The sequence below is a fragment of the Dyella sp. 01N36 genome (assembly GCF_056399745.1).
On the sequence record NZ_JBFTRY010000013.1, the window covers coordinates 1 to 57,671 of the forward strand.

Consider the following 57,671-nt stretch of genomic DNA (forward strand, 5'->3'; position numbering starts at 1 on the left):
CCTACACCTACAAGGGTGCGCGCGCCTTGGGTCGCAGATTGAGAGTGATGGGCGGCGATTTTCTTGTGGGAGCGCACCCTGTGCGCGACAAACCTACAGAGCGGTACACCCCGGCGTGGCTGTCGCGCACAGGGTGCGCTCCCACAGACAAGCAGGCACGGCGGTGATTGATGGACGGATGCTGGGGGAGGCGCTGCTTCAAGGCCTCTTGTTCGGTGCCGCAGACACATCCTGCACAAAAAAGGCCGGGGCCCTCTCGCAGAGCCCCGGCAACGACATACGGGAACCCCGAAGGTCTAGAGCCGCATCAAGAGCCGGACAACGCTCGTCGTTGCCCGACCGGGTGGTTCTTTTGTAGGAGCGCACTTGTGCGCGACCAGCCTACGAAGCGGTACATCCCAGCCCTGCTGTCGCGCACAAGTGCGCTCCTACAAGGGTGCGCACGCCTTGGGTCGCGGATTGAGAGTGATGGGCGGCCTTTTCTTTGTGGGAGCGCACCCTGTGCGCGACAAACCTACAGAGCGGTACACCCGGCGTGGCTGTCGCGCACAAGTGCGCTCCTACAAGGGTGCGCACGCCTTGGGTCGCAGATTGAGAGTGATGGGCGGCCATTTTGTGGGAGCGCACCCTGTGCGCGACAAACCTACAGAGCGGTACACCCCGGCGTGGCTGTCGCGCACAGGGTGCGCTCCCACAGACAAGCAGGCGCGGCGGTGGTTGATGGACTGAGGCTGGGGGAGGCTCTGCTTCAAGGCCTCTTGTTCGGTGCCGCACACACATCCCGCACAAAAAAAGGCCGGGGCCCCTTGCGGAGCCCCGGCAACGTGTTGCGGGGAGGTGTTACAGGTTTGCGTGTTGCTTAGAACGTCTGGTTGTACTGCAGGTAGATGTAGCGACCCAGGTCCAGCGTCGGATCGACCGAGCCCGACGAGTTGTAGCCCAGCACATAGGCGTTGACGGTGTTCGGCGGGTGCTTGTCGAAGATGTCACGCATGCCGAACGCGATCGTGCCCTTCCACGGCAGGGTGTAACGGACCTGCGCGTCATTGAACACGGTGGCGCCCATGCGGTTGGCACCGGTGCCGTAGCCCCAGTTCACGCTGGTGTAGTTGGGCATGTTGCAGTGGATGGTGTCGCTGAAGCACTGGTCCAGGAACGCGCCGTAGTAGCGAATACCCCAGGTAGCGCCCCAGTTGCCCAGGTTCCAGTCCAGGCCCAGGTTCGCGCGCCAGTGGTTGTAACCGTACTGGCCGGCGTAGTTGACCACCGGAGCATTGGTGGCGCTGACCTGGTTCCAATCGTCGAGGTAATTCACGTTCATGTTGAACACGAACTTGCCGAACGAGAACGCGGGCAGGCGATAGTTCACGCCCATGTTGTAGCCGGTGGTCTCGATCCAGCCCAGGTTGGCGTTGCCGCGGTTGAGGTTGATCACCTGGCCGTTGGCATCACGCTGGAACGCCGAGCAGAACTCCTGCACCGAGTACTGATAGCACTGGTCCAACACGTAGTTGGCGTCGATCGGCGTGATGACGTTGGTGATCTTGATGTCGTAGTAGTCCAGCGTCATGTCCAGGCCGTCCACATAGTGCGGGCTGTACACGAGGCCGAGCGTGCGGGTGGTGCTGTGTTCCGGCTGCAGGTACTGGTTGCCGGCGCCGGCCACGAACGGCGTGGTGCCCTGCTGATTCGGGCCCTTCACCGCATTGCCTGCCGTATCCAACTGGTGGAAGTTGGTCGGCGACAGACCGGCGGCCGCACAGTTCTTGGCCACGGACGGGTTGCTGAGGCTGCCGAAGTTGACGTCGCAGGGATCGGTGTACTGATCGAAGGTCTGCGAACCGCCGCCGAACAAGTCGCCCAGCGTCGGCGCACGGAAGCCCTTGGCGAACGTGCCGCGCACCATCAGGTCATCGAACGGCGACCAGGTGAAGCTGTACTTGTTGTTGGTGGTGCTGCCGAAGTTGCTGTAGTGCGAATAGCGGCTGGCGACGTCCACGGCCAGCGACTTGGCGCCCGGGAGATCCTTCAACAGCGGCGCATTGAGCTCGAGGTAGGCTTCGTTGGTGGTGTACGAACCATTGGTCGGACCGGCGGCAAGGTCGGTGGTGTAACCGGCGCTGGCCATTTCATCGGGCTGGTCGTAACCGCTGACGCCGCGATGTTCGATACCGGCTGCAATGCTGAAGGTGCCGGCCGGCAGCTCGAACAAACCGCCCGTGATGTTGGCGGTGAAGTCCTTGTTGATGCTCTGATCCGTGGCGTGCTCGCGCGCCATGATGTAGTTCAGCACTTGCTTGTTCGACGCGCTCGGGCCGCCGAGGATGTTGAACGGCGTGCACTGGTTGAGCGCGATCGGGTTGGCGGCGGTACCGCACTGCACGACGCCGCTGGCGTTGAGGAACGACGGGCCCAGCGCCTGCTGCAGGTTGAGCAGGTTGATGTTGCCGGTGTTGGTGGTGTCGACGTCGTACTTGTTGTAGCCAAAGCCAGCGTCCCAGTTCCAGGCATGGCTGAGGAAGTCGAAGCTGCCTTCAAAGCCGGCATCGAAATGCAGCGACTTGGCGCTTTCGCTGCTCACGCGCGGCAGCTCGGTGATGCGGCGCGCGTACGACAGGTCGTTGCCCGGCAGCGGGTTGTAATAGCTCTCGCCGCTCAGGTACACCGGGAAGTTCGGCTGGCTGGTGCTGGTGAGCGGATAACCGGCGACCTGAGTCGACGAATTGCGCTCGGCGTACATGCCGGTGGCCTTGAACGTCACGTTGTCCGAAAGGTTGTAGCTGCCTTCGGTGAAGATGKACTTCAGCTCGGTCGGCAGCTGCTCCATCATCTGGTTGGTGGCGTTGAAGTAATCGTTGTCCTGCACGCCATCATGGTAGTTGTTTATGTTGCGCGAGTCGGCGCCCACGCCGATGTGGTTCGGATCACCCGTGTGGTTCAGCACATAGGTGTCGCCGTCGTTGGGGTTGGTGAAGCGACCCCACGGGCCCGTACCGCTGTAACCGGCCGTGCGGTCGAAATCACCATAGGTGTACTTGGTGAAGTCGCGATCCTTCGCCCAGATGGCGCTGGTCTTGTTGTACGTCGCRGCAAACACGATCGACGACTTGTCCGTGGTGGTGCCCACGGTGAACGAGTAGGCCTGCTGCGTGCCGTCGTTGTTGCCGCCTTCGTTCTGGCCGACCGAACCGCTCACGGCAGCGCCGTTGAAGCGATCCTTGAGAATGATGTTGACCACGCCGGCGATAGCGTCGGAGCCGTAGATCGAAGAGGCACCATCCTTGAGGATTTCGATGCGTTCGATCAGTGCCACCGGAATGGTGGACACGTCGGTGTAGCCATTGAGGCTGGTCATCCAGCGCTTGCCGTTCACCAGCACCAGCGTGCGGTTCTCGCCGAGGTTGTACAGGTTGACGTACTGGCCGCCTTCCTCGGTGTTGCTGGTCAGCACGGCGGCCTTGGAGAAGGTCGGCTGGCCGGTGATGGTGAGGTTCTGCAGGATGTCGCCGACGCTGGTCAGGCCGGTCTTCTGGATGTCGGCCTGCGTCATGGTGATGACGGGCTGTGCGGTTTCCACGTCCACGCTGCGAATGCGCGAACCGGTGACGGTGATGGTTTCGAGCTTCTTGGCCGAATCCGGCGTGGCGTTGCTGCTGCCGGTGTCCTGAGCGAATACGCTGCCTGCGGCGGCCAGGGCACCCACGGCCAGGCCCAGCCGGATAGCGGTTGCCAGTTTGCTGTTTCCAAAATGCTTCACGTTTTGACTCCCCTAACGACGTGATCAAAGAAGGTGGCAAGCCAGGCGTCGTCCTGGCTTTGCTTAGGCGTGCAGGTCCCCGCGGCACTGTCCTGAAGACAGTTCCGTCAGCCTCTGAACCGAGCTCAAAACCGCAGGTCCCCCCTGCCGCCCTTCATCGAACTTAGACAACTGGATCACAAAAAGTCAACGATTTTTGTCAGCCATGTGTAAGTTTCAGAAAAAACAAATGCTTAGACAGCCGTCACAGCCACGCTTAGCTGAACAAGAACGATCAAATGCGCCTTTCCGGGCATTTGCTGTCTACTAACTTACAATAACGAACGCCAGCGTATGGCGTGGCGACAGGCAGGAGGGGGTGATGACTAACGCCAACCTTTCGCTCAATGAATTTTCTCTAACTCATTTGCTTATTTTTTAGACAGTCTCAGAGTCAATGGGTACGCAGCTTCACCGAGCTCTTTTGAGCCAAGTGCCGATCCGTGAGAGGGCGGAAAGCGCACCCGTGCACGCCCGCCCCTAGACCCTGCCRAAGAGCCCGATCGCCAGGCGTCCAGTCACCCGCCGTGCCGCAAGGGGCCGCTAGATCATCGCCACGACGAAGTCGAGCCAACGCTTGGCGCTGGCGGTGCGATGCGCGGGTGGTGCTAAGTTGCGCCATCTTCCATTCGCTCACCGGAGCACTTCATGTCTCGCGCCCCTTCCGCCGCGTCTGCGGCTGCTATGCGTCGCAGGTTTTCGCGGCTCGCTCTGGCCGTGGCCTGCGCGCTGGGCGCGAGTGTGGCGGTGGCGGAGCAGACGCGTACCGACGATGTGCCCGCCCCGCAGGACAGCGAGTATCCAGGCACGGTGACGCTGCATGTGGACGCGAGCGACACGACGCAGGGCATCTTCCGCGTGCACGAAAGCTTGCCGGTGAAAGCAGGCGCACTGACGCTGCTCTACCCGCAGTGGATCCCGGGCGACCACTCGCCGACCGGCCCGATCAACATGCTCGCCGGCCTCAAGCTCAGCGCCAACGGCAAGCCGATCATGTGGAAGCGCGACAAGTACAACGTCTACGCCTTCCATCTGGACGTGCCCGAGGGTGTGTCGTCGCTCGATGTGGATTTCCAGTACCTGTCCGGCCGCACCGACAGCGAAGGTTTCGAGATCACCGACCGCATGATGGACATGGAGTGGAGCAAGGTCTCGCTCTATCCGGCCGGCTACTACACGCGCGGCATCACGTATGCGCCCAGCGTGACGCTGCCGCACGACTGGCAGCTGGGCACGGCGCTGGAAACCGCATCGAAGTCCGGCGACACCGTCACTTTCAAGCCGGTGACCTTCAACAACCTGGTTGATTCGCCGATCTACGCGGGACGCTACTTCAAGCGCGTTGACCTGACCCAGGCCGGCGACGCGCCGGTGTATCTGGATGTGTTTGCCGATGCGCCGAAATACCTGGAGATGTCAAAGGAACAAGTACAGGTGCACCGCGCGCTGGTCACCCAGGCGCTGAAGCTGTTCGGTTCGCATCACTACGATCACTACGATTTCCTGTTCTCGCTGTCGGACACGCTGGGCGGCAATGGCACCGAGCATCACCAGTCCAGCGAAGACGGCCTCGGCGCCGACTACTTCACCGCCTGGAAGGATGCCGCGCCCGATCGCGACCTGCTCGCGCACGAATACGTGCATTCGTGGAACGGCAAGTTCCGCCGCCCCGACGATTTGTGGACGCCGAACTTCAACGTGCCCATGGGCGATTCGCTGCTGTGGGTGTACGAGGGCCAGACCCAATACTGGGGCTACGTGCTGACCGCGCGTTCGGGCATATGGTCGGCGCAGCAATTCCGCGACGCACTGGCCATGACGGCCGCCAACTACGAACGCAACCGCGTCGGCTTCCAGTGGCGTACGCTGGAAGACACCACCAACGACCCCACTGCCGCGCGTCGCTCCGGCCTGCCGTTCCGCAGCTGGCAGATGAGCGAGGAGTACTACAGCGGCGGCCAGATGATGTGGCTGGAAGTGGACGCCAAGCTGCGCGCACTCACCCAGGACCACAAATCGCTGGACGACTTCGCCCGCGCGTTCTTCGGCGTCGACAACGGTAGCTACGTCACCAAGACCTATACCTTCGACGACGTGGTCGCCGCACTCAATGGCGTGGCGCCGTACGACTGGGCGACCTTCCTGCGCGCCCACGTGGACACACTCAATCCGCCGCTCCAGGACGGCCTGGCGGCCACCGGCTGGAAGCTCGTCTATACGGACAAGGAGAGCGACTACGAGGCGCAATACAACAGCCGCTCGCAACCCTTGCGCCACCTCTACAACTTCGCCTGGTCGATCGGCCTGACCATCAACGACAAAGGCGAAGTCAACGATGTGCGCTGGAACGGCCCCGCCTTCAAGGCCGGCATCAGCACCGGCGCCACCGTCGTTGCGGTGAACGGGCAGGACTATTCGAAAGACTTGCTGAAAGACGCCATCACCGCGGCCAAGGGCAGCAAGACGCCGATCCAGCTGCTGCTGAAATATCAGGGCGGTTACCGCACCGTCGCGCTTGATTACCACGACGGCCTGCAGTACCCGCATCTCGTACGCATCGAAGGCAAGCCCGATTACCTCAGCGAAATCATTGCGCCGCGCAAGTAAGCATCGACGGGGCGTCTGGATGGCCAGACGCTCCATGCTCGCATCGACACCCAGGTCGGAGGTACTTCTTGGCCCGCATCAATCTGCCCTGCGAGCGCGGACGCTCGATCGAACTGGACACGGCGCGCACGGTGCTGGCCTGCATCGACTTCCAGGCTGATTTCGTCTTGCCTGAGGGCCGCGCGGGGGCCTTGGGATTGCCTGTCGAGGCACTGTTGGCGGCGATACCGGCTGCACAGCGCGCACTGTCGGCGGCACGCGAAGCCGGCATGCTCGTGTTCTTTACCCGTGAGTGTTACGCGCCTGACCTGTCCGACCTCAATCTGTTTCGCCGCCAGAACGACCTGGTCATCGGTTCGCCTGGGCCCTTGGGCCGCTTCCTGGTGAAGGGTGAGAAAGGGACGGAGATCATTGCAGACCTGCGCCCGGCCGATCGAGAGCCCGTGATCGACAAGGCGGGCTTCAGCGCCTTTCACCAGACAACGCTCGATACCGTACTGCGCGTACGCGGCATCGATACGCTGCTGCTCATGGGCTATACAACCCAATGCTGCGTCGCCTCGACGCTGCGCCAGGCCGTCGACCTGGGCTATGCCTGTGTTCTTCTGCAGGACGCCTGTGCGGCCTATGACCCTGCCGATCACGAAGCCACCGTGCGCGTCATGTACAGCGAGGGCGACAACTTTGGTTGGGTAACTGATACACAGCGCCTGGCCACGGCGTTGCACTCGTCCAGGCATTGAGCCGGGCGTATCTGCTCGCCCGCCTCTCTGTATCCGTGCCACCGCATGGTTGTCGCATACGATACCTGGAGGTTCTCTCCAAAGGACTGACATCGAACAACGCTGGCGGCTATCGCTAGCTCTTGAAGACGATCATCTTCTCGGCCGTCATCTCGTGCATGGTGTAGGGAATGCCGCCGATGCCATGCCCCGATACATGGCGGCCCGCGAATGGCATCCAGTCGACGCGAAAGGCCGTGTGGTCGTTGATCATCACGGCTGATGCATCCAGTCGTTCGGCAGCTTCGAAGGCGGATGCCAGCTCCCGCGTGAAAATGCTCGATTGGAAAGCCACGGGAAGCGAGTTCGCGGCTGTAATGGCCTCGTCCAGCGTGCGAAACGGATAGACGCAGGTAAGCGGGCCGAAGACTTCCAGCGTGGACACCTTGGCGTCTTTGGGCGGATCAACCAGGATGGATGGCTTCAACGTCGTTTCGCTGATACGGCCACCTCCAATCAAACGACTGCCGGCCGCCACCGCTTCGTCGATCCAGCTCTGCACGCGATCGGATTCTGCCGGCAAGATGAGCGGCCCCACTTCTGTTTGCGGCAACACCGGATCACCGACGTTCAAAGACGCCACCCGGCGAGCGAACCGATCGAGAAATTCCTGCTGAATGTCCTCATGGACGTAGATGCGCTGGACGGATACGCAAACCTGGCCAGCATGGTAGTAACCGCCCTTGGCAATGGGCTCGATGATCTTGTCGAGGTCCGCGCTCCTGTCGACGATCACAGGGGCCGCGCCACCGTGCTCAAGCGCACAGCGGGCGCCGGGAGCGAGCTTCGAGCGAAGATACCAGCCGACGCGCGCGGACCCGATGAAGCTGAGAAATGCCACTCGGGAATCGGTTGCAAGCGCTTCGGCGAGCTCGCGTTCCTCGGGCAGGAAGGTTTGCACCCAACCCTCCGGCATGCCGGCCTCGTGCACCAGCTTGACCAGATCCAGACAGCTGAGGGGCGTGGTCGTCGCAGGCTTGACGATAACGGGGCAGCCCGTCGCGATCGCCGGCGCCACCTGGTGAACAATCAGATTCAGCGGATGGTTGAAGGCTGAAATGGCAGCGACTACCCCGATGGGTTCTTCAATCGTCCACGCCCGGCGATGGTCACTGGACTTGGTGATGCCCATGGGAATCTCGCGACCCGCACTGGTTCGGAGGATCTCTGCGGCATTTCGAACGCCATCGATGGCCCGATCAGTCTCCACCAGCGCGTCCGCGTAAGGCTTGCCGCCCTCACGCGCGATCTGTTTGCCAAAGTACTCGCGCCTGCCCTCCATGAGCGCTGCGAGCTTTCGCAGAATCTCGATACGTTCATACGGTTTGAGCCAGCTGGACCGGTCCTTGAACAACCGGTACGCCGTGGCAAGCTTCGCCTCCAGAGCCTCGGCGTCATCGCTCGGCAGCTCAGTCATCAGTTGGCGATCAAACGCCTGCACGACCTTGATCATTTCATCCTCCTCTTGGCAGTTTGGTATGGCGGGCGATTGGCAATGACTTCGCCGGCACGGAGCTGCGCAACGTTACTCGTGCCTCGGCGAAGGCGAGGTGAGAAGTGATGGGAGAGCTGCTGGATTGCGCGCGGTCATGCCATCCCCGTGAGTAGCTGCAGCGCGGCCTGCATGCGCGCATGGGGCGCTGGTCCTTACCCAGTACTCTTGGCGGAGGGCTTTGACATCCGCTTAACAGCGCTGCAGCGGTCAAACGGGCTTGACACTCCGACGGCTTGAACCCGCGATCTCGGAATGGGAGAGTCACTGCGTCCGCTTCTGGCCCGGCCACATGGCGAAAGACAGACATCTGCCCTATGCCGCGCCTCGCCAGGCCCGGATCGGGAGGCATCGTTAGCTTCATCGTGCTTGATCACCAACAGGGGAAGTTATGGCTAGCAGCACACAGGACTTGGAACGGTTTGTGCGGAGTTCGCTCATGCGCGGATGCTCGCGGCAGAGCATCGACAAGGCACTCATGGAGGCTGGCTGGACGCCAGAACAGGTGCGCGGAGCGCTCTCGAATTTCGCCGACGTTTCATTTGCAGTGCCGGTGCCCCGGCCCCGTCCCTACTTATCGGCAAGGGACGCGTTTATCTATCTCGTCTTGTTTACCACGCTCTATCTGAGCGTCTATCACTTCGGGAGTTTGCTGTTTGAATTAATCAACCGCAGCTTTCCGGACGCAGCCTCTCCATACAATAACGGTGTAGCACGAAGCATCCGCTGGTCCGTGGCCTCGATCATCATCGCCTTCCCGGTTTTCCTCTGGCTCACGGCACGGATTCGCAGCGAGGTGAGCCGGCAGCCGGTGAAGCGCCAATCGGCGGTTCGCCGGTGGTTGACCTATCTGACGCTCTTCGCCGCGGCCGTGGTACTCATCTGCGACCTGATCACATTGGTCGACGGCGTGCTCGGCGGAGAAATTACGGTTCGATTCACGCTGAAGGTCGTCGTTGCCGCCGTGATTGCGTGCACGGTCTTTGGCTACTACCTGTGGGATTTGCGCGCTGATGAGCGCGTCGCATGATGCCGCGCCTGGGAGTGCGGTTGCTCGCGATAGTGGCTTCCCTGGGCATGGCCGCAGCCATTGTCGCGGGCCTGGGTGTGCTCGGTTCACCCATGCACCAACGGGCGTTGCAACTTGATTCGCGCAGGGTGTCTGACCTGAGTCTTATTTCCATGCAAGTCAGCGCGTACTGGGCCCAGCACAAGTCCCTGCCACCCGATCTCGCTTCGCTCAAGCTTGCCCCGCCGATGACCAGCGACCCGGTCAGCGGTGCGACGTTCGAGTACGCAACAACTGGCAAGGAGACCTACCGGTTATGCGCCAAATTCGACGCTGCATCCGAGTCTGAGGGGCGGTCGCTCGGAACCTATGTGCTTCGCTGGAACCACCTCGCTGGCAGGTACTGTTTCGACTTGGGCACAAAGTACGGAGGCGAGGTGGGCGAGCCAATGCAATGAGACGCCATCGCCCGGGACAGTGCAGATTCGTGGCTGACAAGGGCCGCCTGACAGGGTCAGGTTGCAGCGCCCGGATTTCCGTCATGGCCTCTGGTATACGGAAAGCAGGCGCACCCAGCGCGTCCTGAAACGATCGACAACCAGGCCGGCGTGTGTCCAGATTTGCAGCAGTTGTCGGCGCAACGCAGGCGGCGGAGTCAACGTATAGCCGAGTTTCCCCGCATCGTTGGCCAGGATCGCGCTCAATCGCTCGCGCTCGCGCCTGGTCAGCGAATTGAACTCGACATCCCCCGGCCGGCGATCCAGTTTTCCGGCGACCTTGTTGCTGTCAAAAGAGCTGTTGCTCGGGGTGGGAATGCCGTTCGCGGTTGGCTGGGTCATGATGGGCAGCGGCTGGATCCCCAGGAACGAGGCCATCCGTTCAACGCCGCTTGCGGTGTCCTCGAGCAGGTCCTCATAGCGAACCAGCAGGTACGAGTCCGATGCAGGTTGAGCGGAGCGAGTGGCCGCCTCGCGGTACGACAAGCGCATTTGCCGCAGGACCAGCGTCTCTTCGCTCGAAGGGAGGCCCGAATCTCGCAGGGCCTTACAGCTCGACGCATAGACCGCGAAAGGATGGCGGACGACGTGGAGCATTCTCGCCTCGGGAAATTCCGCCATCAGACGCGCCAGGAAACGCTCGTTGGTAGGCGTTTTTTCAACCCACCGCTGCAAGGGTGAGTCAGCGTCAAGCCCGGTCGTGCAATGCGCGTACGCAAGCGCGATCGCGACCAGCGGCCATGAGGTTGTGCGAGGCCCGAGCCGCGTTTTGACCAAGGGCCACCAAGCCCGCAAGGCGCGACCGAATTCAACATAAGGTGAGCCTTCTGCCGACGAGCGGCCCAGCAGCCAGTACGGCTGCTGGTTGATGGGATTGGCGAGTCTGCGCAACCACTCGCAGCCGAGGAATGGCAGCCAGCTATCGGGCTCCAGCCGCTTCAGATGCCACGCGAAATTCGTGAGCATGGTGCCTTCGGCGGGAAGCACCGAGAGGGCTGGGTGGTGGTCGAGCAAATCGCGTACCAGCGTGGTGCCGCTTCGGCGCGAGCCAAGAACGAACACAGGCCGACGCGCGATGGCGAGCCCCCGCTCGATCTCGCCCGTAGTGAGTATCCGGGGGCCGGCCGACTCGCTGACGGACCACACGGCTTGGGACCAGGCCATGGCCGCCTGGCGCACGGCACCTAGATTGGTGACGCGCGGCCTTTGCAGCCGCTGATCGAGCTGCGCCTCGAGATCGACAATATTCAAGAACTCGCGATTCATTTCACCCGCTCTGTGCGATGCGTACAGTCGAAACTTCGAAAGCGCTCTTTTGCGCCGAAGCCTTGCCGCAAGAGGACGCACGAATCAGCACAGCGCGTACCATGGTCGTATCCCGTTCGGGCGAATCGAGAACGCCGACCCCATAGTGCTGCGACGGCACGTGCGCCCGGTGCCGATACCCTGGCGGCGGCGTTCCACGTCCAATGATGATGGTGAGTGCGCCCGGGCGTCCCTTTGGTTGCCTTAGGTGCCAAAGCCGCCGCAACACCGGCTGCAGCCAGGCAGAAGGCCTCCAGCCTCGGTGAGCGCGGCCCGCAGCGCTTCCATGCTTGAGTGCTTCCAGATGCTTTCAAGGCCGGCGTCTCGCACATTGGCGATCGGAAACCGATAGCACCGCCCGTGTACAGGCACCGACTCGCCATCAGCATCGATCATCAGGATGCGAAAGGCGTCGTGGCAACGGCGGCCAATGAATTACCGAGGCCGTGGCGGGGATTTGTCACATAGCCGACACACCGCTGATCAATCGATGACAGCGCGCGTGGGTGGCGGCGACGAATGACACGATTGAGGCGTGCGTCGATCCAGCCGCAATGCCGGCCGCATAAACAGCACAGTTCGCCCTGCGGGCCGGGCAGTACCTCCGGCGGCGCGCACTCCGAGGTACCTGTCGGCCCATTGCCCTCGCTACACCAGACGCTGGATCGAGATAGCATTTCAGCAAAGAGAGGCGAAATGGCCAGCGCAATTTTTGACCAACTTTTGAGTCCGTCCACCATGCTGGATGGCGAAAAAGCCCTTCTTGCCATGGGAGGAGAGGCAGTCCCGTTACTGCGTGATCTTCTGGACGGAACTGCCAGGAATGAGTTTGGCGTTCCTTACCGAAACCTTGGCTTGCCTCTTCGCTGTGCACTGGACGTGGCCCTTCGACTAGGCCCTCGGGCTCGGGCATTGGAGCCTCTTCTGGCGCTGGAACTTCGTGCTGGTAGCGCGACGGCGGCCAGGGCTCTGGCAGCCATGGGAGATGCCGGTACCGAGACGATTGAGGCTCTGGCCATCTGTCTGGATCCCCCCGCGCCTTCTGACTTCGATCTACCCATCGAGGCCGGCGTCGCTCTAATACGACTGGGCGCAACTGAGCACGCTCTCGTACTGCGCATGGTAGAAACGTCCCGGCGAGCGAGCTCTAGTTGGTCGCTCGCTCGTCAATGGGGCGCGAGATGGGAATCCGTATCTTCTGGTTAGGGTCTGCTGTCGATCCATGGCAGGCATTCCAAAGTGTCACTCCAGGTGAAATACCGGAGAAGAAAAGGGATCAGAGTGCTTTCATCGGGTGGCTGGAAGAAATGAGGGCACATGCGTGCCCCTGGCGGCCTTTACTGTTAGGACAAAACGGAGGGGAAGTTGAAAAGTCTGCTCGCGTGTATATGTGCCGTCGTTCTAGCCGCTTGTACGGCTCAGACAAGAACAAACGATCCTGCAAATTCCCCGCCATCGATCCAGCAGGCGGCGGTGCGCACCTACTCGCAGGACGAGCTGGTGTCCTTGGCATCAACGTCCACGGATAGCCCAGTCAAGAGCTGTGTGGACGTGGCGCTTCGCTACAACGAAGGCCTTATGGCCCTGCGCCTGGCCAAAACCCCGCCGGACAAGGTGCACGAATACATGATGCATGGGGCCGAGGGCGCACATCTGAAGGAACAGAAGGAGCGCGAATTTTCCCTGTGGGCATCGCACGCCGAACTGGGCTCGATTGACCAGAGTCACTTCGACTACTGCTTGTCCATCCAGCACGCCGCGACGCAATCGCAGGCGCTTGAGCGCACCTGTTTCAGCATGATGGGCCCGGCGGCATTGGCCCACCTTCACAGGAAGGCAGGCATTGCCACGACGGCAACCCTTCCGCGAGAGGTCGAGGCCTATGGCAGGCAACTCGACAAAGCGTACCTCGCCGGCATCGTGGACCAGGTTTATGCCTTCACCAGCGAGGACGACCAGTACAGGTTTCAGCAGGGCCTGTTTGCTGGCTGCCTTAAGCAGGTAGGTCGTGGTTCGTCGGGAAGCGGGGCCGCAGGCTCGTAGTTCCAGAGGCTTTGAGAAAGGGGCGCAGGTGGTTGAGCCAGGCCAACCACCTCCATCCGCGTTGCTCCGCTCTCTGCTTGTTACGTGAATGCTCGCATCAGGTGCTGCACACGCCGCTGGCAGGACGCAAAAATTGCAAACAAGGAGCTGCCATGAAGCTGTTTGGATACGAAGAAGGGAGTCACGATCACCGGGCACCGTTGAGGCTTTCAGAGGCGAGCATATTGGCTAGCCCGGCCGAACTGAGAGCTATTGCCAGAGTGCTCGCCGATCTGGCGGTCGAGATGGAGGCTGATGACTTTGACCATGTGCACTTGACCGATAGGCTTCCAAGCCTAGGCGATGGCCCCGAGCTGATCGTGGCTAAGGTCAGGTGAATATGTCCGCTTGCGACCCCAAGCGGACGCCCAAAGAACATTGGCCCGGTGTCTTGTGCCCACCAGGCCAATGAGTTGACTCAGAACGAATAGGCCACCGTTGCTCCAACGCCCCAGTCCGGACTCCCATCGGTGAAGCCCTTGGTCACATATGCTTGAGCTTTCCAGCCACTGGCGAACTTGTACGCGTAGTAGCCCGTGAGTTCGTTGCGCGAGAAACTCGTATCCGAGGCCTTTTCGCGATAGTCGTAGTACGCGCCAAAACTGCTATGGGTGTCGAGCTTGTAGCTCATGCCCGCGTTGGCACCGAACACATCGTTGAGCTGGATGTACTGCGAACTGCCCAACCACGTGTAGCTCACACCGCCGAACACCGTCCAGGCACCGAAGCCCTTGTACATGTCGGCACTGAAGGTGTAGTCGTTCTTGCCGGTGCCCAGGCCCTTGTTTGCGTCGGCCGTGCCGAACTTGATCTTGCCAGTGAGATCGATGCCGAACTGCGACTCACGATTGCTATACGCCTCATAGGTCGCCGCTGCGGTGATGTCGCCCAGCCCGGATGCGGAACCAGTTGTCTCAGGGATTGGCGTGGTGCCTCCCTGCGAATTGCCCTTGCCGTGGCCGCGACCCTTCGGGTTGGTGTTCTTCACCGGACCCACGCCGGGAATGACGTTGTCGGCACCCGACACGTGGATGTACGGCACTGCGACCTTGAAGGACCAGCGATCGATGTCGTAGCCGAAGGTCACCGGCACCTGCGTGATGTCGGTGGTCTCCGACGTACCGTATTTGCCCGTGGTGTAGTCGATGCCTGCACCCACCTTGATGGTGGAGCTGTCGTCAGCGTGCGCCGCCTGCGCCATCAGGCCCAGTACGCCAAGGGCGCAAAGGGTGCCGGTGTTCTTGAGATTCATGCGTTTTTCCTAGGGCGTAGCAAAAGAAGTGCGGGAGGCCTGTCAAGGCCTCCGCACGTATCGGAGTCAAGTTGGTGTGATCAGCGACCGCCGCGTTCGGGCTTGTCGGGGCGCTCGGGCTTCTCGGGCTTCTCGGGCTTGTCCGGATGATCCGGCTTGTCGGGGCGATCGGCCTTGTCGGGGCGGTCGACCTTGGCGACCTTGTCGGCGTGGCTAGCCTTGTCGATCTTTTCGCCGTGCGCGATATCCGCGCTATCGGGCACCGGCCCGTGCGCCTTGGTGGCGCTCATGATGTCGCCCAGCTTGAAGCCGAGCGTCTTGGAGATATTTCCCCAGCCCTGGCCTTCGGCGCGCAGCGCCAGCACGCCAGTGAGCTGCACGGGGCCCTTGGGGCCGGCAACCGTGCCACCGTTCAATGCCGCTTCGATCTGCGCTGCCGTGGGCTGCGTGATGCCGGAGGCGGAGAGTTCGGCCTGAGCCAGCGAGAGCGCGATGTTCACGTTGCCATAGCCCAGATGGCCAGTGCTCGGCGTAAAGCTTGTTTGCACGGCCGGGGTGGTCGCCGTCGCAGGCGTCACCAGCACGATCGTGGAGCCGCTACGCAAACCGTTGACCAGTGCCTGCGCATTGCCGTTGGAGCCGGCGAAGGTTGTATAGGTACCGGCGAGTTTGACGCTTTCCTGTCCGCTGGTCGGCGCGGGTTGAGTGGCCGGTGCAGTATCGGCCATGGCCCATGTACTGCCCATGGATACGCCAATTGCAATGCTCAACGCGGTAAGTACATGCACACGATTTTTCATGGACTGCCCCTTGAAGGTGATGATTCGTTTCCCTTCGAGGCGCCCTTCGGGCACCAGATGAACTCCGCATCTGCCATGCGGTGGTGCAGCAAGAATCAGCTCACCGGACGGCCTCGGCGGCAGATACTGGCGGAGTGATCAACGCAAGAAAAGGGCCCGGATCCGCAAGTTCAGCAAAGAAGAGGAAACGCTTCAGCTGGGAGTCAAACAGCCCTTTACTTCGTGCGCCAAGTCGCATAAAACAAGGGTTTTCTTGCATCAGGCTGTATTTGTTCGACTCGCCAGATGAACAAGAAAATTCGCTGCCCGCTTAATGGTGAAGTTCATCGCATGCGCCATCGCTCGCATTTTTATGCGATGTTGTCGTTGTGTCGTACCAGCGAAAGCTCGGGACATTCACCGAATACTTCCACGCCACCGATGGAGCTCACATGAAGCGCCTACTCTCGTTCGCGATTACCGCCGTTTTGCTTGTCGGTAACAGCATGGTCTTCGCCTCGCCACAGGATCACGGCCACGGCAAGGGCAACGATGATCACTGGGACGACGGCGATCATGGTCATGGCCACAACCCCAAGGACGAAGGGCGCCACGACAACGGCAAGCACAATGGCTGGTACAAGAAAGGGGCTCGACTGCCGGACCACTACTACAGCCGCGAGTACTACGTGACCGACTATGAGCGGTATCACCTGCGTCGCCCGGATCCGGGTTATCGTTGGGTACGCGCCGATGGCGGCCAGTTCTATTTGACGCTGATCTCAAGTGGTGTCGTGATTGATATCGCCGCGGGGTTCTGAGCTATCAATGCGACACTCGCGGGTGTCGAACAAAGTTGTGGCGAGCAGCCAGGCCATACGGAAGAAGAAAAGGTCCCTGGTGGGACCTTTTCTCGTCAACGCCTATGGCATCGGAAACGCCAGTCAAGGTTTGATTACTTCGTAGGGACCGCTTTCGATCCGAAGCGGACATCGCGCTGCTGAACAGTCTGGAGAGTAGGTCATATGAGAAAAAGGTTCTGGTTGTCGCTCTCTTTTTGCCTGCCAGGGCTAATTTTGGCGGCAACCGGTACCAATGAGGCAGTCAGGACTTCGACCCACAAATTCGCCCCTGTCACGTTCTCCCTTGGTTGTGGCCAAGCCACTCGGAACGAAGATAAGCGTGATTTGACGCGCTCCAGTCTTGCCGTGGGCTACTTTCAGCAGACCGAGTGCGTCGACGCAGCTAGGCAGTTATCAGCTGCCAAACTAGTAGCGGTGGCTATTACTGAGAACGAGAAACTTGGTCTCTTTGAGGTCGTCCTCAAACTTGATCCGGCTAGTGCACTGAGCCTTTCCAAGCTCACCGCACACGGTAATCCGCAACAATTGGTTCTCTCGGTTAAAGGTCAAGCCGTCGTAGCGGGCTTCAACGAGGCCCCTTTTCATGGCGACAAATTCTCAATTACGGCTGACACAATTGACGATGCACGCCGGACTGCGGATTTATTCGACGAGTAGGGGGGCTCTAGGTCCGCTTTCGACCCATAGCGGACACTTACAAACGGTCTGAGATCCCAACCCTTTGTGCAGGTGACTAGTGTGAATGCCAGTGATGAATATCGCGAGAAGTCGCGGAGCGCCGCTAAGTCCGCCCTGGCGCGTGGTCACAAAGATATAAAGAACCTGCGTGAGATTCTGATCTGGACAACTTCGCGCACTACAGTCGATCTCGTTGAGAGTTACTTCGCCAAACACTTAGGTGACAGAGAGCTTGTTGAATCGCTGGTTTCGATCGCGCTGGAAGGCGAAGACGCAGGTGACGCTCCTTGGGCCGCAGCAAACACGCTTATGGTGTTCCCCGACGCAATCCTTCTACCGCACAGAGCTGCGATGATTGAGTTGAGTCACCACAACTGGGACTACCTCAGTGGCCCGGCAAAGGAAATTCTGGCTAGGCTGGACGAGCAGTAGTCTTGGCGTCCGCTTCCGACCCAAAGCAGACGCCAAAAGCTGGTGAAAACAGAGTCTGGTTTTGCAGGTCGCTAGCCGATTGCATGATGGTTTTGTGAAGGCAGTGCCGGCGGAAGGCGGGTGCTATAGTTTTTCAGCGCCGGTAGCTGCCGGCTTGGTTTCACTGGCGCACTCCCATGTGTGGAAGCCCCCGGGCTGTGATTCTTCCTAGTGCGATGCTTCCACTGTCCTTAGCGGCTCAGGAAGAGGTATCGCTATGAAGACTTCGACACTTGCATTGGTGGCATCCACGGCGCTTGCGATGGCTATGCCGGCTTTTTCGGATGACGGTCCATCGGGCCAGGACGGTACTTTGTCCTACAGCGGGAATTTTCTTGTCTGGAAAGATGCAGGCCATCGCATCGTCTTGACGACGGATGCATTCCAGCGGGTTTTCGTGAGCCAGGTTCGGCCTGACGGTTGGATGGGATTGCACAGCACCGACCAGATAGAGCGGATCGATGGGCAGCCGGTGCGCTGGGTGGGACAACTCGTCGGGCAGATGAAGAGTCACGCGCCGAGTCCTGTCGTGCTTACCGTTAACCACCACGACATCGACATGCGCATTTACCAGCGACGAGACCTTCAGTTTGCGCGGGTCGATTACGCGAAGTTCATCCCGAAAAGCTGATCGTCTTGTGACACAGGGTTGAAAGTCGGCGTCGCGCTTCGGGTTGGACCTGCCTGTTTCCTGGCGCTGCTTTTCCTGATGGATTCTTTCGCATTGATCACTCCCTGGCGCGCATGACCATCTTGGGCATGCGCGCCTGGCGAACAAACGCGCGAAATTCGTGGTCCGTGCGTACCTATGAATTTAGATGATCTTGCTTCGGCTTCGGGCCATGGTGTGCAGGCAAAAACGGACGCTTTTCGCATCAGTCAGGCTGAGGATGGAAGCTGGTGAAGATTTGGCAGGGTCAGCCATGAACGCAGAAGAGATAGCCGAGGTCCAGGCTCGGTATAGCCATCTGGTCAACTATGTTGATCAAGACCCATGCGTTCCGATAGATCCGATGTCTTACATCGACTCGAATGGTCTACCGCTTCGCACTACGCCTATGCTGGCGGGCGTGAGGACACGGTGGATTTTTTGCTCTCGAATGGGGCAGACACTTTTATCCGAGATAGCTTTGGCCGACTTCCTGACGAGTGTCGTCGGGGCGAATAAGTCTTGGACGGGCAATCGTCTGCTTGCGACCGAAGCGGACGACGTCCGGAGCCTGCCTTGAGGGGCTGTCCGCTTGACGTTGTAAATTACCTGACCTAAGTTAGGTATATGGATGATGCCATCAAGCGTGTTCGTCGTTTCAACCGGGCCGTGACGGCAGCAGTCGGCGCGCTGGACGAGTCCTTTCTTGGACGCGGTCGGCCGCTGGGGTCTGCTCGCGTCATCAATGCCATTGGGCACGGGCGAACCGACGTCGCGGTGCTCAGGGAGTACCTGGGTGTCGAAACCAGTTTGATGAGCCGCTTGTTGCGCGGCCTTGAAGATGAAGGCCTGGTCGAAACGGTGGTGAGTACGCAGGACGCGCGCCGCCGCGTCGTGCATCTGACCAAGACTGGGCGATCGGAATTTCGGGCGTACGAAAAGCTTTCCAACACCCAGGCCGACGCGATGCTCGCCGGCCACGCGCGGCCAGACGAACTGTTGGCAGCCATGGATCTCGTGGCCTGCGTACTTGGGCGCGACCGCGTCATCATTGAAGAGGCGGACCCTAAAGGGGAGGCAGCCACCTACTGCCTCGGCGCCTACTATGCGGAAATCAGCAGTCGCTTCGAGCATGGTTTCGACGTATCGCGTTCGCGGGATCCGGTCGCCGCGCAGATGACGCGGCCTCGCGGCGCGTTCCTGGTCGCCTGCTCTGACGATCTTCCTGTTGGCTGCGTGGGGTTGAAGGGAGGCGGGCCCGGCGTGGCGGAGATCAAGCGGCTCTGGGTGGCGCCTTCTGCGCGTGGCATCGGACTTTCGAAGCGCCTGATGGCCCAGGCTGAGCGAATTGCGCGGGAGCTGTCCATCAAAACGCTCCGCCTGGATACCAATCGCGCATTGCCTGAGGCAAAACAGCTCTATCTCAAGACGGGATGGAAAGAGATCGATCGCTTCAACGACGATCCCTATGCCGATAGCTTCTTTGAGAAGCAACTGTGATGTCAGCGCACGGCCGGCTGTCGCGGGAGGCTGTTCAAGCGAAACGAACGGCGTCGAGTCGCTTGGCGCAGTAACGCGGTATCGATCGAGCTTCTGCTGTCGGTCCGAAGCAGCCCTCCAGGTTTGCGCCATGCCCGAACAGTGTCTGGTCGTGTGCTCTCTACAGCCGCGCGCCTGGACAAGGCGAGCCGCCGGCCTGTATCGCGTGGAATTCGATGGAGAGGCCAAGGTCTTCCTGCGTGGGGGCCAGGAAGGAATCGCCGGACAGGCCGCGATAAGTCGCCAGCTTGTGCTCGTAGCCGCGCTCGACCCAGCGCTGCGCACGTTCGAGATCACTCACCCCCAAGCTCACGCCCAGGATGCGTGGGCCGCCGCTCGCCATGGTCTGCTGGGCCAGCCCAGCGCCGTCGGGTTGCAGTGCCAGCAGCGCGGTCGGGCCGACGGGCACGCAGAATCCCTTGGCGCCGAGTGCGGCCAGCTTTACCGGCACTGCGTTGCCGTAACCCATTTTCTCAAGCTGCCGGCGATCGGCATCGGCGTCGCCCGATACCAGCCATATCGACGAAAGCTCGCGCGCGCCGTTGGGGTGTTCGCGCGTCACGCGGTAGTCGTCGGCATTGGCGGGGTCGAACTGATCGGGTGCGTAGCCAGCCGCGTAGTCGATGAAAAAGGTGTTGCTCGACAGCGGTGCGCGGTCGAAGGCGAACAGACGCCAGCCTGGCTTGGCGCTATCGGGCCCGGAAAAAAATGGCGTGACGGCGTAATGCAGCGACTGCAGTGACTGGTGGATCGTATCGAGCGACGAAGAGCGAAAGCCGAACGTGCGTGAACCGGGGCCGCCTTTCAATGCTTGCTGATCCTCTTTCATGCCCGGATCGAACGTGGGATTGGGCCGTGTGATGCCGAGCAATTCGATAAAGCTGCTATCCGAAAAGCGGATATAGCGATTGGCCACGCCATCAGGGTCGCGCCCTGGCCGGACTTGAAAGCCCAGCTTGACCGCCATGACCGACGTGACCTGGTCGATCCCGCGGCCCCACAGCAGGATATGGTCGAGTCGCGTGGTGGGAGCCACCGGTGCGGCTGCGGCCGTGGCGGGCTGGGCGGCGGCGAAACACACAAGACATGCTGAAAGAAAGGGGATCAGGCGCATGCGTATCCTCACATGAACGTGGATGGTGCTCTCGTGCAGGCCGCAGAAGTGATGACGCCTGCGGCTGCGATGAATCGAACAGCGGCCATGGGCGGGTCGGTGCGCTCGCCACCTGGCCAGGGGACTCTCGGCGCTCTTTTATGCGTGTTCCGAACGGCGCCTACAAGGACAATTTCCGGACAAAAACGGCCATCTCGGATCGGGCGCAACGCCTTGCATCGCAAGCGTCGTGGTAGCCCGCGGCGATCACCCGCCGGCGCTGCGGCGTAGCGACAGTGGTGACATGCCGAACGCGCGCACGAAAGCGCGACGCATGCGGCTCGCGTCTCCGAAGCCCGTGGATGCCGCGATGTGGTCCAGGGTGAGGTGGCTGGTCTCGACCGCGATGCGGGCGGCTTCCAGGCGCAGGCCTTCCACGACTTTTGCCGGCGTCGCGCCGATTTCTGCCGAGAAGGCGCGGGCAAAATGGCGGGGACTCATCGCGGCGCGCTCGGCCAGGCGCTCGACCGTCATCGGTTCGGCAATGCGTGTGCGCATCCAGTTGATCAGGTCGCCGAAGCGTCCGGTCTTGCCACCTTGGTCCACCAGCACGGAGTACTGCGACTGCCCGCCGTGTCGTCGCTGGTGCACCACGAGCTGCTGCGCCGTGCGCCGCGCAATGCCAGGGCCGAAGTCGTCTTCGACCAGCGCCAGCGCCAGGTCGATGCCAGCGGAAATGCCTGCCGAGGTCCACACGTTGCCGTCCCGGACGAACATCCGGTCGGCATCGAGCCGTACCTGCGGATAGAGCAATCGGAAACGCTCGGCGACGGCCCAGTGCGTGGTCGCGCGCCGGCCATCGAGCAAGCCGGCCTGCGCGAGAAAGAACGCGCCGGAGCAGACACCCGCCGCTCGCCGCCACGCATCGTCGCCGAGCCAGTTGACGATGTCGCCCTGGTTCTCTTCGATCTGCGCGAGATTGCCGCCCGATACGATCACGGTGTCGAACGGCTTGCGTTCAATCGGCGAGGCCGCCAGGCTCACCCCCGACGAACTGCGCACGACGCCGCCTCCGGGGGCCAGGACGGTAATCGCATAACTGTCCGGCCGAAACCGATCGGCCATCTCGAATACCGCGACCGGGCCGGCCGCATCCAGCAGCTGAAATCCCGGAAAAACAATGATGGCGATGTCGCGTCGCATGGTGGCAGTCGCATGACTCGGTCCAGTGTCGAGAAAGTGGCGTAACTGCAAGGCGTGCGTCAAGGCCATGATCACGAGCAGCGAAGCGAGCGGGCCAATTTCGCTGAAGACGAAGTAACGGGATCGCTTTCACTTGCTGGGCCAGGTCCGACGGAGGATGCTGGCGGGGTGCGGGGCCAGCGCAGTGTGATGCGTGGACGGTCCGCGCTTCTTATCCAGGCACAAGAGGCGGAGACGGCATGAACATGGTGCGCAACCTGGGCCTGGTCGTTTTTTTCGTGTGGTTGATCATCGATGCCTTCGCGGTCTTTCGCCTGAAGACGGGCACGGCGGAGAATCGGGATCACCGGTCATTGAAGTTGCTGATGATGGGTGGTCCGGTGGTCTTCGCCATCTGCATCGCCTTGTCCTACGGGGCGGTGGGAAGCTTGAACTCAGTGGCCCTGCAATGGGCAGGACTGGTCGTTCTGCTGATCGGCATCGCCGTGCGTTCACTCGCCATCGCCCAGTTGGGCCGGTTCCACACACCGAACGTGGCGATTCGCGGCGATCATCAACTCAAGGAAGAAGGCCTGTACGCCTATGTGCGCCACCCAAGCTATCTGGGCGCCATGATTGGATTCTTCGGCTTTGCCCTGACCTTGAGCAACTGGCTTGGCGTGATCGTGATGGTGAGCCTCACTACGTGCCTCTATCTCTATCGCATCAAGGAAGAGGAAGCGGCGCTGGCCGAGGCGTTTGGCGACGCATTTCATCAGTACGCGGTACGCACCAAACGCCTTGTTCCCTGGGTCTACTGACCGACGCCGTGGAGGCCATGAAGCCGTGGCCTCAGGGCGGGTGAAGCGATTGTGTCGCCGCCGTCCCTTATGGCGCCATCGGGGGGATTTCATCGAATGAGCCGACGGGCACTTCGGAAGAGGCAAGGCCTTCCAGTGCGCTGTCCAGCTCGTGATATTCCCCGGCGAAACGCTTCTTGAAGGTCTCAAACGCAGCGGCGGTCTGCCAGCGGTCCATGGTGAGGTATCGGCCCGCATGTTCGCGGCTGCGGAGCAGTCTTACTTCAAGAAAGCCAGGGGCTCGCGCAAACAGCTGAGCCCACGGACCGTCGGGGCCATAGGCTGTTTCAAAAGCCGTCCGTTGATCCTCGGGTACCAGGAACTCCCAAACGGTGGCGTAGCTCATGCTCTATCCCTCCGGTTTGGGCGCGGCTTGAACTGCTCCGTCGGCTTGCGCTTTACGGAAATCAGACCACGCCAACGGCCAATGTGAAGCTCTGGAGAAAGTGGAAATCGGGGCGGCGCAACGCATAGTCGGGATGGTTGGGGTCGCACAGGCGCATCACTTCTTCATGATCGCTGCTCGACAAATACGCTTGCAGCCGCGAGCCCCAGGTGCCGCGAAAAATGGCATTCAGCAGGTAGTTCTCGTCCTCCAGCCGCAAGGGGGCGAGGCGTTCGATCATGAAGGTGCGCACATGCACGTCCCGCAATCCGGCCTGGCGCAGCAGGCCGGCGATGGCGCGGATGGAGGTGAGGTCGCGCTCGTCCAGCTGGTATCGGTCACGGTAGTACTGCCGAACGGCCTCGTTGACCAGGCGCTCCAGGCGGGAATCCCAGGCGAAGTACATGTCGGGCAAGAGCGAGCTCTGACCAAGCGCAACGCGCCCGCCAGGGCGAACCAGAGCCATCAGGGCTTGCAGGCCCGCAACCGGCGAGCGGAGATGGTTGATCACGTTCACTGACCAGACCAGGTCAACACTGGCCGCCACCATCGGTAGCGCCAGAATGTTTCCTTGCAGCAGCAGTGAGCCGCTCTTGGCGGCCGTGCTGTGCGCCGCCCTGACGTGTGGTGTCGCCAGGTCCATGCCGATCGCGGCGCCGTCAGGGCCGACGTCGTCCGCCAGCCATGCCAGTGCCTCGCCCGTGCCACAGCCTGCATCGAGTATGCGCATGCCGGGCTTCAGCGCCAGACTCGCGATGGCCTGGCGTATTTCCGGTGCGGCGAAGGCGTTGAACAGCCGGAGTTTGTCCGCGTAGTCGCGCGACGCCGTATCGCCAAGCAGTCCCAACGTGGTTGTCGGACGAGTCATGGGATCACGCATGCCTGAGTGGGAGCTGCGGTGGCCGAAGGCCTGTATGGCCTCGACCGTGAGCCATGCCAAGCCTAGTGGGCGTTCAGGGATCACGCCAGCGGCAAAGCTCGTGAAGAAAAACTGCCGCTCGGGGGACGGGCAGGGGAGGTCATGGGTCATATGTCCATCGACACGGGTCGCTGACCGCCCCGGTCGATATGCTGCCAGCCGCCATGCCATGCCGAGCCGTCCAGAGGCTGCCTGGATCATGGCTCGCGGCATCCATCATTGAGACACACATCATGATGCAGCTCACTCGACGTCAGTTTCTCGCAGCTGCTGCCGCGTTCGGCGCGGCGGCCATCTGGTGCAGGCCGATGTTTGCGAAGTCGAGTGTGGCGTGGCGCCCATGCACAGAGCGATACCCCGAAGGCGTCGCCTCCGGCGATCCCACGGCCGAGAGCGTGATGCTCTGGACGCGTTATCCCTCCGCCGATGCCCGCAAGCGCTGGACACTTCAGGTCGAAGTGGCCGAAGACGCTGCCTTTGAGCGCGTCGTCGCCAGTGGCAAGGCGCGGGTATCGATCGCGTCCGATTGGACTTGCCGCGTGCTGATCGGCGGACTGAAGCCCGCGCGCGAATACTGGTATCGCTTCACGGACAGCGAGGGCCATGGCAGCCGCATCGGCCGCACGCTGACCGCACCCGAAGAATCGGACGAGCGCCCCGTACGCTTCGCCTTCGTTTCATGCCAGAACGCGAATGTGGGCGCACAGAATGCATACCGGCGGATGATTTATGAAGACGAGCGTGCCGCTCCGGAGGATCGTCTCGGGTTCGTACTTCACCTTGGCGATTTCATTTACGAACTCGTGTGGTATCCGGAAGACCGGCCGCAAGGCATGTACGACCGGCGCATCCGGGATGTCGTTCGCTACGCGCACGGCGAAAAAATAGACGACTTCCATGTGCCGACCACGGTGGACGACTATCGCGCGGTCTACCGTGCCTACCTGCGCGACCCGGATGTGCAGGACGCCCGGGCACGCTTTCCCTTTGTGTCGATCTGGGACAACCACGAGTTCAGCTGGCAAGGCTGGCAGAGTCTGCAGAAATTCGATGGCAAGACACGGCCCGCGCAGACACGCAAAGTTGCCGCCAACCAGGCGTGGTTCGAGTTCCATCCCGCTCGCGTCAAGACACCGGGTGAATCGCTCGAATGGTTCACTGCGCCCAGTGTCGTGGATGCACCCATCGAACACTACGATGATGCAGGGCTGGGTCTGGAAGCGAACAATCTGGTCGCACTGGCCAGCCTCACCGGCTACCGTGCGCTGCGCTGGGGCAAGCATGTGGATCTGGTCATTACCGATCAGCGTAGCTATCGCTCCGAAGAGCCCGTTGGCCGACCGGAGGCCAAGGTTTTCTCAAGCAAGGACTTCCCTCAGTTCATTCCGCAGGAAGTGCAGGAGATCCTCGACGCCGGGCGCACCTACAACCACGGAAACCCGCCTCCATCGATTCGCTACGATGGCCACGACGTGGACAACTTCTGGCGCGACAAGCCCGCCCAGACCATCCTGGGTGCCAGGCAGAAAACCTGGTTTCTCCAGCAATTGAAGATGTCGGACGCGACCTGGAAGATCTGGGGCAATACCACCGCCACGCTTGATATGCGCGCTGACCCGCAGAACTTGCCTGCCGGATTGACCAGGCCGTGGCCGGGCGCCGGGTATGCAGGATTCGGCGGTGGCGACCATGGCAGCGCCTATGTCGAGCGCGCCGAGATCTACGATTTTGTCGCGCGCGAAGGCATTACCGGATTTGCGACCGTCGCCGGCGACCGCCACAGTTTCTGGGCCGGGCTGGCTGCGAAGTCGTTGCCGCCTCAAGCCTTCGAACCGGTGGGTGTGGCCTTCGTGGTCGGTTCGATCTCCGCGCCTGGCATGGTGGAGGCGATGGAGCACAGTTTCCCCAAAGATCATCCGCTGCGCCCCTTGTTCCTTGCCAACAGGCCGGGCGTGGACAAGCCGGCGCCGACCATCAACATGCTGCTTCGCCACGGCGTTCGGTCCTGTCTGGAGTACGCCAAGAGCGGCGACCTGGCAAAAGCGCGTGCCATGACGAATACCGACAACGCGCCCCATCTGGCTTTCGTCGATATGGGTGGGCACGGCTATGCCGTCGTGCGGGCGTCAGGCCATGCGCTGGAGACGCAGTTCGTCTGCCTGCCGCGACCCCTTGAGCGCAGTGATCGCGAAGACGGCGGCCCGCTGGTCTATCGCGTGCAGCATCGCGTATCGCTGTGGGAAAAGGGTCAGTCGCCGCGTCTTGAGCAACGGATGCTGGAGGGCGATGCGCCATTCTCGGTTTGAGAGAGGAGGCATCGTGGCGCAAGCCGCCGTACTTCCAGCATCGACGATAAGTAAAAATACGCGCCAAAAAACCGTACGTTTGCTGTCGAAATGACCGGCCGGGACAGTGCACGCTGTTGCGGTGCCAATGGGGAACGGTCATGAAAGCTTATGCGCGGTACCTGAGTGTTGCTCTGGCGGCGTTCGTTGCCGCAATGGCCCATGGGCAGACGCCAACGCCCGTGCCGAACGACCAGGACATCAGCGATAGCTATATCTATCTGCTCAGTCGACTGCTGGTGCTCAACCAGGAGCAGGCGGACTTCAGCAACGGCTTTCAGTGGAACCAACTCGTCCACCGCAAGGTGGGTGAGGTGGACTGGCCCAACCCCAATCTTGATGTCGCTTATTCGGAAGCCTGGGTGGCCATCGATGAGAAGAGCTGCGCCTTGATCACGGTGCCGAAGGTGAAAGACCGCTACTACACCGTGCAGTTCCTCAACGGCTGGGGTGAGACCCTGGCGAACATCAATGAACGCGTTTATCCGCAGCGTCCTGATGGTGAGTTTGCCGTGTGCCTGAAGGGCGCCGTGGTCCAGCTGCCGTCAACGACGCAGCGTGTGGATGTGTCCGCCAAAGTGCTGCGCGTGCTTTCCCGCGTTGAACTGGGAGCAACGCCGGACGAGGCCGTGGTGCTGCAGAAGAAGTTCAACATCCGCACCAGCGGTCACCCTGCCGCGCCCGAGGTGCCAAAGACGGTCAGGTTCGACATCGAAAAGTTGCCAGGCGTAGAAGCATTCGACTCGGCCACCGTGGCGCTGGATAGCGCCGCCGATATCAACCCGGGCATGGACAGGCTACAGGCGAGTACGCGCGCCGTTGCCAGGGCGATCAAGGATGCGAGCGTGCGTCAGCATGTCGATCAGGTGATTCGCCAGCAAGCGATTCCTGCGATCTACAAGGCCTCGCCAACGCTCGGCGATGGCACGGTAAAAGATGGCTGGGCGCTGCCCACAACGATCGGTGTGTATGGCAGCAACTGGTTGCTGCGTACCTTAGTCAACCTTGGCGGCATCTGGGCCAACAGCTATGAAGAGGTGATTTACTACAAGGCCTTTATCGATCCTTCGGGCAAGCCGCTCAATGGCGATCACTCCTACGCGTTGCGCTTTGAGAAGGAGCAGCTGCCGACGCTCTACGCGACGTACTTCTGGTCAGTCATTGCGGTGGATTCGGGCCATCGCCGTGTTCTTCCCAATCCACTCAAACGCTATCTGCTGAGCAATTTTTCCAAGCTGAGCTACGGCAAGGATGGCTCACTGACATTGTATTTTGGCGCCGCCAAGCCAAGCGGCGCACCCGATGGCAACTGGATCCCCACGCCGAAGGGAACAGGCTACAGCCTGACCTTCCGCTTCTATCGACCCAAGGGTGCTGTGGCTGATCGCAGCTACTTTCCGCCGGCCTTGAAGGAGCTGTGAGGCTGGCGGCTAGGGCGTCTTCAACACCGAGGGCGGCTTCCACGTGCCATTGGTGATGGCGGCGTCGGGCCAATAGGCGCGGATGTAGAGCGAGAAGTCATCCGCCGGGGCGGGCAGCCAATTGCTCTCTTTGTCCTTGCCGGGAGAGGCGTGCTGGACATAGAGGGTGAGCGATCCATCGGCATTGGTCTTGAGGTCCCGGCTCTTGGTGCCCAGGGAATAGCGATTGAGCGCATTGGGCTCGAACAAGTGGTGCTTGTTGTACATCGTCAACGACCAGAACCCTTTTACCGGCGGCGTCTGGCCCTTGGGGAAGGTGATCGTATACGCATGGTTGCCTGCGCCATTGAGCCTGATGCCCTTGGCGTCGAAATCGGTGTAGATGTATCGCGTTTCCTGCGGCGCGTTGTCGTACATGTTCGACTTGGCCGTTGCGGTGCGCGACAGATAATCCACGCCCCAGTTGGCGCCATTGGGCGGCGAGGTCCAGCCGTTGCCCACTGGACGACCGTTGTTACGGAACTCGAACAGCGGCGCAATGATTTCCTTCTCTGAGGCCACGGCGGTCTGCACCAGCGCCTGCTTGAGCTGCGGATCTTTGGCGGCGGCATCCAGCACCGACTGGATCGAGGCGTACAGTGACTCCTCACCCGGTTGCGGGGGAATCTGCTTCATCACGACAGGCAGCTCGTCGAAGAACTTCTCCGGAACGACCCACTGGATTTCGCCCGCTCCGCTGCTTGGCGGCGCGGGGTAATCGGGCGTCTTGTGCCAGTCGATGGTTTTCATCTTGCCGTCGAACTTGTCCAGCGGATAGACCATGATCTGGCTCAGCGTTTTCTGTATGGCCGCTTTATCCTCGGGCGTGTCGTCCATAAAGGCGCGCGGCAATACGACCGCCAGATCCGTGGTTGACCGGCAAACTCCGGTGATGCCCTTGGGTACCTGGCCTTTCCAGTTGGGGCCTGCCAGCAAATAGAAGCCAGGCTTGGTGCCGTATTGTTTGCCGATCGTACAGAAAGAGTCGGTTCGCGCATCGGCGATCTGGTAGACATAGAAGCGGTCGCCAAAATCGGGCACTTGAACGACGACCGGCAGCGTATCGAGATGCTGATACCCCGAGCCGTAGACGGTGTCCTGGTTCGGGCAGGTGATGAACTTCTGATCCGCCTTGAGATAGTCGGTCAGCATGCTGATGGCGCCCGGAGGCGACACGGGGAGGATGCCGCCATTGCGGCCGGGTCCGGGAAGCTTGGCCAGCGCGAGCGACCGGTTGTAGTTGTTGACCAGCGGCCAACCCCAGATGTACGCCATGCGACCGATGGCCTGGACATACTCCTTGGTCATCATCGTGCCCTCAGGCGTGCCCTTCAGTTCACTGGCGTGAGCAGGGGCCGGGACTTGAGGCGATCCCGCTTGAGCATCGGTCGACGGACAGGCGTGCGCCAGGCCTCCTGCGCCCAACAACACCAGAGTCACCGAGAAAAGTGGAAGTGCTCTGGACATGACCATGCCTCCAGTCGGAAACCATCTTGCTGCACGGCTCGTGGGTGCAGAACGCCGCTATCCAACCATAGGCAGGCGAACGTCGCCTCTGTGGTACTACCGATACGAGGTAGGTAAAAACACCTAAACGCGCCGCGTCGACAGCGGCAGGGATGGGATGACTGCCGGGCCTCTGGCCGGCAACGAGCGGCTCGCTGCCCGTATGCATGGGGCATGACCGACAGATGCGACATCGCTCCCATGACAGTCGGCCATCAGCCACTGGATGAAACGAGATGGACGTCCGAATTCGATCCGTCGCGAACGCATGACATCGATGCGCGTTCATACGCAATGCTCACGGCGGGCGACGATGCGCGTCAGGCTCTTGCGGCGCGAGCCTGCGCGAGGGGCATGGCGTAGAGCGCAGGCGTAGAGCAACGCCGCATGGTGAACCAGGTCGTGGTGATGGCGCAAATGCTATCTGACACCACGCCGGACAGTAGTCGCGTCGCCAACTCCGGCCTCATACTGCGAGGCATCCTTGGTATCGGTCCGGAGTTTTCATGCGTCGTCGCGACTTTCTCACAGGAGCTGTAGCCGCCACCGCTGCTGCGTCCACCCTTATGCTGGCCGGCCGCTCGGCGCAGGCCGCGCCTGCCGCGCAAGCCGCCCCCACCGGGCTGGCCGGATTGACGTCCATCACCGGCGGCGCCAAGCCAATTACAGTTGAGGAGCGACGCTCACGCATCGCCAGGCTGCAAAAGCTGATGGTCGAGCAGAAGATCGGCGCCTTGATCCTGGAGTCGGGCTCGAGCCTGGACTACTTCACCGGCATCCAGTGGCATCGCTCGGAGCGTACGACGGCTGCGGTGATTCCGGCCCGGGGCGACATCGTCGTCGTGACCCCGGCCTTCGAAGAGCCCTCGATCCGCGAGACCCTGGCCGTGGGCGACGATGTGCGGCCGTGGAACGAGCATGAAAGTCCGTTTGCCCGCCTGGTCGGCGCACTGCGCGACCGCGGCGTGACCTCCGGCCCGATTGCCTTCGAAGCCACCACGCGACTGTTCATCGTCGATGGTGTGCGCGACGCAAGCGCCGGCGCTTACACCGTGGTTTCCGGCGACGCGCTGGTGAGGGCCGTGCGCCTGATCAAATCCCCGGCCGAACTCGCGCTGATGCAAACCGCCAACGACGTCACCCTGGCCGCGCTGCGCTACGTCCATGGCCACGTTCGCGCCGGCATGCGCCCCGACGAGATCGCCACCATGATGAACGCCGCCACCGAGGCCCTGGGCGGCGCGCCGGAATTTGCCCTGGTGTTGATCAACGAGGCCAGCGCCTATCCGCACGGCTCGCGCCAGCCGCAGACCCTGCACGAGGGTTCGGTCATCCTGATGGATGTGGGCTGCGCCGTGCACGGCTATCAATCGGACATCTCGCGCACCTGGGTGATGGGCAAGCCGACCGCGAAACAGCGCAAGGTCTGGGATACCGTCAAGCGCGGCCAGGAGATTGCGCTGGCCACCGCCAAGCTGGGCTCCCCGGTGGGCGCCATCGACGATGCCGTGCGCGCCTACTACGAAAAGGAAGGCTGGGGCCCCGGCTACAAGCTTCCCGGCCTTCCGCATCGCACCGGCCACGGCATCGGCCTGGACGGCCACGAGTCGCCCTACCTCGTGCATGGCGACGCCACGCCGCTGGCGGCGGGCATGTGCTTCTCCGACGAGCCGGGGCTCTACATTCCCGGCGAATTCGGCATCCGCCTGGAAGACTGCTGGCACATGACCGAGACCGGCCCAAAACTTTTCACTGAGCTCGCCAAGTCGATCGACGACCCGATTTGATGGGTTTCACGAGTACTGACGAGCGTTGGGGAAACCTCCGCTCTGGACTCGAAGCGGAGTCAGGTACAACCAGAAATCAGGCGGTGCGTCAGATTCGCTTCCGACCCGAAACGGATACGCGAAGGCGAATCTGGCGCGAGCATCGGAGGGAGCATGGCTGGATGGATCTGGCTCGGCTCAAATTTGACGATGGTTCTGGCCGTTGCTGGCGACGTGTGCTGCGACCCCATCTATTCAATAAGGGATCTCATCCAGGCGATACAGTATGTCGAGAAGCAAACTGGATACTTCGTTGCCATAGAAAAAAAAGATACACCATAGGCACTGCACTCGACGACCTGCCGCAATACTCGGACAGCCTCGAAAACCGTTCGTCCAGAGCGTTCAAATGTCGAAATATCGCTAATCTCGTATTTGCCATACCAAGGGTAAAGACGAGTCAGTTCATCGGACGAGTGCGTCCGGCTTAAGTAAGGTCAAGCAAACCAAGGGCCTGCTTTTGCACCCATTTGAGGGTGTCCTCGGCGACACTGGCTTTGCGAAACACCGCGCTGCCCATAGTCAATGTCATCAGCGTCGCCGCTTGGGCACGCGCCATTGGCCGCCGGGTGCCGCGTTGCGTGATGAGTTCTTCCAGCAGTGCGCACATACGCTGGATATGCGCGCGCCCGAGTTCAGCCAGCTCCGGGTCGCTGGGGGCTAGCTCCACGATGGCATTCACGCAAAAGCAACCACGATCATCAGGCCGGGTGTCCACCAGGGCTCTTACCATGGCGCGCAAGGCGTCGTCGGTATCCTCGTGCTCATCCGCCAGTGCCTTCATGTCGGCGTAGAAAGCATCGGCATAGCGCCGATAGGCATGCAGGAGCAGCTCACGCTTTGAGCCAAACGCTGCGTAAAAACTTGATCGGCTGAGTTGGGTTGCCTCGGTGAGGTCATCCAGCGAAGTGGCCTCGTAGCCTTTGCGCCAGAACACGCCCAGGGCGTCACCTAGAGCCACCTGTTGATCGAACGATCGAGGTCGGCCAGCGCGGGACATGGTTTTTGGCATGACGTCATCACCTTGACAGCGTGTGGGTGCATTGTGGACCATCCAGTCCAGAATGTGAAACCTCGATTTTCTCCCTGCCTCGACGGTGCAACGCCGCGAGGTACCCATGTTGCTCTCCTGCAAACAATAAGGTCACGATAATGAAATCTTCGGGTGTGTTGATGCGTGCCGGCCTTGCAATGGCCGTGATCCTTGGCTTGGGTGCCGTGGCAGCGCCAGTGCAGCAGGCGCAGGCGGCGGCGCCGCAGATCAGGAAGTCCGGTGCGGCGTACTACCGTTTCATGCTCGGAAAATTCGAAGTCACCGCGCTCTCCGATGGCACGACGGCGTTGCCCGTCGACCAGTTGCTGACACAGACTACGCCTGAGCAGGTGAAGAAGGCTCTCGCGGCGAACTACATCAGCATGCCCTACGAGATGAACTTCAACGCCTTTCTGATCAATACCGGCGACAAACTCGTACTGATCGATACCGGCGCAGGCGCACTGTTTGGCCCCAACCTGGGCAAGATGGTCGATGCGCTGAAGGCTTCGGGCTACACCCCTGAGCAGGTGGATGAAATCTACATCACCCACATGCACCCGGATCACATTGGCGGCCTGGTGGCCAACGGCAAGGCCGTGTTCCCCAACGCGCTCGTGCGCGCCGACAAACGCGAAGGCGATTTCTGGCTGAGCCAGGCCAACCTGGATAAGGCCGGGAAGGATGACAAGGGCTTCTTCCAAGGTGCCCAGGCCGCACTCAAGCCATATGTGGATTCCGGCAGGTACAAGCCGTTTGATGGCGCTGCGGAGTTGTTGCCTGGCATCAAGTCCGTGCCCCTGCCCGGCCACACACCGGGACACGCGGGTTACATGATCGAGAGCGAAGGCCAGAAGCTGCTGGCCTGGGGCGATGTGATTCACGTGGGCGCGGTGCAATTTGCCCAACCCACCGTCACCATTCATTTCGATGCGGACAACAAATCTGCCGAGGCAGCCCGTCTGAAGCTGTTGGCCGACGCTGCCAAGCAAGGGTACTGGATCGCCGGCGCCCACTTGTCGTTCCCCGGCGTGGGCCACATCCGCGCTACCGGCAATAACAGCTATACCTGGATTCCGGCCAGCTATACCGCTATCCACTAAACGCAGGTAGAACGAGCAGACCGGGGCTGCGGGCTGTGGCCCCGGGGCTGCAACATAGCGCTGAATTGATTGTGTCAGCGTGTGTCATGCAGATTACGAAGGCAAAACTGGGGTCAGAGTGGACTTTCCATGCAAGCGGTCGGGAGAAGTGCACTCTGACCCCAGCTTTCTCTCAATAAGGTAAATCTATGGATGGAGAGGGAATGGAGACCGTATGTCGGGCCTGTGGCCATCAAAGGGGCCCGGGCTCTTCTGCCCCTGAATGGCAGTGTCCTTCTTGTGGCAAGGCTTATGCGAAAACCTCGCACGACTCACCTGATCCGCTAGTCGTCTACGAAGATGGGGACCTTGCGGAACCGCGACGGGGCGTGGGCAAGAAATTCTTCCTGGTCGTGTCGTGCGTGATGTTCGGCAACTTCTTCCTGATGGGAGTGCTTTACTGGGTGCTGACTCGGTTTCACTTGGTGGAAGCCAGGTCCACGGTGCTGAGCATATGCAGGTTCATCGCTGCTTTTCCGCTTGCGACGGGTTCCTTGATGATCGTGTTTGGGCATATCCGAAACGCCCTGAGCGGCTTCATCGTTGGGAGCGTTGGAATAGGGGCGCGGGAGATTTATGCTGCCAAAGAGCCCATAAACTTTATTGTTACTCTGATTGGACAACTCGCAGGGTGGACGGTGATGACGTATATCTTCTTCAAGCTCACTGTGTACGCGTCGAACTGGACGACTGCGGAATTTTGAGTGTCCGCTTTGGGTTGCGGATTCAGCCGGTGGTTGCAACACTCCTGCTGCTCGCGCAGTCTTCAGTGTGTTGCAACCACCGGCTGAATCCGCAACCCAAAGCGGACACTTTCTTGCTGGAAAGGATTTCGGCCAATGACAGCATCCATGGAAACAGGCAATCGACTGGTACTTCGCCTGGCGCACCACTGGCGGTTTCCTGGAAACGCCGCGCTCGGGTTCGCTCTGGGGTGTGTTCTTTCATCCGCTTCATGCGCAGCCATGGGGGACGACGAGCTCGCGGTCTATCCCACCTATGCACGCTGGGATGGGTTTTATAAGTACGAGTACATCATTACAGCCGCTATGGTTGGTCGGGCTCCGAAATGGAACCCGGCTGTGGCGCCTGATCCGCCTCTATCCCGCGCCGATGCGATAGCTAGAAGCAAAGAATGCATCGTCAAGATACCCCCGGGCCAGGTAGATCTAACTGTTCTAAGTACATCGACTGCGGCCTACTGGTCATTAGATAGAGCAAAGCTACAAAAGGTGCTGGATGGTTGGGCGTGGACCATCTCCTACGAGCTCACTTCAAATGGTCCGATGACAGGCCAATGGCCGACCATGGATTGTTGGGTACTCATGGATGGTTCGGTTCTCGAACCACAGCCCAGATCTGTGCTGTCTCGTTGAGTCTGGGCGAACGGGCTCAGGTTAAGTTCCTGGATCGAATGCCATCCAGAAACTGGTCCTGCTTCTTCTTAGGTCGGTTCGGTACATTGAACGTCCCATGACGTAATCGGCCGGATGAACCGGCCTCAAGGGGAAAAATGGAAAGGCTTTCGCTTCGCATGTGGATGGCTGCGGCAGTTGTGCTGCTTGGGTCCTGCTCGGCGTCGAATCAGCTGGATCAAGGTCGGCGAGCGCTGGAGGCAGGGGATTTCGCTGCGGCCAGGGCGGCCTTTGAGCCGTTGGCAAAAAGCGGCAACGCTGAAGCGCAACAACGATTGGGCCGAATGTACATCTACGGGCAGGGCGTCCAAGCCAGCGAAGAGATCGCGATGAAACTCTTCGAACAGTCCGCGGCACAAGGTTACCCGGACGGCATCAATAGCCTTGCCGCCGAGCTTGAAGGTATCCCAGGTGATCTGCCGCGCGCGGTGGCTCTTTATCAAAAGGCATCGGACATGGGCAACGCCAGGGCTGAGTACAACCTTGGACGCATGTACGAGCACGGCAGGATCGTGCCGCAGGACCAGGAAAAGGCGGCGGCGCTGTACTCGAGCTCGGCCAAGCAAGGCTACGACCTGGCCGAATACAACCTTGGACTTATGTACGACGATGGAAGAGGCGTAACCCAGGACAAGGAGCAAGCGGTGCATTGGTACGGGGAAGCCGCCGCCCAAGGCAACGATATGGCGCTCAACAACCTTGGCGTGATGTACCAGATAGGCGATGGCGTACCGCGCGACGTCAACCGTGGGGTCTCCATGCGCAAGCAATCAGCCTTGAAAGGCAACGTCCAGGCGCAACGAGGCCTCGGCCGCATCTATGCAAATGGCGATGACGTGGCACAGGACTTTGCGGAAGCCTTGCACTGGTATGGCATGGCAGCCGCAGCGGGCGACGCGCAGGCCGAGTCTGGCCTGGGCGACCTGTATCGCGAGGGCAACGGCGTCCCTCGGGACTACGCCAAAGCCAAGGACCTCTATAGTCAGGCAGCAGGCCAAGGAGACCGCAACGCGCTCAACAGTCTGGGCATGATGTACGGAAACGGAGAGGGGGCTCCCAGGGACGATGCACTCGCCGCGACACTTTTCCGGCGATCGGCAGAGAAGGGAAATGCGGCGGCCCTGTTCAATCTCGCCGTCATGTACCACGTCGGTTCGGGTGTGCTGTCTGACGATGTGATTGCGTACGCCCTGGCGGACACAGCGTGTCGACTCGACAACGAGGTGCAAACCAAGGTGGGCGGGCAGCGCGACGATATCGCCCGATCGTTGAATAGCCTTCAGCGCGCTTCCGCACACCGGCTGAGTGAGGAAATCGCGGCCAACGGGCTGGATAAAGCACTGGTCGACTACGTGGCGAGTTCCACGCTTCTCTCGAACAAGAAGTCGGCATTGCTCAAGTGAACCAGGCAGGTGCTGGCAGCTTGCGGGCGACCCGGTGTCATCTGACGACACAAAATGAATTTTTCAGCGGAGGTAGTGGATTCCCGCTCGCCTCACATGGATCGCCCATAGCAGACGTCTAGACCGTATGGCACGCCGACCATGCCTGGATAGAAGTACGAAGCCGAAAGTCCGCTTGCGACCATCGGCCGACGCCATGACGACGTTGCGCTGGCTCATGCGTATAGTGGCGGGCAAAGTTGCTCGCGCAGAGAGATTGCCATGCTGCTCAGGGGACTCAGCTTTTTTCGGTGGACGAATCGGAAACGATCCACCCTCGGCGCTCTGGGCACCGCCTTGCTAGCCTGCCTGAATGGCTTGGCCTACGCGCAGTCAGTGCCGGTATCGAGCGCGGTGCCCACGCTGGCACCCGTGGTGGTGAGCGGCATCCTGCCCGGACCCGCCCTGTGGAAGGTGAGCAAGGCCGGCCATGTCATGTGGGTGCTCGGCCTTACCTCGCCGGTGCCGAAAAACATGCAGTGGAAATCCGCGGAAGTCGAAAGCCGCATTGCCGCCTCGCAAGCGGTATTGAAGTTGCCGAGCCTCGAGATCGGCGTGCGTACGAGTTTCTTTCACAGCACGATGATGCCGTCGCTCCGGGAACTGAGAAAAAATCCCGGGCAGCAGAGCCTGCTGGACGTACTCACGCCGCAGCTTTATCAACGCTGGCTGCTGCTGAAAGCCAGATATCTCGGCGACGACCGCCGCGTGGAGAGCATGCGGCCCATTCTTGCCGGTCGCGAACTCTATGAGGCCGCCCTCAGGCACTACGGCCTGGTCGATGAAGACGGCCTGGAGAAGATGATCTACAAGGCCGCTGCCCACGCTGGCGTTGCTGGCGTCAATACGTCCTATCAACTGGTGCTTCAAGATCCGAGCGAGGCGGTACGGTCGTTGAGTGACAAGCCGATGGATGATCAGCAGTGTCTGGGCCTGGTGTTGGACGCGCTGGATCATGGGCTGGCCCAGACCGTGGCGCGTGCGAATGCGTGGGCGACCGGGGACATCGACACGCTGCGGTCCATCTTGTCGCAAGTACAGCAGGACTCCTGTCTTTCGACGCTGGACGGATCGCAATTCGCCACGACGCTGGGTATCAACGATATGGAAGGCCAGGTCAGGAAGAGCTGGATCGACAGCGCAGAGCGTGCGCTCGATAAAAACAAGCAGACCTTTGCGGTACTGCCGATGCATGAGCTGCTTGCGGCAGATGGCTACCTGGGCGCGCTTCAAGCCGATGGTTATAGCGTGCAGGCACCCGACAAATAGTTCGGGCGACGCGAACAGGGTCAGTTCAAGTTCCACCATCGGGCACAGGGTGTCGCGTTGGAATCCAGGCAAACTCTACGTTGACCTATCTATTTCCCATGCACACTCAATCCCGCCATTGGATGTTGTCGCTGAAGATCCTTGGCGTGCTTGCCATGTCGCTGATGGCGGTGGCCGCGCGGGCTGTGCCCGAATCCGACCATCGAACCGTGGTCATCACCGATGTGACGATCGTCGACGTTGAAGGCGGCCGCACCGTCGGCCCGAGAACGGTGGTCGTCAAGGATGGACGCATTGCTTCCATCGATGCGAAGGGCTCGGTGCCCGTTGGTGATTCGATCCAGCGTGTCGACGGTCGTGGACGCTTTTTGATGCCTGGTCTGATGGACATGCATGTCCATCTGTTCAATCTCTCCTCGCACCGCCCGCCGAACGACTGGTCGTTTCGCATGTACATCGCCAATGGCGTGACTGGCGTGCGGGACATGCGCTCCGATGCGGCGTCGATGCAGTTGGTGAAGCGCTGGCGCGCTGCTGTGGACAGCGGCCAACTCGTCGCACCTCATATCGTTGCGGCGGGTATTTCGGTGTACGGCAAGTCGCCCGATGGCGCGAAGGCTGATGTGGATGCCGCCGTCGATGCCGGCGCCGATTTCATCAAGGTCTTCTCCGAGGTGCCCGCCACGCATTGGCGCGCCATCCTGACAGAAGCGAACGCGCGCTCGCTGCCGGTGGTTGGGCATGTACCCGCAAGCATCTCGCTGTTGGACGCCGCCAACGCCGGACAGCGCACCGGCGAGCATCTGACCCAGGTCTATGAGGCGTGCTCATCCGCCGAGGCGAAAATCCTGGCTGAGCGCCAAGGTCTCCAGGGCGATGCGCTGATGTCTCGCGCCAGTGCGCAGGAAGCGGAAATTCTCGGTACGTTTGATCAGGGCGTGTGCGGGCGCATGGCCAGGGCGCTGGCTGCCACCGGCCAGGTGCAGGTTCCGACGTTGGTGCTTGCAGACGAAGATGAACTTGCTCGCCACGCCCAACCCAACGACGACTACCGCTGGCGGCTCCTTCGCCCCGATGAGCAACGGCGTTGGCAACGTTTCCTGGCGCAATACACGAAAGAGGATGCGAGCCTGGCTGCCCGGCGCTGGCCGATTGCGCACAACATCGTGTCCATGTTGCACCGGGCTGGTGTCCCCATCATGGCGGGCACGGACGCGCCCATGCCGGGCGTCTATCCGGGCTACTCCCTCCATGAGGAATTGCAGTTGCTGGTCGCGTCGGGGCTTGCGCCGATCGAGGCGCTGCGCACGGCGACGCTGGAACCTGCCCGGTTTTTGCATATCCAGGACAGAAGTGGATCGGTGGCCGTCGGCAAGCAAGCCGACCTGGTGTTGCTCGATGCGGATCCCACCAAGGACATCGGCAATACTCAGCGCATTCGCGCGGTGGTGCTTGCTGGTCGCCTCTTGGAGCGCAGCGATCTGGATGCACTGCTCAACGACGCGGCCAAAGCGCCACCCTGAGCCAAGCGAGGTAGCAGGCATGTCGGATCGGATCGCAGAAGCTTCGCCGCGTCTCTGGGCCAGGATGACCGGCTTGGTCTATTTGCTCTACTTCGTGACGGCCATAGCCGCCGAGGTGGTGGTTGGTCGGGGGCGACTGGTGGCCTATGACGTCGTCACGCTGGTGGCCTACGGCCTCTATGTTGCCGTGACGCTGCTCTTCTACCGCATGTTCAAGCCGGTCAGTGCGCGCCTCTCGCTGATTGCAGCGCTCTTCAGCCTGGCGGGGTGTGCCATCGAAGTGACAGGTGTCTTTGATCCTGCCTTCCGCGGTGTCCTGCCGCTGGCATTTTTTGGTCCCTATTGCCTGCTGATCGGCTATCTCATCGCCAGGTCGACCTTCCTGCCGCGGGCTCTCGGCGTGCTCTTGATGCTCGCCGGTCTGGGCTGGCTGATTTTCCTGACGCCGCTCGCCAGTCCGCTGTCTCCTTATCTGAAGGCGCTAGGATTTGCCGCGGAGCTATTGCTATGCCTGTGGCTCATTGTGATCGGCGTGAACGTTCCAAAATGGCGGGAAATGACGCGCGCGGGAAGTTGGCCAACATAAGGGAGTCTGACGACATGCACACGGTATGGGTGATTGGTGGCGGAATCGTTCTGCTCGGGTTGTTTCTACTCTTTGGACATCTATGGGGCAGTGGCCCCACCGCACTGCCCATGGCAGCGAAGGCCTTCCTTCCGCTCTGGCTGGTTCTGTCTGTCGTCAATTTGTGGGTGGGCGTGACCAAGGCCGGTTATTCAGTGCGTGACGAGCTGCCGATGCTGGTGGTGGTTTTTGCACTGCCAGCCATCGTTGCCGGTGTCGTGATCTGGCGCCTGACGCGATAGGGCCAAAGCCTGGCGGGCTCGTGGAGCCGTGGGTGTCTGTCTCTACGCCGAAGCGGGGCGTTCCGATGCAATATCGCCGGCACGTCCGCTGGCAAGGTCAGGCGGTTTTCGCCGCTGAATGACTTCCTGCCCATGCTGCCCAACGGAGTAGCGCGTATAGATGCTCCACCGCATCCGCCCGGAGCAGCCCGTGAAACAGATCATTCTGATCTTTGCGCTGCTGTTTGCGCCGCTTGCGCGAGCTCAGTCAGAAGGACTTGCCACCTTCATCGACACGTATGCGCAAGCGCACCGGTTCAATGGCGAAATCCTGGTACAGAAGCCCGGCCAGCCATTGCTTGTGCAGAGTTTTGGCCTGGCCAATATCGCGCTCAAGGTACCCAACGCCAGGCAGACGCGATTCAAGATAGCGTCCATCACCAAGCTGTTTACCTCGGTGTTGATCATGCAGCTCTACGAGCAAGGCAAGCTCGACCTGGATCGCCCATTCAAGGCCTATTTGCCTGACTACACGGGGCCGGCCGCGGATCAGGTGACCATTCATCAGCTGCTTGATCACACCTCGGGCTTGCCCAATATCGACAACGTCAAGGACGCTGCCGACGCCATTGCACACGGTCTGCCGGTGTATCAAACGCCCTATACGAGCGATCAGCTGCTGAGCAAGTTCTGCAGCAGCGCATTGGTCAATGTCCCGGGCAAAGTATTCGACTACAACAATGCCGACTACATTGTGCTTGGCAAGATCATCGAGCACATCGAGGGTCAACCTTTTGACCAGGTACTGAAGACGCGCATCTTGCAGCCTTTGCAATTGAAGAACACCGGCATGCTGCGTCAATCGGAAATTGTCGATGGGCTGGCCGATACGTATTTCTATCGCGATGACCTGAAGATGCTGGCCAATGATTTACCCGTGTATCCGGAAAACTGGTATGCGGCGGGGGCCATGTATTCCACAGCCGATGACCTGCTCGCGTTTACCAACGCATTGTTCGGACTGAAGCTGATCAAACAAACCACGCTCGACGCCATGTTGAAGCCAGGCCTCGACGATTACGCCTTCGGCGTATGGTCGTACGAGACCAAGGTCAACGGAAAGGCACATCCGGTCATGAAGCGTCCCGGGCGCATCATGGGGGCTCAGACCCAGCTGTTTCACGTACGAGACCAAAACATCACCATCGTGATCCTCAGCAACACTGGCACCACCGATCTGGACGAATTTGTCGCAGCCATCGCCAAACGTGCCATCGACTAGCGCGCGGCAGAGGTTTCGAGTCGCTCACGCATCCGGGCGGCCATGACGGCGTTTCGTCGCGACATCGGTGCCTGGCAGGCTGGGCAGGGTGCGTCGACCCTGGGCTGGTATGCGTACCAGCCAATCGCGAAAACTTTCGGCCAGTGGCCTGAGGATGTTCGTCACGCCTGTGCTATATCTCCGCGCGGGGAGGGCACGAAGCATGGCTTGGCGCAGGCGTTCATGGCAGCGCCGGGCGTCCGCTTTCGCCCGGGTCGCTGAATCCGCTGGGGAGAGTTGATCTGGCTATGCCTGTTTCGGGGTTCGCTCATTGGCAGCTACGCCGTCGGTGCCTGGTCGCGATGGTGGTCTCATCGCTGATGGCCGGTTGCGCCGTCGGGCCCGACTTCAAGCGGCCCGCCGCGCCCGAGGTAAGCGAATACACCAGCCATCCGGTCGCCAGCACGGTCGCGACCGAGCATGTGGCTGGCGGCGAGGCACAGCGCTTTGCGACGGGCGGCGATATCCCCGGGGATTGGTGGACGCTGTTCCACTCCAAGGCGCTCAACGAATTGATTGAGCAGTCCCTGGCCAACAACCACGACCTGAAGGCGGCGCAAGCGGCGTTGTCGGTGGCCAGGGAAAATGTGCTGGCGCAACGCGGCAGCTACTACCCCAGCGTGGCCGCGAGCTTCTCGGCCAGCCGCCAGCGGCAGTCAGGCACCATCTCGCCGACGCCCAACTCGGACACCTTCCAATACAACCTGTTCACCCCGCAGGTCAGCGTCGCTTATGCGCCCGATATTTTCGGCCTGAATCGCCGAACCGTGGAATCGGTACAGGCGCAGGAACAAGCAGTCCGCTTCCAGATGATTGCCACGCAGATCACCTTGAGCACCAATGTGGTGGCCGCCGCCGTGCAGCTCGCTGCGCTGCAGGCGCAGGTGGATGCGACGCGCGAGCTGGTGGAGATCAATACGCATATGGTGCAGATCCTGCGCGATCAATCCGCCAAGGGTTACGCCAGCGGACTGGATCTGGCCGCGCAGGAATCGCAGCTGGCGCAAACCAACGCCACGCTGCCGCCGCTGCTCAAGCAGCTGGCGCAGCAGCGTGATCTGCTCGCCGTGCTGGTGGGCCAGTTCCCGAGTCAGGCATCGGAGCAGTCTTTCGATCTGGCCAAGCTGCAGTTGCCGCAGGAGCTTCCGGTGAGCCTGCCCTCGACGCTCGTGGCGCAGCGCCCCGACGTGCTCCAGGCCGAGGCCAACATGCATGCAGCCAGTGCGCAGATCGGCGTCGCCACTGCCAACCGCCTGCCCAATATCGTGTTGAGCGCCAACACCGGCAGCACCGCACTGGCGATGAATCAATTGTTCAAGTCGGGCACCGGTTTCTGGGGCATTGGCGCGGATATCACGGCGCCGATCTTCCAGGGCGGCACCTTGTTGCACCAGGAGCGCGCCGCCAAGGCAGCCTACGTGCAGGCAGCCGAGCAATACCGCAGCACGGTGATGACCGCCTTCCAGAACGTCGCCGACTCGCTGGTGGCACTGGACCAGGATGCAGCGGGACTGAAGGCGGCGGCGGCGGCCGAGCAAGCCGCCAAGCGCACGCTGGACTTGTCGCAGCGCCAATGGAAGGCCGGCTACGCGGACTATCTGTCGTTGTTGAATGCAGAACAGACCTATCAGCAGGCGCGAATCAATCTGGTGCAAGCCCAGGCCAATCGCTATGCCGACACGGCGGCGCTGTTTCAGGCGCTCGGTGGCGGCTGGTGGAATCGCGCGGATCTAGCCCAGGACAGAAATGAAAAATAATGCGTTTCGGGGAGCGCCATCACCGTGGCGCGGGACAGCATGCGCTCGCCTCTCCACCATCGCCCTGCTGCTCGCGGCTAGTGGGCTGGCCTCTGGTTGTTCCAGCAAGACGGATGACGGCGCACCGGCGGCCTCGATCACGCCCACCAATGTCACCCTGACGCCGGATCAGCGCAAACACGTCCGCCTCGCCAGCGTCGAGCGATCCCAATATCAGCGAACGATCGAAGCCACCGGTTCGGTGGATTTCAACAACGAGCAGGCCACGGCCGTGCTCGCGCCGTTCTCCGGTCCAGTCACACGGCTGCTGGTCGACATCGGTGATCACGTCAACAAAGGTGATCCGCTCGCCCTGGTGGATTCGCCGGATTTCGCCGCGGCGATCACGGCGTATCGCAAGGCGCTGACGACCGCGCACACAGCGCGCCGCCTCGCCGACCTGGAAAAAGACCTGGTCGACCATCAAGGTGTCGCCAAGCGCGAAGAAGATCAGGCGCAGGCCGATGCCGCCAATGCCGACGCGGATGCGGACGCTGCCTTGAAAGCGCTGGTTGCGCTCAATGTCGACCCGAAGGTCATCAAGGCCGTCGAGCAGGGCCAATCCATCGCGCCTGTCGGCGGCGTGATCCGCTCACCGATCGCCGGCACCGTGGTGGATCGGCAGATCTCGCCCGGCCAGCTGCTTCAGGCCGGCACTACGCCGTGTTTCACGGTGGCAGATATGTCGCGCGTATGGGTGATGGCGCAGGTCGCCAATTCCGACGTCGCCTCGGTGAACGTGGGCGATCCCGCCGACGTGAGCACCGGCGTTGACCCGAAGCACCTGACGGGCACAGTCACCAAAATCTCGGCGCTGGTGAATTCGGACACGCGGCTGGTGCCCGCGCGCGTGGTCGTCGACAACCCGCAAGGCGCGCTGAAGAAGCAGGCCTACGTCGCCGTGCAAATCCACTCGCGTCAGCCCACCAGCGGCTTGCTCGTGCCGGTGTCGGCACTGCTGCGCGACGATGAAAACCTGCCGTTTGTCTACGTGGCCCAGCCTGACGGCAGCTACGCACGGCGATCCGTGACCCTGGGGCATCGCACCGGCGACCAGTTCGATATTCCCGCCGGCCTGAAGGCGGGCGAGCAGGTCGTGGTGGATGGCGGCATCTTCGTGCAGTTCATGCAAAACCAATGAGCGACCAACTTCCTCCCGCCGTGTCGCCGTCGCGAACGACGTCGATGATGAACCGGATCGTGTCCGCGTCGCTGGGCCAGCCGTTTCTCGTGATCCTGATGACGCTGCTGTTGACGGGAGCGGGCGCCCATTCGCTGCGGCGTTTGCCGGTGGATGCGTATCCCGACCTCTCGCCGCCCATCGTGGAAATCATCACGCAGTGGCCAGGGCACACCGCCGAGGAGGTGGAGCGGCTGATCACCGTGCCGGTCGAGCTGGGCATGAACGGCGTGCCCAAGACCACCACGACACGCTCGATTTCGCTCTACGGCTTGTCCGACGTGATCCTCACTTACGAGACGGGCACGGACAACAACTTCGCTCGCCAGGAGGTATTCAATCGACTCGGCGACCTGAGCCTGCCCAGCGGCGTGACGCCCTCGGTATCGCCACTGTCGGCGCCGTCGGGGCTGATCTATCGCTACGTCTTGCAGAGCACCGATCGCTCACCGATGGAGCTCAAGACGCTCGAGGACTGGACGGTCGAGCCGCAGTACAGATCCGTGCCCGGTGTGGCGGACGATTCGGGATTCGGCGGCGGCACCATGCAATATCAGGTGTTGCTGGACCAGACCAAGATTGCCGCGGTCGGCCTGTCAGCCGTGCAGGTGGAAGCCGCACTCGCCGCCAACAACGCCAACGCAGGCGGCGGTTTCTACTCGCAGGGCGGCCAGTTCTATTACGTGCGTGGTGCGGGCCGCGTGGAAACGCTGGAGGACATCGGCAACGTGGTGGTCGCGGTGCACGACGGCGTCCCGGTGCTGGTGAAGGATGTGGGACGCGTCGTGATCGGCATCGCGCCACGCCTGGGCGAGTTCGGCTACGAGAAGCAGGACGATGCCGTGGAAGGCGTGATCCTGTTGCGTACCGGCGAAAAAACGCAGGACGTGCTCAAGCGGGTCGAGGCAAAAACCAGACAACTCAACGACGAGATCCTGCCCAAGGACGTGAAAGTCGTTCCGTTCTACGACCGCACCGATCTGATCACGCTGACCACCAAGATCGTGGAAGAGAACCTGCTTCGCGGCATGCTGCTGGTCGTCGTCATCCTGATCTTCTTTCTCTACGATTTTCGTGCGGGGCTGATCGTAGCCACCACGATTCCGCTGGCACTGCTGTTCGCCTTCATCTGCCTTGACCTGCAGGGCGCCTCGGCGAACCTGCTGTCGATCGGCGCGGTCGACTTCGGCATCCTGGTCGATGCGGCCGTGGTGATGGTGGAGAACATCTTCCGCCAGATCGCCGAGCGCCGCGGCACGCCGCTCAATGTGAAGGAGATCATCCGCGACGCCGCCGCTGAGGTTGATGGTCCGCTGTTCTATGCGGTGGCAGTGATCGTGGTCAGCTTCCTGCCGATCTATGTCTTGTCCGGGCCCTCGGGTACGTTGTTCAAGCCGATGGCCGACACCATGATTTTCGCGCTGATCGGCTCGCTGGTGATCACGCTGACCTTGCTGCCGGTGCTGTGCGCGGTGTTCATGCGAAAAGGCGTGCAGGAGCGGCGCAACCGCGTGTTCGAGGCGATCAAGTCGGTGTACGTGAAGGGCCTCGACTTCTGCCTTGCCCGTCCGTGGGGCACGGCGATCGCGTCGGCCATCGTGCTCGCCCTTTCGCTGCTGCTGATACCGCGCATCGGTGCGGAGTTCATGCCGCAGCTGGACGAAGGCGCGCTCTGGGTGCGCGCCACCATGCCTTACACCATCTCCTTCGAGGAAGCGTCGAAGATCACGCCCCAGGTGCGGCAGGTGCTGCGATCGTTTCCCGAAGTCACCACCGTGGCCTCGGAACTGGGTCGCCCCGATGACGGCACCGATTCCACCGGCTTCTTCAACGTCGAGTTCTACGTGGGCCTGAAGCCCTATTCGCAGTGGACCGGGACGTATCGCAACAAGGCCGCCCTGATCGAGGCCATCAACAAGAAATTGCAGGCCTTCCCCGGCATCATTTTCAACTACACGCAACCGGCCGAAGATGCGGTGGACGAAGCGGAGACCGGGCTGAAAAGTGCGCTGGCGGTGAAGGTCTTCGGCTCCGATCTCAACACGCTGGAACAGAAAGGCAAGAGCATCAAGCAGGTGCTTGAACACGTGCGCGGCATCCGTGACGTGACCCTGGTGCAGGAGCTGGGCCAGCCCAGCCTGAGCATCAACGTCGACCGCGCGAAAATCGCCCGCTACGGCTTGAACGTGTCCGACATCAACGGCGTGATCGAAACGGCGATCGGTGGCGACGTGGCCACCCAGGTAGTGCAGGGCGAACGGCAGTTCGATCTGGTGGTGCGACTCGAGCAGCAGTACCGCGACAATCCCGAAGAGATCAGGAACATCCTGGTGACCACGCCGGCAGGACAGCAGATTCCGCTCAAGGAGTTTGCCGATATCCGCGAAACCAATGGTGCGTCCTTCATCTATCGCGAAAACAATTCGCGCTATATCGGCGTGCAGTTCTCGGTCGAGGGCCGCGATCTGGCTGGCGCCGTGGAAGACGCCATTCAACAGGTCAACGGCAAGGTCAAGCTGCCGCAGGGCTATCGCCTCGACTGGGGCGGCGAGTACACCGAGTACACCGCCTCGCGTGCGCAGTTGAATGTCATCCTGCCGCTGACGCTGGCCTTGATCTTCCTGCTGCTGTTCACGCTGTACAGCAACTTCAAGTTTCCGTTCATCACCGTGCTGGGCGTGCTGCTGTCGGCGCCGGTGGGCGGCATCGTTGCGCTGTGGATTACGGGTACACCATTCTCGGTGTCCTCGGGCATCGGTTTTCTGGCGTTGTTTGGCGTGTCGGTGCAGACCGCGGTGGTCTACATCTCCTACGTCAACGAACTTCGCCGCGGCGGAACCAGTCTCACTGATGCCATCCGCGAGGGTGCGATCCTGCGCTTGCGTCCGATCATGATGACGGCCCTGGTCGCCGCGCTAGGCCTGCTGCCTGCAGCGCTCGCCACCGGCGTTGGCACAGATACACAACGACCGTTCGCCCTGGTGATTGTCAGCGGCCTGTTCACGCGACTGTTGATCAGCGTATTCCTCATGCCCGTGCTGTACGCCCTGGTCGCACGACCGGATGACAGGCTTGAAGTGTGAGGTCGCTGCCATGCCGGCGCACCCATTGAGATTCACGTGCTGCTTGTCAGGCACGTTCAAATCACCATCGATAACCCTTCATGATCAGGAGTACACCCCATGCAGACACGCATACAAGGCACGGTGATGCCGGTGCTGGAAGTTCGGCTGGAGCCGAACGACAGCATCTTCGCCGAGAGCGGCGAGCTTTCCTGGATGACGGCGTCGATCCAGATGACCACGCATACCCAGATGGGCGGCGGCGGTGGCCTGATGGGCATGTTCAAGCGCGTGGTCGGCGGCGGCAGCTTGTTCATGACCGAGTACCGTGCCGTGCAGTCGCCCGGCGAGGTGGCTTTTGCCACCAAGGTGCCGGGACATATCGTGCCGGTATCGGTGAGCCCGGGTAATGAGTACCTGGTGCACCGCCATGGTTTTCTTTGCGCCACGCCGGAGGTGACCATCGGCGTCGGTTTTCAGCAGTCGCTGGGTGCAGGCATCTTTGGCGGTGACGGCTTCAGGCTGCAGAAGATCGGCGGCTCAGGTACGGCGTGGCTTGAACTGTCGGGCGAACTCATTCGCAAGGACCTCGCACCCGGCGAGACACTGCGCGTTCATCCCGGCCACGTGGGTGCGTTCCAGGCGTCGGTCAGTTTTCAGATCACCACCGTGCCGGGCATCAAGAACGCCATCTTTGGCGGCGACGGCATCTTTCTGGCGGCGCTGACCGGCCCCGGCACGGTGTGGTTGCAGACGCTGCCCATCTCCCGCCTGGCGCATCAGATTGCCGAATACATGCCCAGTAGCGAGGGCGGTGGTGGGCGTGCAGCCATCGGCGGTGGATTGCTTGGCGGCATCGTGGGTTCGCTGTTGAGTGGCGACGACAACTGATCGGTAGGCCCGACACAGTGGCGCTCGATGCAAGTCGCACCGGGCGCCACGATGGCTATACCGATTTCACTTCACCGCCGTCCATGCGCAGCATGGATCCCGTCATCCATCGGGCTGCCGGCGATACCAGGAACGCCATCAGTTCGGCGATTTCCTCCGGCGTGCCGTAACGGGCGATGCCAGCCTCGCGCGGGAAGCGTTCCATCGCTTCGTCCACGGTCATGTTGTGCAGCGGGGCCCAGTGCTCCAGGTAGGAGCGGCGGCGACCGGTCATCACCGGGCCCGGCAACACGCTGTTCACCTGCACGCCATCGGCAATGCCGCGATCGGAGAATGCCTTCGACAGTGCGGCAATGGCGGCGTTGATGGTGCCCACCGCGGCGTAGGGCGCCTTCGGGAAAATGGCCGAGTTGCCCGAGGTAAAGACGACGGCGCCGTTCGATTGTTTCAGCGCCTCCCACGCTTCGATGGTGAGGCGCCGTGCACCGTGCAGCTTCAATGCCATGCCGTCGTCCCATTGTTCGTCGGTCATCTCGAACAGGTCGATCTGTGGCACCGCGCCTGCGATGTTGAGCAGGGCATCGATGCGGCCGAAGGTCGACAGCGTCTGCTTGACGACGGCTTTGGCGGCGGTTTTCTCTGCAAGGTCGAGGTCGATGATCAAGGTCCTGGCGCCCAGGGCTTCGACGGTCGCCGCCGTTTCAGCCAGGTGTTCGCGATTTCTCGCAACCAGCACGAGAGCCTCGAAATCCTTGGCCAATCGAATGGCGGTGGCCTGGCCGATGCCTTGACTGGCCCCGGTGACGAGCGCGGTTTTCAGCGACATGATGTGCTCCTGGCGTCAGTGTTCCCACGCCATCTCAGGCGAAGAAGCTGCGGATGGCCTGGGCGATCTCGCGCGCATGGGTTTCCAGCGCGAAATGGCCCGTCTCGAAAAAGCTCACCTGTGCCTGCGGGATATCGCGCTTGAATGCCTCAGCGCCCGGCGGCAGGAAGAACGGATCGTGGTTGCCCCACACTGCCAGGAAGCGCGGCTGGTGCTGGCGGAAATACGCCTGGAAGGTGGGGTAGAGCGCCACATTGCTCTGGTAGTCGAGGAACAGATCCAGTTGCACGTCATGAGCGCCTTCGCGTGCCAGGTAGTAGTTGTCCAGCGCGATGCCATCGGGCGACACCAGCGACTCATCCGGCACGCCATGGGTGTACTGCCAGCGCGTGCTCTCCGGTGCAAGAAAGGCGCGCAAGGCGTCGCGGTTCGCCGCGTTCGGGTTTTCCCAGTACGCACGAATGGGATTCCAGCCCTCGCTCAGGCCTTCCACGTAGGCATTGCCATTCTGCGAGATGATGCCGGTGATGCGTTCGGGATGTTTCACCGCGAGACGAAAGCCCGTGGGCGCGCCGTAGTCGAATACATAGACGGCGTAGCGGTCGAAGCCGATTACTTCGGTGAAGCGATCGATCACGTCAGCGAGATGATCGAAGGTGTACTTGAACTGCTCGCGCGGCGGCATGTCCGACAGGCCGAAGCCCGGCAGATCGGGAGCAACGATATGGAAGTCGTCGCTGAGCAGGGGAATCAGATCGCGAAACATATGGCCCGAGCTCGGGAATCCATGCAGCAGCAGCAGCTTGGGCTTACCCGGAGTGCCTGCTTCACGATAGAAAATATTGAAGCCGTCGGCCGACGCGGTGCGATAGTGAATGTGTGACATGGCAATGCTCCTTCGATAGGGATGACGTTGCAGCGGGGGATGGCATCAAGGCGCCAGATGAGTCGTTGAGTGATTCGTCGGTGAGTCAGGCGGTGTGTCGCACGGCATCGGCGATCAGTTCCGCGACCGGCAACGGCGCCGTGACGCTGGGCAGGTGATCGACGGGAAGAATCGTGGTGTGCGCATGCATGCGCTCGGCGATGAAGCGCTGCGTTTTCTCGGGAATCATGTGGTCGTGCTGCGCCACCAGATACCAGGCCGGCACCTTCTTCCATAGCGGTCGTCCCACCGGCACGGTAATCGCCGCTGGCGAGATGGGGCGCTGCGACGCGGCCAGCGCCTGCTGTTGTTGCGCCGTGGCGTGCTGCGCGAACGCGGTGGCAAACGCCTCCGCCGGCAACCAGAACAGGCCGTCCTGACCCGGCGCCAGCGCGGGTGCCTTGTCGTCGTGCGGATAGCGGTTGAACACCTCCGCGACCGTCTCGCCCTCGTCCGGCGCCAGGCCGGCGATATAGACCAGCGCTGCCACTTTGGGGCTCTGGGTAGCGGCGATCACCGCACCCGCATAGGCGTGCCCCACCAGTACGACCGGCCCGGGGATGCGCTCGAGCACGTCGTCCAATGCCGCGACATCGCCGGCCAGGGACAGCAGGGGCAAACTCACCGTAACCGTATCAATGTGCTTTGAGCGGAGTAGTTTGACCACCCCGTCCCAGCTGGACGGATCCGCCCAGGCCCCGTGAACCAGCACTACCGTCTTTGCTGTCGCGTTCATTTGTGCCCACTCCCATGAGGTTTGATGACGAAGAAACCTGAACTGCTGGCTTGAGATTTAAGTAACCGCCTCAACTTCGGTTTGGAGGTTATGATCGTCAATGTAACTTGTCAAGCACTTTTTAGCCGGTTACCTTTGGCCGCAGGAGAACCCCATGTCACAGCCCATGCCCGCTCTATTCCTGGCCGATTCGCTCGGACTGGATTTCCTCAACTCCGTGGCCACGCCGGCGGACACGCCGGTCGATTGGCTGGCAGACGGCGAAGGACTGTTGCGTTGGCTCGCGCAGGCGCAGCTGGTGCCCGCCGAGGTGTTGCGGTCGGCGCGTGAGCGCGCGATCCCCGGGGAGATCGATCGGCTGGCCGGGCAGGCGAGGGCGCTGCGGGAGTGGTTCCGTGGTTTTGTTCGCCAGCACAAGGGGCGTGCGTTGCAGCCCGCCGATCTGGCGGCGCTTGAGCCGCTCAATAGCCTGCTCAAGCGCGACGAGCGCTACAGCGAAATCGTTGCCGGGTCGCATGGCGAGTCGATGGTGTTCACGCTCGCGCAGCAGCGGCGCTGGAATTCATCCGACGCCTTGCTGCTGCCGATTGCCGAAGCGATGGCGCGCCTGGTCTGCGATGAAGACTTTGCCCACGTGAAAGCTTGCGAAGGCCCCACCTGCACCTTGCTCTTTGCGGACCACACACGCGGTCATGCCCGTCGCTGGTGCAGCATGGCGCTGTGCGGCAACCGCGCGAAACAGGCCGCGCATCGGCTTCGCCAGAAGTCTTCAGCGGGAGCTGCGTAGTCGCCTCAGCGTCACGTTGAGCGGCAAGATGGCCTGCCTTCGCCAGGCCATCGGTTTCACGCGAAACTTTGGGAGTTTGTGAAACCGCCGCGTGGTGGTAATAAGGCCGGGCCCTTATCGCCGAGCGTCACCATGCACGACCTCCCGCCGTTCCATCTCGCCTTTCCAGTCACCTCGCTGGCGAACGCACGCGCGTTCTACGGCCAGTTGCTCGGTTGTCCCGAAGGCCGATCCAGTGACAGCTGGGTGGATTTCGATTTCTACGGCCATCAGATCGTGGCCCATCTGGCGCCCGAAGAGACGCGCGCTGTGAGCGCGCATGACGTGGATGGCGACGACGTGCCGGTGCGCCACTTTGGGGTTGTCCTGTCGATGGACGACTGGCATTCGCTCGCCCAGCGCCTGGAAGCCAGCGGAACGCGCTTTGTCGTGGCGCCGCACATCCGCTTCAAAGGCCAGCCCGGCGAGCAGGCCACCCTGTTCCTGCTTGATCCCTGCGGCAATGCACTGGAGTTCAAGGCCTTCGCTGATCGCTCGCAGTTGTTCGCCCGATGAAACCCGAAGACCTGCAGCGACTGGTCACCATGAGCATGCCCTATGGCAAATACCAGGGTCGCCTTATTGCCGACCTGCCTGGCGCCTATCTCGCCTGGTATGCCCGCAAGGGGTTTCCGCCCGGCGATCTGGGCAACTTGCTCGCGCTGGCGCTGGAGCTCGATCACAACGGCCTCAAGCCCCTGCTCGATCCGCTGAGGAAGCCGCGGCGGGACCGCTGAGCCACGCGCCCGCCGCATTAGTTGCAGCGCAAACTTGTTGGCCCGCGGAATGTTATTGCGCAGACAACGAAATCCACACCTGAGCCACACCGAGGCTTGCGGCTGACTTGGTGTAACCTGAACCAGTCGGGGCGCGGCGACGGAGGTCGACCCAATGACTGCAGAGACCGCCTCTGCTGCGTGGATTGCGTTCGGTACGGTCGAGATCGATACCCTGGGCCATCGCTTGTTTGTCGATGGCGAAGAGGTCGGGCTCGAGCGCAAGGCGTTCGCCGTGCTCGTGCTGTTGGCACGAGAGCCTGGCCGTGTGCTGAGCCGGGATGAAATTCTCGACGAGGTCTGGGGCCATAGCCACGTAACACCCGGCGTACTCAGCCGCGTCATCGCGATGTTGCGTCATGCGCTCGGCGAGAGCGGCGACGAAAGCCGCTATCTGCACACCGTGCATGGCGTCGGCTTTCGACTCGATGCCCAAGTGCGGTCAGCCGCATCGCGTGAAGAGCTGATGGTGGACAGGCCATTGCCGGCCTCCGCACTTGCGTTCGTACCGCCCCGCGCCAGCGACGCCGGCGCGCCACCAGTTGCGACGGATGCGAGTCCGGCAGCACCTGAGGAGACTGATAAGCCACGTCGATTTGGCCGGCTGGTTGTCGTCGCGGTCGCGGTGCTGCTCGTCGCGGCGGCCCTGCTGTTCGGCGGCCATCAAATCGCGCGTCGTCCCGCAGACGCGTCGGCGGCGGTCGATCTCAAATCCGTTGCAGTGCTTCCCTTTGAGAATCTAAGCACCGATCAAGGCAACGCCTACTTCGCCAGCGGCATGCAAGACATGATCCTGACCGAGCTGGTGGGCATCGGCGGGCTCAAGGTGATCTCGCGCACCTCGACCGAAAAGTACCCGAGCCATCCGGAAGACGTGAAAACCATCGCGCGAGAACTGGGCGTGGCGACCTTGCTCGAGGGCACGGTGCAGAAGGTTGGCGATCAGGTGCTGATCAACGTGCAGTTGATCGATGCAGCCAGCGGCAATCATCTCTGGGCGAAAGCCTATACACGCACGCTGGACGATGTCTTCAATGTGGAAGGCGAAGTCGCGCAGAACGTAGCGGAGGCGCTGAAGGTACGGTTGACCTCGGCTGAGACGGCGCGCATCGATGCCGCGCCAACCTCCAACGCGGCAGCCTACGATCTGTATCTGCAGGCCGGTGCGCATGCCAACCGCGCCTACGATGATCCCGTGCTGTCATCGACCGAGTTGCCCGTGGCGATCTCGCTGTATCAGCAGGCCTTGGAAAAGGATCCGCACTTCGCACTGGCCGCCGCCGCGCTGGCGCGCGCCAACATGCAGATGTATTTCTTCGGACCCGATCGCACGAATGAGCGACTGGTCGAGGCGAAGACTGCCGCCGATCGCGCCCTGACGCTGCAGCCGAAACTGGGGCAGGGACATTACGCACTGGGCCTGTATCACTACTGGGGGCATCGGGATTACGTCGCTGCCACCAACCAGCTTGAGCTGGCCCGGCAGGCGTTGCCCAACAGCGCCACGGTTGAACTGCTTATCGCCGCGGTTGCCAGGCGGCAGGGACGCTGGGACGAGGCGGTGTCGCTCTTTCGCTCGGCCACTGTGCTCGATCCCCATAGCGAATTTGCGTTCAACCAGCTTGGCGTGACTTATCAGAGCATGCATCGCTATGCGGATGCCGACCGGGCTTATGCCTCTGCTCTCGCATTGAGTCGCAATCCTGCCGGTGCGCGTGTGACGCTGGCCTTCAATACGCTGATGTGGAAGGGCGATCTGGCCCCGCTGCGTGCCGCGCTGGCAGCGCTGTCGCCGGGGAGCAACGCCTACGCCGGCAACGTCATGGGCATGTATTTCGAGCGTTCGCTGGCACGCGATTATGCCGGGGCGATCAAGATTGCCGAGGCGGACAAGAACGAGGACTGGGACGATCCGGACAATATTGTCTTGCCACGGCGCCTGTATATCGCCTGGGCCGCGCAGTCGGCCGGAGACACGGCCAAGGCGACCGCGGGATATACCGCGGTGGCTGAGAAAGCGCGCGCCGCCCTTGTCGAGCGACCGGAAGACCCGGATCTGCATCTCGCCCTGGGATTTGCCTATGCCGGCCTCGGGAAAAAGGCCGAAGCCGTCGCGGAGGGCGAGCGTGCCGTCGCCTTGATGCCGGTCACCAAGGATGTACTCACCGGCGCGGACATGCTTGCCTGCCAGGCGCAGCTCTATATGCGAGTGGGCCAGCACGACCAGGCCATCGCCTTGCTCGATCGCGTGCTGTCGATGCCGACGGGCGGCATTTTGTCGGGTGCGTCGCTGCGGGTCGATCCGATCTGGGATCCACTGCGCGATGAGCCAGGCTTCAAGGCGCTGCTGCAGAAGTATCCGAGCGGCTAGCCAACAGGCGTGGCGCAATCGTATGAAACGTCGGCCTTGAACCAGGCCGCCAGCATCGATGCAAGCTGCATTTAACTTGCGTCGTCACGTTATCGATCAAGCTCTGACAACCTAAGTCGCAAACCGCGGCACCTATCTGTCTCCAGGCAACGAGGAAATGACATGAGCAAGGGTATGGATTCAAAGAAAAGCGACAAAAAGAAGCCGGCCAAGACCATGAAGGAAAAGAAGGCGGCCAAAGAGGAAAAGAAGCGAGCCGCCAAGTAGAACCTCGCCATCGCAACCTTTCCGTATCACCTCTGCCTCGACGCGGGGCTCACTGCGTCGAGCGCCGTCGTTTGACCCGGAGTGGCTCCGTTGAGGGGCGGATGCGGAATCATCACCTTAGTCAGGACAAGTCATGATCGCGAAGACCGCAAGCGGATGGGTGGCGGCTATTGTATGGCTGATCGCCGGTGCATCGGCCTCTCAGGCGCAGGAAGCAGTACCTGCTGCGCTGCAGCCGCCCGCCGGCTATACCGTGGCATTCACGGCCAAGGCCACCGGCGTTCAGATCTACACCAGCACGATCGAAACGGGCTCGCCACCGAAATGGACTTTTGAAGCACCGCTGGCCGAACTGACGGCTCCCGGCGGCGTGATTCATCACTATGCCGGCCCCTCATGGGAGGCCGCCGACGGCAGCAAGATCGTGCGCGACAAGGATGCGCCGGTTGCCACCGTACCCGCGAAACAACCCAACGCGGATATTCCCTGGCTGCTCATCAAGGTGACGCCTAACGCCACGCCCGGCATCTTGAGCAAGGTGGCCTATGTTCAGCGCGTTTCAACCGCCGGCGGCGCCGCACCCTCCGCACCGCCCGCCAACGCCGGCACCAAGGTCGGCGTTCCGTACACGGCAACCTATGTGTTTTACGTCAAATCAAATTGATGTCCAGTGCGGCGTTGTTCCTGCGGGTTGATCCTGGACCCGTTGCGTAACAGCCGCAGGCCACGCGAGGGCAACCAGGATGCGCTTTCGACATGCCGGAACTCCTTAAACTGTCGTCTTTCGATCTGATGCAGATAACGTAGGCCGAGCTTCCATGGCAAGGAGCAAGGGTCCATGAAGAGGTGGTCACCAACCGGCGGTGTCTTCGCTATCGTGTTTCTCGCATTCGCGATCCGATGCCTGGTTTCCATCGGGCGCGGCGATGGCGATCCGCTGTGGATACTTCAGTTTCTGACGTTGCCAGTTTCTTACTTGCTGGTCTTTCTCAGTGGTCACGTCCACGCCCTTTTCAATTTGTCCGACGACGTCGTGGGGTGGTCGGCCGCCATACTGGACGTCCTTTGGGGAGTGCTGATGTACTACTTCTTTGGATGGCTTCTGGAGCGGCCGCTAAGGCGCTAGCCATTGGCCCCATGGGTCGGTGCATGTCCGCTTTCCGATCTGCTTCGAACCGGATGCGGATGATTCGTCGCCCGAACACAGGTGATTTCCAACGCTCGATGCGCGCCTGGATTGGCGGGCATCGACTATGGCGCCTGGTGCGGCTGTTGAGCCGGCAAGTCCTTCATATCCGAAGTGACCACCGGTTCGGCAGGTCTGAGCCACTTGGCAAAGAAATGACCTACGCGCTCCTTGTAGCGATTTGCGCCATATCGAAAAAGGTCGACATGCTGGGCGCCATTGACGACCCACAACTCTTTAGGGTCGGCAGCCGCGGCGTACATCGCCATGGATTCATCAAGGTGCGTGTGACGGTCTGAACTTCCCACGATGAGGAGCTTTGGCACGTCAACCTTGGCAATGTGGTCAATCGGCCGCAGCTGCTCTGCCTTGATGCCGGTTCTCCAGGCGAGTGACTTCAGAAGCAGGGGTGACAGCCAGGCCCCTCCTTTCAGATGGATCAGGAGACGGTCGTACACGGCTTTATCGATGCTGGGATAGACCTGCTCCAACACCATGGCATCGACGTGCAACGGTGGGCTCGCCAACAAGCTGGCCGCGCCTCCCATGGAAGTCCCGATGACGCCGATACGTTCAAGCGGCAGCCGTGAACGCAAATAGGTAACGGCGGAGACGGCGTCGTCTGATTCGCGCAGCCCAAAAGTAATCCACTGGCCGGAGCTTTCCCCCGCAGCCTGGAAATCAATCAAAAGCACGGAATATCCAAGCTCATGGAGCCACCTCGCCCGTGGCAGCATCGCCAGTCGGTTGGCGCGCACGCCGTGGAGTAGCAGGACGGCGCCGCGACCGGGCGTGCCGGCTACGAACCATCCGCGCAGCGTCGCTCCCGAAAGGCTTTGGATAGATATGCTTTCGAACGGGAGGTCAGTCGGCGCTGCGCCGATGGACTCCCTTTGCGGCGAGATGAGCATGCCCTCCGCCATCCAAGCTGCGGATGCCACCAGCAAAGCCAGTGCGACGCATCCGCAGGCCGCGATCCGTCTCCATCGGCGTATGGCCATAGCGCTCTCTTCGCAGCTGATGTGGTCGGCGGATTGCCAAACCACAGGCTAGCGCGCACCTATGCATAAATCGGGCGTTGCCAAGGCCGCAAATCTGGCGGGCCAGAAAGTGGCGTTTCCCGGAAAAGCGTCCGCCGCTGACCCAGGGCGGAGCTGACTCAATCAGTAGCAGATCGAAGGACCAAGCCTTCGCCATCAGCGCGCTCGCAACGCGTTCATTTATGTGCCGCCGACCCCAGTGACAGGCAAAGGCACTCCTATGCGCCGCCGCTGATCGCGCAGGACAAGAAACGGGCGCTCGACGAGATAGTGCAAAAGAGCTGCTGCCGTGATGGCCACGAGCACGCAGCAAGCGAAGGTGATGATGCCGCGGTGATTGAGGTCATCCGGAAGATGCCTTGAAGCCAGCTTGAGCATCGCCTTGTGGCTCAGGTAGATGCTGTAGGAGGTGGTCGCAACC

50 protein-coding genes (1 of these 50 running past the window's edge) are annotated in these 57,671 nt (G+C 61.5%); 32 read left to right on the top strand and 18 right to left on the bottom strand.

The window, feature by feature from the left end:
* Window positions 1-859: 859 nt before the first annotated feature.
* Window positions 860-3,757: a TonB-dependent receptor plug domain-containing protein gene (locus AC1DMG_RS05050; protein WP_477180219.1), complete on the bottom strand. Its 2,898-nt coding sequence runs from the start codon at window positions 3,755-3,757 to the stop codon at window positions 860-862.
* A gap of 723 nt (window positions 3,758-4,480) precedes the next feature.
* On the opposite strand from AC1DMG_RS05050, the gene AC1DMG_RS05055 reads away from it, so the two are divergent.
* Window positions 4,481-6,403, top strand: coding sequence for a M61 family metallopeptidase (locus tag AC1DMG_RS05055; protein WP_477180220.1), 1,923 nt, complete (start codon window positions 4,481-4,483; stop codon window positions 6,401-6,403).
* A 68-nt stretch (window positions 6,404-6,471) separates the two neighbouring features.
* Window positions 6,472-7,146, top strand: a complete 675-nt coding sequence (locus AC1DMG_RS05060) for a cysteine hydrolase family protein (RefSeq protein WP_441602120.1) — start codon at window positions 6,472-6,474, stop codon at window positions 7,144-7,146.
* Window positions 7,147-7,261: 115 nt separating this feature from the next.
* On the opposite strand, the gene AC1DMG_RS05065 is transcribed toward AC1DMG_RS05060, so the two are convergent.
* Window positions 7,262-8,638, bottom strand: a complete 1,377-nt coding sequence (locus tag AC1DMG_RS05065) for an aldehyde dehydrogenase family protein (RefSeq protein WP_441611339.1) — start codon at window positions 8,636-8,638, stop codon at window positions 7,262-7,264.
* A 478-nt stretch (window positions 8,639-9,116) separates the two neighbouring features.
* On the opposite strand from AC1DMG_RS05065, the gene AC1DMG_RS05070 reads away from it, so the two are divergent.
* Together AC1DMG_RS05070 and AC1DMG_RS05075 are read left to right on the top strand one after the other, a co-directional pair.
* Window positions 9,117-9,707 (top strand): DUF5671 domain-containing protein, encoded by a 591-nt coding sequence (locus tag AC1DMG_RS05070; RefSeq protein WP_441602122.1) that lies wholly within the window; start codon window positions 9,117-9,119, stop codon window positions 9,705-9,707.
* On the top strand, window positions 9,704-10,144 hold the full coding sequence (locus AC1DMG_RS05075) for a hypothetical protein (protein WP_441602123.1): 441 nt from the start codon (window positions 9,704-9,706) through the stop codon (window positions 10,142-10,144). Before AC1DMG_RS05070 ends, AC1DMG_RS05075 begins: the two co-directional genes overlap by 4 nt.
* Window positions 10,145-10,225: 81 nt before the next feature.
* On the opposite strand, the gene AC1DMG_RS05080 is transcribed toward AC1DMG_RS05075, so the two are convergent.
* On the bottom strand, window positions 10,226-11,449 hold the full coding sequence (locus AC1DMG_RS05080) for a sulfotransferase family protein (RefSeq protein WP_441602124.1): 1,224 nt from the start codon (window positions 11,447-11,449) through the stop codon (window positions 10,226-10,228).
* 243 nt (window positions 11,450-11,692) lie between these two features.
* A complete protein-coding gene (locus AC1DMG_RS05085; protein WP_477180228.1) occupies window positions 11,693-11,920 on the bottom strand; it encodes an SPASM domain-containing protein in 228 nt (75 codons plus the stop codon).
* Window positions 11,921-12,853: 933 nt separating this feature from the next.
* Between AC1DMG_RS05085 and AC1DMG_RS05090 the strand changes: the two genes are divergently transcribed.
* Together AC1DMG_RS05090 and AC1DMG_RS05095 are read left to right on the top strand one after the other, a co-directional pair.
* Window positions 12,854-13,531 (top strand): hypothetical protein, encoded by a 678-nt coding sequence (locus AC1DMG_RS05090; RefSeq protein WP_441602127.1) that lies wholly within the window; start codon window positions 12,854-12,856, stop codon window positions 13,529-13,531.
* Between the two features lie 152 nt (window positions 13,532-13,683).
* A complete protein-coding gene (locus tag AC1DMG_RS05095; RefSeq protein ID WP_441602128.1) occupies window positions 13,684-13,908 on the top strand; it encodes an Imm32 family immunity protein in 225 nt (74 codons plus the stop codon).
* 80 nt (window positions 13,909-13,988) lie between these two features.
* On the opposite strand, the gene AC1DMG_RS05100 is transcribed toward AC1DMG_RS05095, so the two are convergent.
* Both AC1DMG_RS05100 and AC1DMG_RS05105 read right to left on the bottom strand, forming a co-directional pair.
* Entirely contained in the window at window positions 13,989-14,822 is an 834-nt protein-coding gene (locus tag AC1DMG_RS05100) for a transporter (protein WP_441602129.1), read from the bottom strand.
* Window positions 14,823-14,902: 80 nt separating this feature from the next.
* Window positions 14,903-15,622 (bottom strand): hypothetical protein, encoded by a 720-nt coding sequence (locus AC1DMG_RS05105; protein WP_441602130.1) that lies wholly within the window; start codon window positions 15,620-15,622, stop codon window positions 14,903-14,905.
* A 431-nt stretch (window positions 15,623-16,053) separates the two neighbouring features.
* Between AC1DMG_RS05105 and AC1DMG_RS05110 the strand changes: the two genes are divergently transcribed.
* The 5 genes from AC1DMG_RS05110 (at window position 16,054) to AC1DMG_RS05130 (ending at window position 19,762) form a co-directional block, all read left to right on the top strand.
* Entirely contained in the window at window positions 16,054-16,422 is a 369-nt protein-coding gene (locus AC1DMG_RS05110) for an RcnB family protein (protein WP_441602131.1), read from the top strand.
* 204 nt (window positions 16,423-16,626) lie between these two features.
* A complete protein-coding gene (locus AC1DMG_RS05115) occupies window positions 16,627-17,121 on the top strand; it encodes a hypothetical protein (protein WP_441602132.1) in 495 nt (164 codons plus the stop codon).
* 81 nt (window positions 17,122-17,202) lie between these two features.
* Complete coding sequence (locus AC1DMG_RS05120) at window positions 17,203-17,574, top strand: hypothetical protein (RefSeq protein WP_441605285.1); 372 nt, start codon at window positions 17,203-17,205, stop codon at window positions 17,572-17,574.
* Between the two features lie 256 nt (window positions 17,575-17,830).
* The gene (locus AC1DMG_RS05125) at window positions 17,831-18,244 is read left to right on the top strand and encodes a PDZ domain-containing protein (RefSeq protein WP_441605286.1); all 414 of its coding nucleotides are present in this window, start codon (window positions 17,831-17,833) and stop codon (window positions 18,242-18,244) included.
* A gap of 645 nt (window positions 18,245-18,889) precedes the next feature.
* The gene (locus AC1DMG_RS05130; protein ID WP_441605287.1) at window positions 18,890-19,762 is read left to right on the top strand and encodes a GNAT family N-acetyltransferase; all 873 of its coding nucleotides are present in this window, start codon (window positions 18,890-18,892) and stop codon (window positions 19,760-19,762) included.
* A 160-nt stretch (window positions 19,763-19,922) separates the two neighbouring features.
* Here the strand turns inward: AC1DMG_RS05130 and AC1DMG_RS05135 are convergent, their stop codons facing one another.
* Both AC1DMG_RS05135 and AC1DMG_RS05140 read right to left on the bottom strand, forming a co-directional pair.
* On the bottom strand, window positions 19,923-20,915 hold the full coding sequence (locus tag AC1DMG_RS05135; RefSeq protein WP_441605288.1) for a VOC family protein: 993 nt from the start codon (window positions 20,913-20,915) through the stop codon (window positions 19,923-19,925).
* Window positions 20,916-21,161: 246 nt separating this feature from the next.
* Entirely contained in the window at window positions 21,162-22,097 is a 936-nt protein-coding gene (locus AC1DMG_RS05140) for a GlxA family transcriptional regulator (protein ID WP_441611319.1), read from the bottom strand.
* A gap of 239 nt (window positions 22,098-22,336) precedes the next feature.
* Here AC1DMG_RS05140 and AC1DMG_RS05145 point away from each other — a divergent pair, with 239 nt between their 5' ends.
* Window positions 22,337-22,897, top strand: coding sequence for a methyltransferase family protein (locus AC1DMG_RS05145; RefSeq protein WP_441605290.1), 561 nt, complete (start codon window positions 22,337-22,339; stop codon window positions 22,895-22,897).
* Window positions 22,898-22,964: 67 nt separating this feature from the next.
* Here AC1DMG_RS05145 and AC1DMG_RS05150 read toward each other — a convergent pair whose 3' ends face one another.
* Window positions 22,965-23,282, bottom strand: a complete 318-nt coding sequence (locus AC1DMG_RS05150; RefSeq protein ID WP_441605291.1) for an antibiotic biosynthesis monooxygenase family protein — start codon at window positions 23,280-23,282, stop codon at window positions 22,965-22,967.
* Between the two features lie 61 nt (window positions 23,283-23,343).
* Complete coding sequence (locus AC1DMG_RS05155) at window positions 23,344-24,441, bottom strand: methyltransferase domain-containing protein (RefSeq protein ID WP_441605292.1); 1,098 nt, start codon at window positions 24,439-24,441, stop codon at window positions 23,344-23,346.
* Window positions 24,442-24,473: 32 nt separating this feature from the next.
* Here AC1DMG_RS05155 and AC1DMG_RS05160 point away from each other — a divergent pair, with 32 nt between their 5' ends.
* Together AC1DMG_RS05160 and AC1DMG_RS05165 are read left to right on the top strand one after the other, a co-directional pair.
* Window positions 24,474-26,546 carry an alkaline phosphatase D family protein gene (locus tag AC1DMG_RS05160; protein ID WP_441605293.1) on the top strand — a complete coding sequence of 691 codons (2,073 nt, stop codon included), beginning with the start codon at window positions 24,474-24,476 and terminating at the stop codon, window positions 26,544-26,546.
* Window positions 26,547-26,686: 140 nt separating this feature from the next.
* Entirely contained in the window at window positions 26,687-28,006 is a 1,320-nt protein-coding gene (locus AC1DMG_RS05165; RefSeq protein WP_441605294.1) for a DUF1214 domain-containing protein, read from the top strand.
* Window positions 28,007-28,015: 9 nt separating this feature from the next.
* On the opposite strand, the gene AC1DMG_RS05170 is transcribed toward AC1DMG_RS05165, so the two are convergent.
* Window positions 28,016-29,512 carry a DUF1254 domain-containing protein gene (locus tag AC1DMG_RS05170; RefSeq protein WP_441605295.1) on the bottom strand — a complete coding sequence of 499 codons (1,497 nt, stop codon included), beginning with the start codon at window positions 29,510-29,512 and terminating at the stop codon, window positions 28,016-28,018.
* A gap of 545 nt (window positions 29,513-30,057) precedes the next feature.
* On the opposite strand from AC1DMG_RS05170, the gene AC1DMG_RS05175 reads away from it, so the two are divergent.
* Window positions 30,058-31,338 (top strand): M24 family metallopeptidase, encoded by a 1,281-nt coding sequence (locus tag AC1DMG_RS05175; RefSeq protein WP_441605296.1) that lies wholly within the window; start codon window positions 30,058-30,060, stop codon window positions 31,336-31,338.
* 466 nt (window positions 31,339-31,804) lie between these two features.
* Here the strand turns inward: AC1DMG_RS05175 and AC1DMG_RS05180 are convergent, their stop codons facing one another.
* On the bottom strand, window positions 31,805-32,389 hold the full coding sequence (locus tag AC1DMG_RS05180) for a TetR/AcrR family transcriptional regulator (protein ID WP_441605297.1): 585 nt from the start codon (window positions 32,387-32,389) through the stop codon (window positions 31,805-31,807).
* Between the two features lie 140 nt (window positions 32,390-32,529).
* Between AC1DMG_RS05180 and AC1DMG_RS05185 the strand changes: the two genes are divergently transcribed.
* The 12 genes from AC1DMG_RS05185 to AC1DMG_RS05240 all read left to right on the top strand — a co-directional run bounded on the left by AC1DMG_RS05185 (window position 32,530) and on the right by AC1DMG_RS05240 (window position 48,297).
* Entirely contained in the window at window positions 32,530-33,513 is a 984-nt protein-coding gene (locus AC1DMG_RS05185; protein ID WP_441605298.1) for an MBL fold metallo-hydrolase, read from the top strand.
* 368 nt (window positions 33,514-33,881) lie between these two features.
* Window positions 33,882-34,256 (top strand): hypothetical protein, encoded by a 375-nt coding sequence (locus AC1DMG_RS05190; RefSeq protein WP_441605299.1) that lies wholly within the window; start codon window positions 33,882-33,884, stop codon window positions 34,254-34,256.
* Window positions 34,257-35,086: 830 nt separating this feature from the next.
* Complete coding sequence (locus AC1DMG_RS05195) at window positions 35,087-36,370, top strand: SEL1-like repeat protein (RefSeq protein WP_477180221.1); 1,284 nt, start codon at window positions 35,087-35,089, stop codon at window positions 36,368-36,370.
* 261 nt (window positions 36,371-36,631) lie between these two features.
* A complete protein-coding gene (locus AC1DMG_RS05200; RefSeq protein ID WP_441605301.1) occupies window positions 36,632-37,678 on the top strand; it encodes a TraB/GumN family protein in 1,047 nt (348 codons plus the stop codon).
* 155 nt (window positions 37,679-37,833) lie between these two features.
* Complete coding sequence (locus tag AC1DMG_RS05205; protein ID WP_477180222.1) at window positions 37,834-39,201, top strand: amidohydrolase family protein; 1,368 nt, start codon at window positions 37,834-37,836, stop codon at window positions 39,199-39,201.
* 19 nt (window positions 39,202-39,220) lie between these two features.
* Complete coding sequence (locus tag AC1DMG_RS05210; protein WP_441605303.1) at window positions 39,221-39,787, top strand: DUF4386 domain-containing protein; 567 nt, start codon at window positions 39,221-39,223, stop codon at window positions 39,785-39,787.
* Between the two features lie 14 nt (window positions 39,788-39,801).
* Window positions 39,802-40,068, top strand: a complete 267-nt coding sequence (locus AC1DMG_RS05215; RefSeq protein ID WP_441605304.1) for a hypothetical protein — start codon at window positions 39,802-39,804, stop codon at window positions 40,066-40,068.
* A 190-nt stretch (window positions 40,069-40,258) separates the two neighbouring features.
* Entirely contained in the window at window positions 40,259-41,329 is a 1,071-nt protein-coding gene (locus tag AC1DMG_RS05220; protein ID WP_441605305.1) for a serine hydrolase domain-containing protein, read from the top strand.
* Between the two features lie 341 nt (window positions 41,330-41,670).
* On the top strand, window positions 41,671-43,125 hold the full coding sequence (locus AC1DMG_RS05225) for an efflux transporter outer membrane subunit (RefSeq protein ID WP_441605306.1): 1,455 nt from the start codon (window positions 41,671-41,673) through the stop codon (window positions 43,123-43,125).
* Window positions 43,115-44,305 (top strand): efflux RND transporter periplasmic adaptor subunit, encoded by a 1,191-nt coding sequence (locus AC1DMG_RS05230; RefSeq protein WP_477180223.1) that lies wholly within the window; start codon window positions 43,115-43,117, stop codon window positions 44,303-44,305. The genes AC1DMG_RS05225 and AC1DMG_RS05230 overlap by 11 nt, the downstream gene beginning before the upstream one ends.
* The gene (locus AC1DMG_RS05235; RefSeq protein ID WP_477180224.1) at window positions 44,302-47,427 is read left to right on the top strand and encodes an efflux RND transporter permease subunit; all 3,126 of its coding nucleotides are present in this window, start codon (window positions 44,302-44,304) and stop codon (window positions 47,425-47,427) included. Before AC1DMG_RS05230 ends, AC1DMG_RS05235 begins: the two co-directional genes overlap by 4 nt.
* A 99-nt stretch (window positions 47,428-47,526) precedes the next feature.
* The gene (locus tag AC1DMG_RS05240; RefSeq protein WP_441605309.1) at window positions 47,527-48,297 is read left to right on the top strand and encodes a TIGR00266 family protein; all 771 of its coding nucleotides are present in this window, start codon (window positions 47,527-47,529) and stop codon (window positions 48,295-48,297) included.
* 55 nt (window positions 48,298-48,352) lie between these two features.
* Here AC1DMG_RS05240 and AC1DMG_RS05245 read toward each other — a convergent pair whose 3' ends face one another.
* The 3 genes from AC1DMG_RS05245 to AC1DMG_RS05255 form a co-directional block, all read right to left on the bottom strand.
* Entirely contained in the window at window positions 48,353-49,123 is a 771-nt protein-coding gene (locus tag AC1DMG_RS05245) for an SDR family oxidoreductase (RefSeq protein WP_441605310.1), read from the bottom strand.
* 34 nt (window positions 49,124-49,157) lie between these two features.
* Window positions 49,158-50,009, bottom strand: a complete 852-nt coding sequence (locus AC1DMG_RS05250; protein WP_441611313.1) for an alpha/beta fold hydrolase — start codon at window positions 50,007-50,009, stop codon at window positions 49,158-49,160.
* 85 nt (window positions 50,010-50,094) lie between these two features.
* Window positions 50,095-50,784: an alpha/beta fold hydrolase gene (locus AC1DMG_RS05255; protein WP_441605312.1), complete on the bottom strand. Its 690-nt coding sequence runs from the start codon at window positions 50,782-50,784 to the stop codon at window positions 50,095-50,097.
* A 154-nt stretch (window positions 50,785-50,938) separates the two neighbouring features.
* On the opposite strand from AC1DMG_RS05255, the gene AC1DMG_RS05260 reads away from it, so the two are divergent.
* From AC1DMG_RS05260 to AC1DMG_RS05280, 5 genes are all read left to right on the top strand, one after another.
* On the top strand, window positions 50,939-51,571 hold the full coding sequence (locus AC1DMG_RS05260) for a CGNR zinc finger domain-containing protein (RefSeq protein ID WP_441605313.1): 633 nt from the start codon (window positions 50,939-50,941) through the stop codon (window positions 51,569-51,571).
* A 132-nt stretch (window positions 51,572-51,703) separates the two neighbouring features.
* Window positions 51,704-52,126 carry a VOC family protein gene (locus tag AC1DMG_RS05265; RefSeq protein WP_441605314.1) on the top strand — a complete coding sequence of 141 codons (423 nt, stop codon included), beginning with the start codon at window positions 51,704-51,706 and terminating at the stop codon, window positions 52,124-52,126.
* Entirely contained in the window at window positions 52,123-52,347 is a 225-nt protein-coding gene (locus tag AC1DMG_RS05270; protein ID WP_046972055.1) for a DUF3820 family protein, read from the top strand. The genes AC1DMG_RS05265 and AC1DMG_RS05270 overlap by 4 nt, the downstream gene beginning before the upstream one ends.
* Window positions 52,348-52,501: 154 nt before the next feature.
* Complete coding sequence (locus AC1DMG_RS05275) at window positions 52,502-54,757, top strand: winged helix-turn-helix domain-containing protein (RefSeq protein ID WP_441605315.1); 2,256 nt, start codon at window positions 52,502-52,504, stop codon at window positions 54,755-54,757.
* Window positions 54,758-55,157: 400 nt separating this feature from the next.
* A complete protein-coding gene (locus tag AC1DMG_RS05280) occupies window positions 55,158-55,688 on the top strand; it encodes a DUF3455 domain-containing protein (protein WP_441605316.1) in 531 nt (176 codons plus the stop codon).
* A 186-nt stretch (window positions 55,689-55,874) separates the two neighbouring features.
* Here AC1DMG_RS05280 and AC1DMG_RS05285 read toward each other — a convergent pair whose 3' ends face one another.
* The 3 genes from AC1DMG_RS05285 to AC1DMG_RS05295 form a co-directional block, all read right to left on the bottom strand.
* The gene (locus AC1DMG_RS05285) at window positions 55,875-56,030 is read right to left on the bottom strand and encodes a hypothetical protein (protein ID WP_441605317.1); all 156 of its coding nucleotides are present in this window, start codon (window positions 56,028-56,030) and stop codon (window positions 55,875-55,877) included.
* A 245-nt stretch (window positions 56,031-56,275) separates the two neighbouring features.
* Window positions 56,276-57,121: an alpha/beta hydrolase gene (locus AC1DMG_RS05290; protein WP_477180225.1), complete on the bottom strand. Its 846-nt coding sequence runs from the start codon at window positions 57,119-57,121 to the stop codon at window positions 56,276-56,278.
* A gap of 309 nt (window positions 57,122-57,430) precedes the next feature.
* Window positions 57,431-57,671 carry the 3' portion of an acyltransferase family protein gene (locus tag AC1DMG_RS05295; protein ID WP_441605319.1) on the bottom strand. Its footprint extends 902 nt past the window's final position, so the window shows 241 of its 1,143 coding nt (coding positions 903-1,143); its start codon lies off the right edge, out of view; the stop codon is at window positions 57,431-57,433.

Coding starts and splice junctions, on each gene's coding strand:
- AC1DMG_RS05140 (WP_441611319.1), bottom strand. CDS start 22,097: ATGCGACGCGACATCGCCATCATTGTTTTTCCGGGATTTCAGCTGCTG.
- AC1DMG_RS05290 (WP_477180225.1), bottom strand. CDS start 57,121: ATGCTCATCTCGCCGCAAAGGGAGTCCATCGGCGCAGCGCCGACTGAC.
- AC1DMG_RS05115 (WP_441602132.1), top strand. CDS start 16,627: ATGAGAAAAAGGTTCTGGTTGTCGCTCTCTTTTTGCCTGCCAGGGCTA.
- AC1DMG_RS05205 (WP_477180222.1), top strand. CDS start 37,834: ATGTCGCTGATGGCGGTGGCCGCGCGGGCTGTGCCCGAATCCGACCAT.
- AC1DMG_RS05235 (WP_477180224.1), top strand. CDS start 44,302: ATGAGCGACCAACTTCCTCCCGCCGTGTCGCCGTCGCGAACGACGTCG.
- AC1DMG_RS05080 (WP_441602124.1), bottom strand. CDS start 11,449: ATGAATCGCGAGTTCTTGAATATTGTCGATCTCGAGGCGCAGCTCGAT.
- AC1DMG_RS05185 (WP_441605298.1), top strand. CDS start 32,530: ATGAAATCTTCGGGTGTGTTGATGCGTGCCGGCCTTGCAATGGCCGTG.
- AC1DMG_RS05055 (WP_477180220.1), top strand. CDS start 4,481: ATGCGTCGCAGGTTTTCGCGGCTCGCTCTGGCCGTGGCCTGCGCGCTG.
- AC1DMG_RS05280 (WP_441605316.1), top strand. CDS start 55,158: ATGATCGCGAAGACCGCAAGCGGATGGGTGGCGGCTATTGTATGGCTG.
- AC1DMG_RS05250 (WP_441611313.1), bottom strand. CDS start 50,009: ATGTCACACATTCACTATCGCACCGCGTCGGCCGACGGCTTCAATATT.
- AC1DMG_RS05245 (WP_441605310.1), bottom strand. CDS start 49,123: ATGTCGCTGAAAACCGCGCTCGTCACCGGGGCCAGTCAAGGCATCGGC.
- AC1DMG_RS05070 (WP_441602122.1), top strand. CDS start 9,117: ATGCGCGGATGCTCGCGGCAGAGCATCGACAAGGCACTCATGGAGGCT.
- AC1DMG_RS05275 (WP_441605315.1), top strand. CDS start 52,502: ATGACTGCAGAGACCGCCTCTGCTGCGTGGATTGCGTTCGGTACGGTC.
- AC1DMG_RS05135 (WP_441605288.1), bottom strand. CDS start 20,915: ATGCGCCTGATCCCCTTTCTTTCAGCATGTCTTGTGTGTTTCGCCGCC.
- AC1DMG_RS05200 (WP_441605301.1), top strand. CDS start 36,632: ATGCTGCTCAGGGGACTCAGCTTTTTTCGGTGGACGAATCGGAAACGA.
- AC1DMG_RS05105 (WP_441602130.1), bottom strand. CDS start 15,622: ATGAAAAATCGTGTGCATGTACTTACCGCGTTGAGCATTGCAATTGGC.
- AC1DMG_RS05225 (WP_441605306.1), top strand. CDS start 41,671: ATGGTGGTCTCATCGCTGATGGCCGGTTGCGCCGTCGGGCCCGACTTC.
- AC1DMG_RS05065 (WP_441611339.1), bottom strand. CDS start 8,638: ATGATCAAGGTCGTGCAGGCGTTTGATCGCCAACTGATGACTGAGCTG.
- AC1DMG_RS05175 (WP_441605296.1), top strand. CDS start 30,058: ATGCGTCGTCGCGACTTTCTCACAGGAGCTGTAGCCGCCACCGCTGCT.
- AC1DMG_RS05215 (WP_441605304.1), top strand. CDS start 39,802: ATGCACACGGTATGGGTGATTGGTGGCGGAATCGTTCTGCTCGGGTTG.
- AC1DMG_RS05150 (WP_441605291.1), bottom strand. CDS start 23,282: ATGAGCTACGCCACCGTTTGGGAGTTCCTGGTACCCGAGGATCAACGG.
- AC1DMG_RS05165 (WP_441605294.1), top strand. CDS start 26,687: ATGAAAGCTTATGCGCGGTACCTGAGTGTTGCTCTGGCGGCGTTCGTT.
- AC1DMG_RS05260 (WP_441605313.1), top strand. CDS start 50,939: ATGTCACAGCCCATGCCCGCTCTATTCCTGGCCGATTCGCTCGGACTG.
- AC1DMG_RS05145 (WP_441605290.1), top strand. CDS start 22,337: ATGAACATGGTGCGCAACCTGGGCCTGGTCGTTTTTTTCGTGTGGTTG.
- AC1DMG_RS05095 (WP_441602128.1), top strand. CDS start 13,684: ATGAAGCTGTTTGGATACGAAGAAGGGAGTCACGATCACCGGGCACCG.
- AC1DMG_RS05240 (WP_441605309.1), top strand. CDS start 47,527: ATGCAGACACGCATACAAGGCACGGTGATGCCGGTGCTGGAAGTTCGG.
- AC1DMG_RS05100 (WP_441602129.1), bottom strand. CDS start 14,822: ATGAATCTCAAGAACACCGGCACCCTTTGCGCCCTTGGCGTACTGGGC.
- AC1DMG_RS05125 (WP_441605286.1), top strand. CDS start 17,831: ATGAAGACTTCGACACTTGCATTGGTGGCATCCACGGCGCTTGCGATG.
- AC1DMG_RS05270 (WP_046972055.1), top strand. CDS start 52,123: ATGAAACCCGAAGACCTGCAGCGACTGGTCACCATGAGCATGCCCTAT.
- AC1DMG_RS05155 (WP_441605292.1), bottom strand. CDS start 24,441: ATGATCCAGGCAGCCTCTGGACGGCTCGGCATGGCATGGCGGCTGGCA.
- AC1DMG_RS05195 (WP_477180221.1), top strand. CDS start 35,087: ATGTGGATGGCTGCGGCAGTTGTGCTGCTTGGGTCCTGCTCGGCGTCG.
- AC1DMG_RS05130 (WP_441605287.1), top strand. CDS start 18,890: ATGGATGATGCCATCAAGCGTGTTCGTCGTTTCAACCGGGCCGTGACG.
- AC1DMG_RS05180 (WP_441605297.1), bottom strand. CDS start 32,389: ATGCCAAAAACCATGTCCCGCGCTGGCCGACCTCGATCGTTCGATCAA.
- AC1DMG_RS05210 (WP_441605303.1), top strand. CDS start 39,221: ATGTCGGATCGGATCGCAGAAGCTTCGCCGCGTCTCTGGGCCAGGATG.
- AC1DMG_RS05160 (WP_441605293.1), top strand. CDS start 24,474: ATGATGCAGCTCACTCGACGTCAGTTTCTCGCAGCTGCTGCCGCGTTC.
- AC1DMG_RS05110 (WP_441602131.1), top strand. CDS start 16,054: ATGAAGCGCCTACTCTCGTTCGCGATTACCGCCGTTTTGCTTGTCGGT.
- AC1DMG_RS05075 (WP_441602123.1), top strand. CDS start 9,704: ATGATGCCGCGCCTGGGAGTGCGGTTGCTCGCGATAGTGGCTTCCCTG.
- AC1DMG_RS05170 (WP_441605295.1), bottom strand. CDS start 29,512: ATGTCCAGAGCACTTCCACTTTTCTCGGTGACTCTGGTGTTGTTGGGC.
- AC1DMG_RS05255 (WP_441605312.1), bottom strand. CDS start 50,784: ATGAACGCGACAGCAAAGACGGTAGTGCTGGTTCACGGGGCCTGGGCG.
- AC1DMG_RS05265 (WP_441605314.1), top strand. CDS start 51,704: ATGCACGACCTCCCGCCGTTCCATCTCGCCTTTCCAGTCACCTCGCTG.
- AC1DMG_RS05230 (WP_477180223.1), top strand. CDS start 43,115: ATGAAAAATAATGCGTTTCGGGGAGCGCCATCACCGTGGCGCGGGACA.